At 53.2% G+C, this 47082-nt stretch carries 45 protein-coding genes and 1 pseudogene (1 of these 46 cut by a window edge); 16 read left to right on the forward strand and 30 right to left on the reverse strand.

Annotated elements, in window-relative coordinates:
* Both cadA and dtpD read left to right on the forward strand, forming a co-directional pair.
* On the forward strand, positions 1 to 1188 hold the 3' portion of the coding sequence (gene cadA, locus J4685_RS07175) for a lysine decarboxylase CadA (RefSeq protein ID WP_001100647.1). 957 nt of this gene lie to the left of the window's left edge; 1188 of the gene's 2145 nt are visible here — the last part of the coding sequence; its start codon lies beyond the left edge, outside the window; the stop codon is at positions 1186 to 1188.
* A gap of 55 nt (positions 1189 to 1243) precedes the next feature.
* Positions 1244 to 2704, forward strand: coding sequence for a dipeptide permease DtpD (gene dtpD, locus J4685_RS07180; RefSeq protein ID WP_000856793.1), 1461 nt, complete (start codon positions 1244 to 1246; stop codon positions 2702 to 2704).
* 48 nt (positions 2705 to 2752) lie between these two features.
* Here dtpD and glnB read toward each other — a convergent pair whose 3' ends face one another.
* The 5 genes from glnB to purL form a co-directional block, all read right to left on the reverse strand.
* The gene (gene glnB, locus J4685_RS07185) at positions 2753 to 3091 is read right to left on the reverse strand and encodes a nitrogen regulatory protein P-II (protein WP_000717694.1); all 339 of its coding nucleotides are present in this window, start codon (positions 3089 to 3091) and stop codon (positions 2753 to 2755) included.
* A 76-nt stretch (positions 3092 to 3167) separates the two neighbouring features.
* Positions 3168 to 4502 (reverse strand): two-component system response regulator GlrR, encoded by a 1335-nt coding sequence (glrR, locus tag J4685_RS07190; protein ID WP_024131152.1) that lies wholly within the window; start codon positions 4500 to 4502, stop codon positions 3168 to 3170.
* The gene (qseG, locus tag J4685_RS07195; RefSeq protein WP_001054250.1) at positions 4502 to 5266 is read right to left on the reverse strand and encodes a two-component system QseEF-associated lipoprotein QseG; all 765 of its coding nucleotides are present in this window, start codon (positions 5264 to 5266) and stop codon (positions 4502 to 4504) included. The genes glrR and qseG overlap by 1 nt, the downstream gene beginning before the upstream one ends.
* Before the next feature lies 1 nt (position 5267).
* Positions 5268 to 6698 carry a two component system sensor histidine kinase QseE/GlrK gene (gene qseE, locus J4685_RS07200; RefSeq protein ID WP_122024238.1) on the reverse strand — a complete coding sequence of 477 codons (1431 nt, stop codon included), beginning with the start codon at positions 6696 to 6698 and terminating at the stop codon, positions 5268 to 5270.
* Between the two features lie 649 nt (positions 6699 to 7347).
* Positions 7348 to 11235, reverse strand: a complete 3888-nt coding sequence (gene purL / locus J4685_RS07205) for a phosphoribosylformylglycinamidine synthase (RefSeq protein WP_000970025.1) — start codon at positions 11233 to 11235, stop codon at positions 7348 to 7350.
* 24 nt (positions 11236 to 11259) lie between these two features.
* On the opposite strand from purL, the gene J4685_RS07210 reads away from it, so the two are divergent.
* Both J4685_RS07210 and mltF read left to right on the forward strand, forming a co-directional pair.
* On the forward strand, positions 11260 to 11490 hold the full coding sequence (locus J4685_RS07210; protein WP_001667158.1) for a hypothetical protein: 231 nt from the start codon (positions 11260 to 11262) through the stop codon (positions 11488 to 11490).
* Positions 11491 to 13035, forward strand: coding sequence for a membrane-bound lytic murein transglycosylase MltF (gene mltF, locus J4685_RS07215; RefSeq protein WP_000734245.1), 1545 nt, complete (start codon positions 11491 to 11493; stop codon positions 13033 to 13035).
* Positions 13036 to 13085: 50 nt separating this feature from the next.
* Here the strand turns inward: mltF and tadA are convergent, their stop codons facing one another.
* From tadA to murQ, 4 genes and pseudogenes are all read right to left on the reverse strand, one after another.
* On the reverse strand, positions 13086 to 13637 hold the full coding sequence (gene tadA, locus J4685_RS07220; protein WP_001134564.1) for a tRNA adenosine(34) deaminase TadA: 552 nt from the start codon (positions 13635 to 13637) through the stop codon (positions 13086 to 13088).
* 24 nt (positions 13638 to 13661) lie between these two features.
* Positions 13662 to 14297: pseudogene (gene yfhb, locus J4685_RS07225) on the reverse strand (phosphatidylglycerophosphatase C).
* Between the two features lie 3 nt (positions 14298 to 14300).
* A complete protein-coding gene (locus tag J4685_RS07230; protein ID WP_000361668.1) occupies positions 14301 to 15662 on the reverse strand; it encodes a PTS transporter subunit EIIC in 1362 nt (453 codons plus the stop codon).
* 10 nt (positions 15663 to 15672) lie between these two features.
* Positions 15673 to 16566, reverse strand: a complete 894-nt coding sequence (murQ, locus tag J4685_RS07235; RefSeq protein ID WP_001048530.1) for an N-acetylmuramic acid 6-phosphate etherase — start codon at positions 16564 to 16566, stop codon at positions 15673 to 15675.
* A 115-nt stretch (positions 16567 to 16681) separates the two neighbouring features.
* On the opposite strand from murQ, the gene J4685_RS07240 reads away from it, so the two are divergent.
* On the forward strand, positions 16682 to 17530 hold the full coding sequence (locus J4685_RS07240; protein WP_000995698.1) for a MurR/RpiR family transcriptional regulator: 849 nt from the start codon (positions 16682 to 16684) through the stop codon (positions 17528 to 17530).
* Positions 17531 to 17568: 38 nt separating this feature from the next.
* Here J4685_RS07240 and J4685_RS07245 read toward each other — a convergent pair whose 3' ends face one another.
* A complete protein-coding gene (locus tag J4685_RS07245) occupies positions 17569 to 18486 on the reverse strand; it encodes an oxidoreductase (RefSeq protein WP_000684031.1) in 918 nt (305 codons plus the stop codon).
* A gap of 21 nt (positions 18487 to 18507) precedes the next feature.
* Positions 18508 to 19704: an OFA family MFS transporter gene (locus J4685_RS07250; protein ID WP_001276371.1), complete on the reverse strand. Its 1197-nt coding sequence runs from the start codon at positions 19702 to 19704 to the stop codon at positions 18508 to 18510.
* Positions 19705 to 19817: 113 nt separating this feature from the next.
* Between J4685_RS07250 and J4685_RS07255 the strand changes: the two genes are divergently transcribed.
* Together J4685_RS07255 and J4685_RS07260 are read left to right on the forward strand one after the other, a co-directional pair.
* Positions 19818 to 20744, forward strand: coding sequence for a LysR family transcriptional regulator (locus J4685_RS07255; RefSeq protein WP_001022474.1), 927 nt, complete (start codon positions 19818 to 19820; stop codon positions 20742 to 20744).
* Positions 20745 to 20781: 37 nt separating this feature from the next.
* The gene (locus tag J4685_RS07260; protein WP_001196287.1) at positions 20782 to 21042 is read left to right on the forward strand and encodes a YfhL family 4Fe-4S dicluster ferredoxin; all 261 of its coding nucleotides are present in this window, start codon (positions 20782 to 20784) and stop codon (positions 21040 to 21042) included.
* A 111-nt stretch (positions 21043 to 21153) separates the two neighbouring features.
* On the opposite strand, the gene acpS is transcribed toward J4685_RS07260, so the two are convergent.
* The 12 genes from acpS to rseD all read right to left on the reverse strand — a co-directional run bounded on the left by acpS (position 21154) and on the right by rseD (position 30765).
* The gene (gene acpS / locus J4685_RS07265; RefSeq protein WP_000986043.1) at positions 21154 to 21534 is read right to left on the reverse strand and encodes a holo-ACP synthase; all 381 of its coding nucleotides are present in this window, start codon (positions 21532 to 21534) and stop codon (positions 21154 to 21156) included.
* Entirely contained in the window at positions 21534 to 22265 is a 732-nt protein-coding gene (gene pdxJ / locus J4685_RS07270) for a pyridoxine 5'-phosphate synthase (RefSeq protein WP_000818964.1), read from the reverse strand. Before pdxJ ends, acpS begins: the two co-directional genes overlap by 1 nt.
* Positions 22266 to 22276: 11 nt before the next feature.
* Positions 22277 to 23005 carry a DNA repair protein RecO gene (gene recO / locus J4685_RS07275; protein WP_000399380.1) on the reverse strand — a complete coding sequence of 243 codons (729 nt, stop codon included), beginning with the start codon at positions 23003 to 23005 and terminating at the stop codon, positions 22277 to 22279.
* 11 nt (positions 23006 to 23016) lie between these two features.
* Entirely contained in the window at positions 23017 to 23922 is a 906-nt protein-coding gene (gene era, locus J4685_RS07280) for a GTPase Era (protein ID WP_000102230.1), read from the reverse strand.
* Positions 23919 to 24599, reverse strand: a complete 681-nt coding sequence (gene rnc, locus J4685_RS07285; RefSeq protein WP_001068341.1) for a ribonuclease III — start codon at positions 24597 to 24599, stop codon at positions 23919 to 23921. The genes era and rnc overlap by 4 nt, the downstream gene beginning before the upstream one ends.
* Positions 24600 to 24872: 273 nt before the next feature.
* Positions 24873 to 25847: a signal peptidase I gene (gene lepB, locus J4685_RS07290; protein WP_000002562.1), complete on the reverse strand. Its 975-nt coding sequence runs from the start codon at positions 25845 to 25847 to the stop codon at positions 24873 to 24875.
* Between the two features lie 16 nt (positions 25848 to 25863).
* On the reverse strand, positions 25864 to 27663 hold the full coding sequence (lepA, locus tag J4685_RS07295) for a translation elongation factor 4 (RefSeq protein WP_000790158.1): 1800 nt from the start codon (positions 27661 to 27663) through the stop codon (positions 25864 to 25866).
* A gap of 251 nt (positions 27664 to 27914) precedes the next feature.
* Entirely contained in the window at positions 27915 to 28394 is a 480-nt protein-coding gene (rseC, locus tag J4685_RS07300; RefSeq protein ID WP_000589088.1) for a SoxR-reducing system protein RseC, read from the reverse strand.
* Positions 28391 to 29347: a sigma-E factor regulatory protein RseB gene (gene rseB, locus J4685_RS07305; protein WP_000812020.1), complete on the reverse strand. Its 957-nt coding sequence runs from the start codon at positions 29345 to 29347 to the stop codon at positions 28391 to 28393. Before rseB ends, rseC begins: the two co-directional genes overlap by 4 nt.
* Positions 29347 to 29997 (reverse strand): anti-sigma-E factor RseA, encoded by a 651-nt coding sequence (gene rseA, locus J4685_RS07310; protein ID WP_001168377.1) that lies wholly within the window; start codon positions 29995 to 29997, stop codon positions 29347 to 29349. The genes rseB and rseA overlap by 1 nt, the downstream gene beginning before the upstream one ends.
* A gap of 31 nt (positions 29998 to 30028) precedes the next feature.
* Entirely contained in the window at positions 30029 to 30604 is a 576-nt protein-coding gene (gene rpoE / locus J4685_RS07315) for an RNA polymerase sigma factor RpoE (RefSeq protein ID WP_000003307.1), read from the reverse strand.
* Positions 30601 to 30765: a rpoE leader peptide RseD gene (rseD, locus tag J4685_RS07320; protein ID WP_014344135.1), complete on the reverse strand. Its 165-nt coding sequence runs from the start codon at positions 30763 to 30765 to the stop codon at positions 30601 to 30603. The genes rpoE and rseD overlap by 4 nt, the downstream gene beginning before the upstream one ends.
* 263 nt (positions 30766 to 31028) lie before the next feature.
* Between rseD and nadB the strand changes: the two genes are divergently transcribed.
* Complete coding sequence (gene nadB / locus J4685_RS07325) at positions 31029 to 32651, forward strand: L-aspartate oxidase (protein ID WP_000989176.1); 1623 nt, start codon at positions 31029 to 31031, stop codon at positions 32649 to 32651.
* Here the strand turns inward: nadB and trmN are convergent.
* Positions 32636 to 33373, reverse strand: coding sequence for a tRNA(1)(Val) (adenine(37)-N(6))-methyltransferase TrmN (trmN, locus tag J4685_RS07330; protein ID WP_000083339.1), 738 nt, complete (start codon positions 33371 to 33373; stop codon positions 32636 to 32638). The two genes, nadB and trmN, sit on opposite strands and share 16 nt — an antisense overlap.
* A gap of 129 nt (positions 33374 to 33502) precedes the next feature.
* Here trmN and srmB point away from each other — a divergent pair, with 129 nt between their 5' ends.
* The gene (gene srmB, locus J4685_RS07335; RefSeq protein WP_000219175.1) at positions 33503 to 34837 is read left to right on the forward strand and encodes an ATP-dependent RNA helicase SrmB; all 1335 of its coding nucleotides are present in this window, start codon (positions 33503 to 33505) and stop codon (positions 34835 to 34837) included.
* A 17-nt stretch (positions 34838 to 34854) separates the two neighbouring features.
* Here srmB and J4685_RS07340 read toward each other — a convergent pair whose 3' ends face one another.
* Positions 34855 to 35754, reverse strand: a complete 900-nt coding sequence (locus J4685_RS07340) for a LysR family transcriptional regulator (protein ID WP_024131532.1) — start codon at positions 35752 to 35754, stop codon at positions 34855 to 34857.
* Between the two features lie 102 nt (positions 35755 to 35856).
* Here J4685_RS07340 and eamB point away from each other — a divergent pair, with 102 nt between their 5' ends.
* Positions 35857 to 36444: a cysteine/O-acetylserine transporter gene (eamB, locus tag J4685_RS07345; protein ID WP_000188410.1), complete on the forward strand. Its 588-nt coding sequence runs from the start codon at positions 35857 to 35859 to the stop codon at positions 36442 to 36444.
* A gap of 61 nt (positions 36445 to 36505) precedes the next feature.
* Here eamB and grcA read toward each other — a convergent pair whose 3' ends face one another.
* Positions 36506 to 36889 (reverse strand): autonomous glycyl radical cofactor GrcA, encoded by a 384-nt coding sequence (gene grcA, locus J4685_RS07350; RefSeq protein WP_000627811.1) that lies wholly within the window; start codon positions 36887 to 36889, stop codon positions 36506 to 36508.
* Between the two features lie 318 nt (positions 36890 to 37207).
* Between grcA and ung the strand changes: the two genes are divergently transcribed.
* Positions 37208 to 37897, forward strand: a complete 690-nt coding sequence (ung, locus tag J4685_RS07355) for a uracil-DNA glycosylase (protein ID WP_000179978.1) — start codon at positions 37208 to 37210, stop codon at positions 37895 to 37897.
* A gap of 115 nt (positions 37898 to 38012) precedes the next feature.
* On the opposite strand, the gene J4685_RS07360 is transcribed toward ung, so the two are convergent.
* Positions 38013 to 39050: a tRNA/rRNA methyltransferase gene (locus J4685_RS07360; protein WP_000997373.1), complete on the reverse strand. Its 1038-nt coding sequence runs from the start codon at positions 39048 to 39050 to the stop codon at positions 38013 to 38015.
* A 203-nt stretch (positions 39051 to 39253) separates the two neighbouring features.
* Between J4685_RS07360 and trxC the strand changes: the two genes are divergently transcribed.
* From trxC to J4685_RS07385, 5 genes are all read left to right on the forward strand, one after another.
* Entirely contained in the window at positions 39254 to 39673 is a 420-nt protein-coding gene (gene trxC, locus J4685_RS07365; RefSeq protein ID WP_001098732.1) for a thioredoxin TrxC, read from the forward strand.
* Between the two features lie 72 nt (positions 39674 to 39745).
* Positions 39746 to 40426 (forward strand): tRNA-uridine aminocarboxypropyltransferase, encoded by a 681-nt coding sequence (gene tapT, locus J4685_RS07370; protein WP_000183642.1) that lies wholly within the window; start codon positions 39746 to 39748, stop codon positions 40424 to 40426.
* A 53-nt stretch (positions 40427 to 40479) separates the two neighbouring features.
* Positions 40480 to 43140 carry a protein lysine acetyltransferase gene (gene pat, locus J4685_RS07375; RefSeq protein ID WP_000082646.1) on the forward strand — a complete coding sequence of 887 codons (2661 nt, stop codon included), beginning with the start codon at positions 40480 to 40482 and terminating at the stop codon, positions 43138 to 43140.
* 114 nt (positions 43141 to 43254) lie between these two features.
* A complete protein-coding gene (gene pssA, locus J4685_RS07380; RefSeq protein WP_000949286.1) occupies positions 43255 to 44610 on the forward strand; it encodes a CDP-diacylglycerol--serine O-phosphatidyltransferase in 1356 nt (451 codons plus the stop codon).
* Positions 44611 to 44654: 44 nt separating this feature from the next.
* A complete protein-coding gene (locus J4685_RS07385; RefSeq protein WP_001264469.1) occupies positions 44655 to 44978 on the forward strand; it encodes a YfiM family lipoprotein in 324 nt (107 codons plus the stop codon).
* On the opposite strand, the gene J4685_RS07390 is transcribed toward J4685_RS07385, so the two are convergent.
* The 3 genes from J4685_RS07390 to J4685_RS07400 all read right to left on the reverse strand — a co-directional run.
* Positions 44975 to 46276 carry an MFS transporter gene (locus J4685_RS07390; protein ID WP_000807814.1) on the reverse strand — a complete coding sequence of 434 codons (1302 nt, stop codon included), beginning with the start codon at positions 46274 to 46276 and terminating at the stop codon, positions 44975 to 44977. The two genes, J4685_RS07385 and J4685_RS07390, sit on opposite strands and share 4 nt — an antisense overlap.
* A 103-nt stretch (positions 46277 to 46379) precedes the next feature.
* A complete protein-coding gene (locus J4685_RS07395; RefSeq protein WP_000985653.1) occupies positions 46380 to 46835 on the reverse strand; it encodes a DUF4385 domain-containing protein in 456 nt (151 codons plus the stop codon).
* 16 nt (positions 46836 to 46851) lie between these two features.
* Positions 46852 to 47082 (reverse strand): hypothetical protein (locus J4685_RS07400; protein ID WP_208202732.1); only part of this gene is annotated, 231 nt, incomplete at its 5' end.

Below are 47082 nucleotides of genomic sequence, written 5' to 3' on the forward strand. Positions count from 1 at the left end.
AAAACTCTGGATGTGAAGTCCATTCATTTTGACTCCGCCTGGGTGCCTTATACCAATTTCTCCCCTATTTATCAGGGTAAATGCGGTATGAGCGGCGACCGTGTGGAAGGCAAAATCATTTATGAAACCCAGTCCACGCATAAACTGCTGGCGGCGTTTTCACAGGCATCCATGATTCATGTTAAAGGCGACATTAACGAAGAAACCTTTAACGAAGCCTACATGATGCATACCACCACTTCTCCGCACTACGGTATCGTAGCGTCTACTGAAACCGCAGCGGCGATGATGAAAGGTAATGCGGGTAAACGCCTGATTAACGGCTCTATTGAACGTGCGATTAAATTCCGTAAAGAAATTAAACGCCTGAAAAGCGAATCTGACGGCTGGTTCTTTGACGTATGGCAGCCGGAACATATCGATGGAGCTGAGTGCTGGCCGCTGCGTTCAGATAGCGCATGGCATGGCTTCAAAAATATCGATAACGAACACATGTACTTCGACCCGATCAAAGTCACTATCCTGACGCCGGGGATGAAGAAAGACGGTACGATGGATGAATTCGGTATTCCGGCAAGTCTGGTCGCCAAATATCTCGATGAACGCGGCATCATCGTAGAAAAAACCGGTCCATACAACCTGCTGTTCCTGTTCAGCATTGGTATCGACAAAACCAAAGCTCTGAGCCTGCTGCGCGCGCTCACTGAATTTAAACGCGCCTTTGACCTGAATCTGCGCGTCAAAAACATTCTGCCGGCACTGTACCGCGAAGCGCCTGAGTTTTATGAAAATATGCGCATCCAGGAACTGGCGCAGAATATTCATAAACTGGTCGAACACCATAATCTGCCGGACTTAATGTACCGTGCGTTTGAAGTGCTGCCGAAAATGGTGATGACGCCGTATACTGCGTTCCAGAAAGAACTGCATGGCGAAACGGAAGAGGTGTATCTTGAAGAGATGGTTGGACGCGTCAACGCCAACATGATCCTTCCTTACCCTCCGGGAGTGCCGCTGGTGATGCCTGGTGAAATGATCACCGAGGAAAGCCGTCCGGTACTGGAATTCCTGCAAATGCTGTGCGAAATCGGCGCCCACTATCCGGGCTTCGAAACAGATATCCACGGCGCCTATCGTCAGGCAGACGGACGTTACACCGTTAAAGTGCTGAAAGAAAATACGAAATAAGTACCAAAGGGAAGTGGCTTGCCACTTCCCTTTTTTCACGCAGCAAGGAGACTTTATGAAAACACCCTCACAACCGCGCGCGATTTTTTACATCGTGGCGATTCAAATTTGGGAATACTTCAGCTTTTACGGCATGCGTGCCTTACTCATCCTTTATCTTACCCACCAGCTTGGTTTTAATGACAGCCACGCGATCAACCTCTTCAGCGCCTACGCCTCTTTAGTTTACGTTACCCCTATTCTTGGCGGCTGGCTTGCCGACCGCCTGCTTGGCAACCGCGTGGCGGTTATCACCGGCGCCTTATTGATGACGCTGGGTCATGTGGTATTGGGCTTAGAATCTGATTCAACGCTGAGTTTATATGCGGCGCTGGCCATTATTATCTGCGGCTACGGCTTGTTTAAATCCAATATTAGCTGTCTGCTGGGCGAACTTTACGCCCCTGATGACAACCGCCGCGACGGAGGATTCTCGCTGCTCTACGCCGCCGGAAATATTGGATCGATAGCCGCGCCGATCGCCTGTGGTCTGGCGGCGCAGTGGTATGGCTGGCATGTCGGCTTTGCGCTGGCGGGCGTGGGAATGTTCATCGGCCTGCTCATCTTTTTAAGCGGTCATCGCCACTTTCAGCAGACGCGCGGTGTTAATCGCCCCGCGCTGCGGGCGGTTAAATTCGCCCTTCCAACCTGGGGTTGGCTGGTATTAATGCTGTGTATCGCGCCGGTATTCTTCACCCTCCTGCTGGAAAATAACTGGTCTGGCTATGTGCTGGCCATTGTCTGCGTCTTCGCGGCGCAACTTATCGCCCGTATTATGGTTAAATTTCCCGAACACCGTCGCGCCTTGTGGCAAATCGTTCTGTTAATGATCACCGGCACTCTCTTCTGGGTTCTGGCGCAGCAGGGCGGAAGTTCGATCAGTTTATTCATCGACCGTTTTGTCAACCGCCACTGGCTAAACATGACCGTCCCCACCGCATTGTTCCAGTCGGTCAATGCGATTGCGGTGATGGCGGCGGGCGTGGTGCTGGCGTGGCTGAGCAGCCCGAAAGAGAGCGCCCGCTCGGTGCTGCGCGTCTGGCTTAAATTTGCCGTGGGGCTGGTATTAATGGGCGGCGGTTTTATGCTGCTGGCGCTAAACGCGCATCAGGCCCGGTTAGATGGGCAGGCATCAATGGGAATGATGATCGCAGGGCTGGCGCTGATGGGCTTTGCGGAGCTGTTTATTGATCCGGTCGCGATGGCGCAAATTACCCGCCTCAACCTGCCTGGCGTCACGGGCGTACTAACCGGTATTTATATGCTGGCGACCGGCGCGGTCGCTAACTGGCTGGCTGGCGTCGTCGCGCAACAAACCACGGAATCGCAAATTAGTGATACGGCGGTAGCCGCCTACGGACACTTTTTCTCGCAAATGGGCGAGTGGACGCTAAGTTGCGTGGCGCTGATCGTCGCCATTGTCGGCCTGAGATGGGTTTGCACCCGGACAACATCGGCGCTACCGCAGGGCGATTAAACGGTGGTTCGCTGCCCACAAGGAGGGGACGGGCAGCGAATCGGCACATCAGATAGCCGCGTCGTCTTCTTCGCCAGTACGGATACGAATAACGCGGGCGACATCAAAGACAAAGATCTTACCGTCGCCGATTTTCCCCGTCTGCGCGGTACGAATGATGGTATCAACACAGGTATCCACGATGTCGTCAGGCACAACGATTTCAATTTTTACCTTCGGCAGAAAATCCACCATATATTCCGCGCCGCGATACAGCTCGGTGTGGCCTTTTTGACGGCCAAAGCCTTTGACTTCAGTGACCGTCATGCCGGTAATACCTACCTCGGCCAGCGCTTCACGGACATCGTCCAGCTTGAAGGGTTTAATAATCGCATCAATCTTTTTCATGCTATTCCTTGAAAAGGTCGCCTGTGTTTTGATCGGTTAAACGTAACATATTTCGCGCTACTTTACGGCATGAAAACTACTCTTTGAAATCATTCGCATCCAGTTCGTGACGGGAGAGTAGCTTATAGAATTCCGTGCGGTTGCGCCCCGCCATCCTTGCCGCGTGCGTCACGTTACCTTTGGTAATTTGCAGTAACTTGCGCAGATAGTTCAGTTCAAATTGGTTTCGCGCTTCGGCAAAGGTGGGCAGCGCGGTGTTTTCGCCTTCCAGCGCCTGTTCGACCAACGCATCGCTGATCACCGGCGAAGAGGTTAACGCCACGCATTGTTCAATGACGTTGACCAGTTGGCGCACGTTGCCCGGCCAGCTTGCCGTCATCAGCCGTTTCATTGCATCAGTAGAAAAGGCGCGAACAAACGGTTTATGCCGCTGTGCCGACTGTCTGAGCAGATGATTAGCCAGCAGCGGAATATCCTCGGTACGCTCCGCCAGCGCCGGAATTTTCAGGCTCACGACATTCAGCCGGTAGTACAAATCTTCACGAAATTCGCCCCGCGCCATCGCCTTCGGCAGATCGCGGTGCGTCGCGGAAATAATTCGCACGTCGATATCAATATCGCGATTGCTGCCCAGCGGCCTGACTTTGCGCTCCTGTAACACCCGCAGCAGCTTCACCTGTAACGGCGCGGGCATATCGCCAATTTCATCCAGAAACAGCGTGCCGCCTTCCGCCGCCTGGAACAACCCTTCACGATTGCTCACTGCGCCGGTAAAGGCGCCGCGCGCATGGCCGAATAATTCGGACTCCAGCAACTGTTCCGGTAACGCGCCGCAGTTGATGGCGACAAACGGCTTGTTATTGCGCGGGCTGGCATTATGAATCGCCTGTGCGAAAATCTCTTTCCCGGTGCCGCTTTGTCCGTTAATCAATACGCTGACATCCGACTGCGCGACCATGCGCGCCTGTTCAAGCAGTCGCAGCATCAGCGGGCTACGGGTAACGATAGCGTTGCGCCAGCTATCGTCCGTCGCGGGAGCGGACTGCTCCAGCGCTTCATCTATCGCTTTATATAACGCGTCTCTGTCGATCGGCTTCGTCAAAAAGCTGAATACGCCCTTCTGGGTAGCGGCCACCGCATCCGGAATAGAACCATGCGCCGTCAGAATAATAACCGGCATTCCCGGCTGTACTTTCTGAATTTCTGTGAACAGTTGCATACCATCCATTTCGTCCATGCGCAGGTCGCTTATTACCAGATCCACTTTTTCCCGATGCAGTACCCGTAGTCCTTCCTGGCCGCTCTCTGCGGTCACGACGCTGTATCCTTCACTGGTCAGGCGCATACCGAGCAATTTCAGTAATCCGGGATCGTCATCGACCAGCAGCAGGTGCGCCGGTTTACGGCTTATCATGGCGTTACCTCATCTTGTGACGGCGACGGCGCCGCGCCATCTTCAGACGTCGCGGGTTTGTCATTCGTATGCGGCGTATCGGCGTTGTAATTCCCTGCCGGTTTTCGTGTCGAAAGCTGGCGCTCAATATCGGTTAAACTCTCCAGCTTACGGGTGGTAAGATCGAGCTGCGTTTGCAAGGCCTGTTGCTGCTGGCGCAGCGCATCCAGCTCACTATCTGACGTTTGCTGGAGTTTGCTATAACGCTGACGTTCGGCAGAAAGCGCCAGTTGCAGCGCCTGACCGTCATGCCAGATTTGGTAGACGGGCCGTACCTGAGCCGGTATTTGCGCGCTTAACGCCTCCAGACGGGTCACTATGGCGCGCCGCTCCGGCGGCGTAATTTTTGCATCCGCCAGTAAAATCCCGCGCCTGAAGGCATTTTGCCAGTTATCATCCGTCAACGCGCGCGCCTCTGCGCGCGACTGAACCGGCATCAGACGATCGGCGCAGTCAATCGTGCGTAGCCAGTACAGCGGATTCGTCTCCACCGCCTGCCCGCGTAGCGACCAGATATCCGCGCACGCCGTCGGGAGATAATCCGCCAGTTGATAATGGGGGAGCGTGTCCTGCGCTGCGCTACCGGGCAGTTGCTGTGAAGCATGGGGAACACATGCTGTCAGCGCCAGACACGATATGCCCACCGGTATTCCCCACCGCAAAAGGCATCGTTTAATAGTTTGGACGAAAACGTGTGACACACGCACCAGGCTTAAATTCATATTAGTGTTTGTCAGATGCAGGCAATGGCAGCGAGATGCGAAAACAAACTTCCTGCGCTTTGTCATCCACCAGTTGGATCTCTCCCTGCATTCGACGAATACAATCTCTGGCGATACTCAGCCCTAACCCACTGCCTTTTACCGCCCCTTTTCGCTGGTGGCTTCCCTGGAAAAAAGGCTCAAAAATCATTTCTCTTTCGGTTTGCGGAATCGGTTCGCCGCTATTAACCACATCGATATAAACCGTGGAGCCCTGAGAGCGACTACGGATACAAATGTTACCGGATTCAGCGCCATAGTGCACCGCGTTGGAATAGAGATTATCCAGCACGCTCATCAGCAACATGGGCTCTGCTATGCAGCGTTCGGCCTCCAGGTCGACATCGGTATGCATCATTTTAGCGCGGGCAGGCAAACTGTGGGCGGAAACCACCATATCCACAAGCGGCGCGATATCGACCGCTTCCAGCTCTGTGGCACTGTCTACCAGTTTCCGGTTGTAATCAAGCAATTGCTCAATCAATTTTTGTAAATTACGACTGCTGTCATCCAGAATATCGACCACCTCTTTTTGCTCCGGCGTCAGCGGCCCAACCACCTGATCGGCCAGCAGCTCTGTCCCCTCGCGCATACTGGCCAGCGGGGTTTTCAGCTCATGGGACAGGTGACGTAGAAATTGATGGCGCTGGGATTCCAGCCACGCCAGACGCTCACTCAGCCAGATAATGCGCTGCCCCACCGATCGTAATTCACGCGGACCGGTAAAGGTGACGGTATTCCCCAAAGAACGGCCTTCGCCCAGGCGATTAATCATCCGTTCAATTCCTTTCACCGGCCCGATAATCATGCGGGTAAAAAGTAGCACCATCGCCAGACTCACCAGAAATAGTACCAGCGTCTGCCAGCCGAAAAATTGTCCGCGCTCGGCGATTTCTTGTTGTAACTGCTGCCCACGCGAATAAACCACAGTACGCGTCGCCTGCACCATTTCCGTATTCGCGTTGGCAAAGGCCTCCAGACGCGCGGCCGCTGCCGCTTCCGGGCCGCTATCTTTACACTGCAATTGCGCCAGCGCGTTTAAATCCTGGCGTAACGCCTGATACAACTTATCATCCGGCAAGACGCCGGCATGGGCGTCCAGCATATCGCTATAGCGCTTACGCTGGCTTTGATACACTTTTGCCAGCGTCGGATCGTCAAGCACGCAATACTGTCGGTAGCTTCGCTCCATCTCCAGCGCGACGTTGGTCATCGCCTCGCTGCGCCGGGCGTCAATAAGCGTGCTGCGGTTAGTCACCGCAGCCTGATCGCTTAATGCGTTAAGGCTTTGCCACGCCTGCCAGGCCAGAACCAGCAACGGCAGCAGGATCAGCAAAAAAGCCAGCATGACCAATTGTCGTAAAGAACGGGGGAAAACAGACCAGCGCTTCAACGTGTCGCTCACATAAAAGAAGAATAAAAAAGATGCTAACCGAGGGAAGCGCCAGATACAACAAAGCCGGGCTAAACCCGGCTTTGTTATGGAATAAGGCGGTGCCTAACTCGACGTTTCGCCCGGAGGTTGATAAAGCTACGCTATTATCAGAAGTTGGACGGCAGGCACCTTGTTGTGCGTCATTCGAAGTTTATGTAGCGCGTCCCTAAGGGGCTGACATAAGAAGGTGAATGAGCCACTGGTTATCATTATGCAGTAATTGTGCCAACATTCAAAAGACTTTGTTAACACAATGATAGATATGAAAAATATCGTTATTCATGCTAAAAATGGCTCTGTCTGTTTTTTGCCCTTTCTGTCGCCAATCAGCAACACCTGCAACACCTAAAAATAAAACAATTTAAAATCAAATAGTTAAATGTCTCTTTTTGGCGACAACCTATCCCCCACTCATGTCGGGATTTCCCGACACTTTAATCTTGCGGCATAAGCACTAGTTTATTGCCGGATGACGGCGTAAACGCCTTATCCGGCCTACCGCTTGACGTTCAAGACGGTAGCTTCAACCGCGCTTCCCCGTGGGCCTGATAAGCGCCGTCTACAAAAAAGCCCCTCGTGAAGAGGGGCTTTATGGCTATCGGGCTAATTAACCAAGCTGCTTACGCGCATTACGGAAGATACGCATCCACGGGCTATCCTCGCCCCAGTTTTCCGGGTGCCAGGAGTTGGCGACGGTGCGGAATACGCGTTCCGGATGCGGCATCATAATCGTCACCCGACCATTTTCGGTCGTCACCGCCGTGATGCCGTTCGGCGAACCGTTCGGGTTAGCCGGATAGGTTTCGGTCACCTTACCAAAGTTATCAACGTAGCGCAGGGCGACCAGGCCTTTGCTCTCAAGCGCGGCAAGATGCGCATCGTCCCGCACCTCAACGCGCCCTTCCCCATGGGAAACCGCAATCGGCATCTGTGAGCCTACCATTCCTTGCAGCAGCAGCGATGGGCTTTGCGTCACTTCTACCAGGCTGAAGCGGGCTTCGAAGCGGTCAGAATGGTTACGTACAAAACGCGGCCACAGTTCGCTGCCCGGGATCAGCTCGCGCAGATTCGACATCATCTGGCAACCGTTGCACACCCCAAGCGCCAGCGTCTGCGGACGATGGAAAAAGGTTTCGAATTCGTCGCGCACCCGAGGGTTAAACAGAATGGATTTCGCCCAACCTTCGCCCGCCCCCAGCACGTCGCCGTAGGAAAAGCCGCCGCAAGCCACCAGCGCATGGAAGTTGCCCAGACCGATACGACCGCCCAGCAGGTCGCTCATATGGACGTCAATCGCGTCAAAGCCCGCACGATGGAACGCCGCCGCCATCTCCACGTGAGAGTTCACCCCCTGCTCGCGCAGTACAGCGACTTTCGGTCGTGCGCCTGTCGCAATGTACGGCGCGGCGATATCTTCATTAATATCAAACGACAGCTTCACGTTGAGGCCCGGATCGGCATCATTCGCTTTCGCCTCATGTTCCTGATCAGCACATTGCGGATTGTCGCGCAGACGCTGCATCTGCCAGGTGGTTTCCGCCCACCAGACACGCAGCGTAGTGCGGCTTTCGCTGAATACCGTCTGGTCATTAGCGGTAATCACAAAGCGATCGCCAGCCAGGGCCTGACCAAGGTAGTGGACGCAGTCAGCAAGGCCGTACTGCGCCAACAGCGCTTCGACCGCCTCTCTGTCTTCAGCGCGTACCTGAATCACGCCGCCCAGCTCCTCGTTGAACAGTGCGGCCAGATGGTCATCGCCCAGCGCGGCGATATCGACCTGCACGCCGCAGTGGCCGGCAAAGGCCATCTCGGCCAGCGTCACCAGCAGACCGCCGTCGGAACGGTCGTGCCAGGCCAGTAATTTACGCGCAGCGACCAGCGCCTGCATGGCGTCATAGAAGCCTTTCAGTTGCGCGACGTCACGCACGTCCGCGGGTTTGTCGCCAAGCTGACGATAGACCTGCGCCAGGGCCGTTGCGCCCAGCGCGTTGTGGCCCTTGCCAAGATCGATCAGCAGCAAGGCGTTATCTTCCGTTGACAGCTGCGGCGTAAGGGTGTGACGCACGTCCTCCACGCGAGCAAACGCGGAAATCACCAGCGACAGCGGCGAGGTCATTTCGCGCTGTTCGTTGCCTTCCTGCCAGCGGGTTTTCATCGACATCGAATCTTTGCCCACCGGAATCGTCAGGCCAAGCTGCGGACAGAGTTCCTCTCCCACCGCTTTAACCGCGTCATACAAACCGGCATCTTCGCCAGGATGACCGGCTGCCGCCATCCAGTTAGCGGAAAGCTTAATGCGCTTGATATCGCCAATCTGCGTCGCGGCAATGTTAGTCAACGCTTCACCGACGGCCAGACGGGCGGAGGCGGCAAAGTCCAGCAGCGCCACCGGCGCGCGCTCGCCAATCGACATCGCTTCGCCGTAGTAGCTGTCGAGGCTGGCGGTAGTGACCGCGCAGTCAGCCACCGGAACCTGCCACGGGCCAACCATCTGGTCACGCGCCACCATACCGGTGACGGTACGGTCGCCAATAGTGACAAGGAAGGTTTTTTCCGCCACGGTCGGCAGATGCAGAACACGATTTACCGCGTCGGCAATCGTGATATCCGCGCGGTTCAGCGCATCGCCTTTCGCCTTCAATGTTTGCACATCGCGGGTCATTTTCGGCGTTTTGCCCAGCAGGACATCCAGCGGCAGGTCGATCGGCTGATTGTCGAAATGGTTATCATGCAACGAGAGATGCTGTTCTTCGGTAGCATCGCCAATGACCGCATACGGCGCGCGTTCGCGCTTACACAGTTCGTCGAACAGCGGCAACTGGTCAGCCGCGACCGCCAGTACGTAGCGCTCCTGGGATTCGTTACACCAGATTTCCAGCGGGCTCATGCCCGGCTCGTCGCTAAGAATGTCGCGCAGTTCGAATTTCCCGCCGCGCCCGCCGTCGCTCACCAGCTCCGGCATGGCGTTGGAGAGACCGCCCGCGCCCACATCATGGATAAACAGGATTGGGTTGGCGTCGCCCAACTGCCAGCAGCGGTCGATCACTTCCTGGCAGCGGCGTTCCATTTCCGGGTTGTCGCGCTGAACAGAGGCAAAATCGAGATCCACATCAGACTGGCCGGAAGCCATTGACGATGCCGCGCCGCCGCCGAGGCCGATATTCATCGCCGGGCCGCCAAGGACGATCAGCTTCGCGCCCACGACGATCTCGCCTTTCTGCACGTGATCGGCGCGAATATTACCGATCCCGCCCGCCAGCATGATCGGCTTATGGTAGCCGCGCAGCTCTTCGCCGTTGTGGCTGTTCACTTTATCTTCATAAGTACGGAAGTAACCGGTCAGCGCCGGGCGACCAAATTCGTTGTTAAACGCCGCGCCGCCCAGCGGGCCTTCGGTCATGATATCCAGCGCGGTGACAATACGTTCCGGCTTGCCAAAATCCTCTTCCCACGGCTGTTCAAAGCCCGGAATACGCAGGTTGGAAACGGAGAAGCCTACCAGCCCGGCTTTTGGTTTCGCGCCACGCCCGGTGGCGCCTTCATCACGAATTTCGCCGCCGGAACCGGTCGCCGCCCCCGGCCACGGAGAGATGGCGGTTGGATGGTTATGCGTTTCGACCTTCATCAGAATGTGTGCGGGCTCCTGATGAAAATCGTAACGGCCAGTATTGTGGTCGGCGAAGTAGCGCCCCACCGCAGATCCTTCCATCACCGCGGCATTGTCTTTATAGGCAGAGAGCACATAGTCCGGCGTGGTTTCGAAGGTGTTTTTAATCATTTTAAACAGCGACTTCGGCTGCGGTTTACCGTCGATAATCCAGTCGGCGTTAAAAATCTTGTGGCGGCAGTGCTCGGAGTTCGCCTGGGCGAACATATACAGTTCGATATCGTTCGGGTTGCGCCCCAGTTTGGTAAACGCCTCCTGCAAATAGTCGATTTCATCTTCCGCCAGCGCCAGACCGAGACGCAGGTTGGCGTCAATTAACGCCTGACGGCCTTCTCCCAGCAGATCGACACTGGAAACCGGCGCAGGCTGATGGTGGATAAACAGTTTTTCCGCATCGGTTAAAGAAGAGAACACCGTCTCCATCATACGGTCGTGCAGCTCTGCGGCCACTTGTCGCCACTGTTCCGCCGTCAACGTCGAAGCCTCGATATAGTACGCTACGCCGCGCTCCAGCCGATCAACCTGTTGCAGGCCGCAGTTGTGGGCGATATCCGTTGCTTTTGAAGACCAGGGGGAGATGGTACCAGGACGCGGTGTGACCAACAGGAGTTTACCCGCCGGCGTATGGCTGTTAAGCGCCGGGCCGTATTGTAGCAGACGGGTAAGCTGCGCCTGCTCGCTATCATTTAACGGGGCGTTCAGGTCAGCAAAATGGACATACTCAGCGTATATATTGTGGACCTGGAGGTTGGCAGCCTGAAAGCGCGCCAGCAGTTTATTGATACGGAATGCAGACAGTGCAGGCGAACCACGCAGAATTTCCATCATAAGTCTCTCGTCTTCTAAGCTTCGGTGTGCGCAAGGGGGGAAACGGCCGTCATTATAAAGAATCTGACGCGCCGACGAAACCGTTTGCGTAGAAATAAAATCACCGCTTTTTCTTGTCATACGGTGCGGCTATCGTTGCGAATAAGTTGCCAACTGGCGCATTGTTACGCAAAATGCCGCTCATTAATGACTTATCTATTGCAGCAAAACATCTTTTTCAGCCCGAGGCAACGCACGATCCAGAGAATTAACTAATTGAAAAAATTAAAGATTAATTATCTGTTCATCGGCATATTGACGCTGCTGCTGGCAGCAGCCCTTTGGCCCTCAATCCCCTGGTTCGGTAAAACCGAAAACCATATCGCCGCGATTCAAGCCCGGGGGGTACTGCGCGTCAGTACGATCGACTCGCCATTAACCTATTCCGTTATCAACGGTAAAAAATATGGTCTGGACTATGAACTGGCGCAGCAGTTCGCCAACTATCTCGGCGTGAAGCTGAAAGTGACGGTGCGCCAGAATATCAGCCAGTTGTTTGACGATCTGGATAACGGCAATGCCGACCTGCTCGCGGCAGGGCTGGTCTACGACAGCGCGCGCGTTAAAAACTATCAGCCCGGCCCCATGTATTATTCGGTTTCGCAACAGCTTGTCTACCGGGTCGGACAATATCGCCCACGTTCGCTGGCGACCGTTAACGAGAATCAGCTTACCATTGCGCCAGGGCACGTCGTGGTCAATGATTTACAGCGTTTAAAAGAGACAAAGTTTCCCGACCTGAGCTGGAAAGTGGATGATAAAAAAGGCTCGACGACGCTGCTGGAAGAGGTCATCAGCGGCAAACTGGATTACACCATTGCCGATTCAGTGGCAATCGGTCTGTTTCAGCGCGTCCATCCCGAACTGGCCGTGGCGCTGGATGTCACGGATGAACAGCCCGTGACCTGGTTTAGCCGACTGGACGACAATAATACGCTCTCCGCCGCGCTGCTCGATTTTTTCAATTCGATCAATGAAGACGGGTCGTTGGCGCGGATCGAAGAGAAATATCTGGGGCATGGCGATGATTTCGACTACGTTGATACCCGCTCTTTCCTGCGAGCGGTGGATAACGTCCTGCCGGAGCTGGAACCGTTATTTAAAAAATATGCCAAAGAGATAGACTGGCGCCTGCTGGCGGCGATTTCTTATCAGGAATCACACTGGGACCCGCTGGCGACCTCGCCAACCGGCGTGCGCGGCCTGATGATGCTGACTAAAAATACCGCCCAAAGTCTGGGGCTGACCGACCGTACCGATGCGGAGCAAAGCATCAGCGGCGGCGCTCGCTATCTTGAAGATATGATGGCTAAAGTTCCCGAAACCGTTCCGGAAGACGAGCGTATCTGGTTTGCTTTAGCCGCCTACAATATGGGTTATGCGCACATGCTCGACGCCAGATCGCTGACGGTAAAAACCAAAGGCAATCCGGATAGCTGGACCGATGTGAAGCAGCGTTTGCCGCTATTAAGCCAAAAACCGTATTACAGTAAGCTAACCTACGGTTACGCGCGTGGACATGAGGCTTATGCTTATGTGGAAAATATCCGTAAATACCAGATAAGCTTGGTGGGGTATTTGCAGGAAAAAGAAAAGCAGGAAGCGGAAGCCATGAAACTGGCGCAGGATTACCCGGCGGTGTCGCCGGAGGAGCTGAATAAAGCGCCCTTCCCCCTCCTGTCGTTTTTATCGCAGTCATCAGGCTACCTGACGCATTCGCCGTCTTTACTGTTTACGCCGCAGAAGAAAGAAGAAAAATAGCGCGGTGGTCTTATCGGATGGCGACGCGTAACCTCTTATCCGGCATTGCGCTATACTGTCGGCCCCGCGCCTTCCGCACGGTCGGCTTTCTTCAGGGCTTTAATTTCCTGACGACGCATACGGAAAAAATCACTGAGCAGCGTCGCACATTCATCGCGCAGCACCCCTTCAATAATGTCGACCCGGTGATTCATTCCCGGATGGTGCAGCACATCAATTAGCGATCCGGCCGCGCCGGTTTTTGCATCGCGCGCGCCAAAGACAACGCGTCCAATGCGGCTATGCACCATAGCGCCTGCGCACATCACACAGGGTTCCAGCGTGACATACAGCGTGGTATCCAGTAACCGGTAATTCTGCAATACCAGACCGCCCTGACGCAGCGCCATTATTTCAGCATGCGCAGTAGGATCGTGGCGGCCAATGGGTCGGTTCCAGCCTTCGCCAATGACGCGATGGTTATGCACCAATACCGCGCCAACCGGAACCTCGCGTTCGTCCCAGGCGCGTTTCGCCAGCGTCAGCGCGTGGCGCATCCAGTATTCGTGATCTAATTCGACATCAGACAAAGAGGTAACTCCGGTAATGAAAGCGGGCGGCATTATACACAAACGCTATGCGTTTCACTATTCGAGCTGCTGCAACTCGCCGTGCGGCGTCACCCGCCAGCGATGCTGGCAAAAATAAAGCAGCGGGTTATCCTGTTTGCTGTCGCTGTAGCCACTATAAAGACGCAACGGCGTACCGATTTTACGTTCCAGTTGCGCGACTTTTTCATGGCCCAGGCAGCGCACGGTTAATACCCAGCCGCCATACCGTCGCGCCATCTAGCTGGCGATAAGGTTAACGCGCGGCAGCCACGGCGTATCAAAATAGACTTGCTCTACCAATGATTGCGGAGAACCGGTAATAAGCCAGATATCCGCGTCAGAGCTCAATAGATAGGTGGTCAGACGCTCCTGTACAACCGGAAACGCCGTGACGTTAGCGCGAAACCAACGGACAAAATCCGCCTGATGCGCCTGCAAACGCGTTTCGCTATGGCCAAAAGTACAGCCCCACAACAACAGACTCATCGGCCAGCGGGCCGCACGCCCTTTTACCAGTAAACCGATACCGATAATGGGTAACAACGGCAGTACGAGCAGCGCATTTAGCGGCTGACGGCGCAGCAAATAACGCAGAAAACTGCCGAACATATCCTGTTGATGTAACGTTCCATCCAAATCAAAAAAGACGACACGACGCTCGTGGCTGACCAAACCTTACTCCTCTGGATCATTGAACCCCAGCAGCCAGGTAAAAATAAACCCGGCAATTACCGCTATTAAATAGCCTAACAGATAGAACAGGACTTTTCCGGCAACAATTGTTAATGCCAGCGGCAAACCGGAAATACCAAAGGTAATTACCGTCGCCACTTTCCAGTAGCTGATCAACGCCCCGCCTACCGCGCCGCCAAGGCAAGCGCCAATAAATGGCTTACCCAATGGCAGCGTGACGCCAAAAATAAGCGGCTCGCCAATCCCCAGCAGTCCGACAGGAAGCGCGCCTTTAATCACCTTTTTGAGTCGCGCATTTCGGGTTTTCATCAGTACGGCAATGGCCGCGCCTATCTGACCAACGCCCGCCATCGCCAGGATGGGAAACAGCGCGTTATAGCCGTGCGCTTGCACCAGCTCCACATGAATAGGCACCAGCCCCTGATGCAGCCCGGTCAGTACCAACGGCAGGAAGGTTCCGGCTAACACCGCGCCCACCAGAAAACCGCCGCGATCGATAGCCCAGGACGCGCCGTGAGCGATAGCGTCTGAAATCCAGCCGCCAAGCGGTTGTAGAGCGACAATCGCTACCGCGCCGGTGATAACAGTCGTCAATAAAGGGTTAAGAATTAACTCCAGCGACCCCGGCAGCAGCTTACGGAACTGGCGCTCAATCCAGCACATTAACGCCACCACCAGCAGGACGGCGATGACGCCGCCCCGTCCCGGCTGAAGCACCTCGCCAAAGAGCGTAATCTGCGCCAGTTGCGGGCTGGAAAGGATCCCCGCCATCACGCCGCCTAACGCCTGCGATCCGCCAAAGACTTTCGCGGTATTGACGCCAACCAGAATGTTCATGATAGCGAACACCGCGCTACCAAATATCCCCATCAGGCCCAGCAGGTTAGGATAGTGGACGGCAACATCGCCGACGATATCCGGACGTTTCAGAATGTTGATAATGCCGGTAATCAAGCCGGATGCGATAAAGGCGGGGATGAGCGGAATAAAAACATTCGCCAGCTTACGCAACGCATCGCTCATCGGCGCTTTATACTTCGCTTTCGCCTCGGATTTGGTACGCACCATAGCGTCATCCGGCTTTACACCACCTGCGGCAATCTGCACGCGCATCGCATCAACCACCTGCGCAGCCTTCCCCGGCCCAACGATCAGCTGATGTTGCTCCCCTTGCTTTACGTATCCACTGACGCCAGGCAACGCTTTTAAGCGTGGGATATCCAGTTGGCTGTCGTCCTGTACCTCCACCCTGACTCGCGTCATACAGTTTTCCAGGCGCAGAATATTTTGCTCTCCGCCGATACCACGTAAAATGTCGCTGGCGAGCGCTGCCGTCTTATCCATACACACCTCTTTAGTGTTCTAACGCCGCCCTTAAAAAGCCCTGATGAGCGGCGAGTTTTTCCCTGGCGGCTGCAGCATCCAGCCCCGTAAGCGCCATCAAAATGGCGGGCTTAACCTCAAAATCGGTCTGTTTCAGCAAAGCTTCCGCCTCTTCACGACCTATCCCGGTCGCTTCAACGACCATCCGACACGCGCGATCGACCAGTTTGACGTTGGTGGCTTTCATATCCACCATCAGGTTTTGATAGACCTTGCCGAACTTCACCATCGCGCCGGTAGAAATCATATTGAGCACCATTTTCTGTGCGGTGCCGGATTTCAGCCGCGTGGAGCCGGTAAGCGCTTCCGGCCCGACAACGGGCGAAATAGCGATATTAGCCTCCCGCGCAATAGGCGAATCTGGATTACAGGAGACGGCAACAGTGGTACAACCGGACTGTCGCGCATAGCGCAGGCCGCCAATCACATAGGGTGTACGCCCCGACGCCGCGAGCCCCACGACCAGATCCTGTTCTTGCAGATTTAGCGCGACAAGATCGTCTTCGCCTGCCTGTTGGCTATCTTCCGCGCCTTCGACCGCTTTCAGCAACGCGCCCGGCCCGCCGGCAATCAGCCCGACGACCAGACCGTGCGGAACGCCAAACGTCGGGGGGCATTCTGAGGCATCCAGTACGCCAAGCCGACCACTGGTGCCCGCGCCCATATAGATGATACGTCCGCCAGACTTCAGCGCCGCCGCCGCGGCATCCACCGCACGCGCGACGTCAGGCAGAGTGGCTTTTACTGCTTCCGCTACCAGCGTATCCTGTTCATTAAAACGCTTAACTAATTCAGGAGTAGGCAACGCATCCAGATCCATCGTTTGCGGGTTACGGGTTTCAGACACTAAGGTACCAAGATTCATTTTTGTCCCTCTGGAATTTTTAATTCATAATAAGCGTCCATGATGGAATAGAATATTCCTCCAGGCGAGTGAAATTTCGTTTTGTCGTCGCCATCACGTTTCGCAGGAGCTGCCCATGAACTGTTTGATACGTATTCGCCAGCGTTATCCGGATCTCGCGCAAAGCGACAGGAAACTGGCGGATTATCTGCTCGCGCAACCGGATACGGCGCGGCATCTGAGCTCGCAGCAACTGGCGGCCGAAGCGGGCGTCAGCCAATCCAGCGTAGTCAAGTTCGCGCAAAAACTGGGGTTTAAAGGGTTTCCGGCATTGAAACTGGCTATCAGCGAAGCGTTGGCCAGCAATCCTAATCCGCATTCCGTTCCCGTTCATAACCAGATTCGCGGCGACGATCCGATGCGCCTGGTCGGGGAAAAATTAATTAAAGAGAATGTGGCGGCGATGCACGCCACGCTGGACGTTAACAGTGAAGAAAAGCTGTTAGAAAGCGTCACGATGATGCGCCACGCCCGCCGTATTGTGATCACCGGGATTGGCGCCTCTGGGCTGGTGGCGCAAAATTTTGCCTGGAAGCTACTGAAGATTGGCATTAACGCGGTGGTTGAGCGCGATATGCACGCCCTGCTGGCGACGGTGCAGGCGCTGGCGCCGGAGGATCTGCTGCTGGCGATCTCTTATTCCGGGGAGCGGCGCGAGCTGAACCTGGCGGCGGACGAAACATTACGCGCAGGCGCGAAAATCCTGGCCATTACCGGTTTTTCTCCCAACGCCTTGCAGCAGCGCGCCACTCACTGTCTGTATACGATTGCTGAAGAGCAGGCGACGCGCAGCGCCGCTATCTCCTCGACACATGCGCAAATGATGTTGACCGACTTACTGTTTATGGCGCTGGTACAACAGGATTTAGAGCGGGCGCCGGAGCGTATTCGCCATAGCGAGGCGCTGGTAAAAAAACTGGTATGAAAATGGCTCTTCCGCCTCATGCAGAAGAGCCATCAAGTTTATTGCGCTTCTTTAGCGTGAATCAATTGCGTCAGGAGTGTGTTAACCGGTACGGCAATATTGTTCTGAACGCCGATTCGCGCAATCGCACCATTTAAATAGTCGATTTCAGTCAGTCGGCCTTTATGTAAATCCTGATGCATAGAAGGATAGTGGTGGCCGCTCTCACGCGGATCGAACACTTTCTTCACCGTATTCATCACCATTTGCTCAGTCAACGAAATATTCTGGCTGGCAGCAACTAACACAAACTCATCAACTACGGCTTGCGCTAAATCTAAAGCACCAGGCCGCTGACCAAATCCGCCGACATTACAATCCAGTAGCGCGCAATAGGTGTTCATTACGCTATTAAAGGCTGCTTTCTTCCAGATCGATAATAATACGTCAGGGCTTATTTCAGCATTCAATCCAGCGCTATTAAGGGTGGCAATGACCTTAGCCTCTTGAGCCGAATCCTGGCTGGCAATCGGCTGCAGTTCAATCGTTCCGGTACCGGTGGCCATAATATGCCCAGCCCCCTCCAGTTCGCTGGACCATAACGTCACACCCGCATAGATTTTATGCCGATCGACATATTTCTCCAGCGTTTCAATATTTCCCAGACCGTTAGATAGAATCATCACGACTTTCGCGGCTGGCAGTAATGGCTTGATACGCTGTAACATGCTATCCAACTGCATGGCTTTGGTAAACAGAATAACCAGCTCAAACTCCCCCTGGGATTCATCAGCCAACATAGCAGGGATGGGGTAATACTTCTGCGTCGTTTCCGTTTCGACAAACAACCCCTTGCTACGAATAGCGTCGACATGCTCCTGCCAGCTATCGATAAGCGTCACGTCGTGCCCGGCCTCCAGCAGCATATAGCCAAAACGACACCCCATAGCGCCTGCACCTGCGATTGCAATTTTCATTTTTATTTCCTTATTATCTGATTAATGAATTTTGGCTAAAACCGTTGCGACATATTTTTTCGTTATCAGGGTCAACACGACTCCAATAAGCAATAGCACCGTTGTCAAAATAAATACTGTATTGTAGCTTCCGGTATATTTTGCAATAGCGGACGTGACGTAAGGAGCAATAACCGCACCGACGGCAAAACCAAAATACATAAAGCCGTAGTTTAGTCCCTGGTTACGCATACCAAAATTCTGGCTGGTCAAGCCAGGGAAGATAACTAATATACCGGCATAAGCAAAGCCCACGCCCAGAGCGCTGAAATAGAATACCGAAGTATTACCGTTGAAGAACAACAGCAGCAGCATACAGACGCAGGTAAAAAGATAAACAATAACCAGCGTATTATAGCCGCCTAATTTATCGGTTAACCCTCCCCAGAACAGGCGACCGATCGAGTTAAATATCGAGACCAGGCTAACGACTAATGCACCGGACAGTAAACCGTACTGCGTCATACCAATTTGCGCAGAACTTGAGCTAATTACCATCCCAGAGAACACGCCCAGCGCCAGAATCATAAACAGCAGCCAGAAGCGCAGATCTTTCAGCATGTGCCGATAGTCTTTATCCAGTGGCGAGGCTTTAATTCCTCCGCTATCTTTTGCTGGCGCGCTACGAATAAAGAACTGGACGATAAAAATAACCACCAGATAAACAATACCCAGATATAACAACGCCCGACTAACATCATGAGTTTGCGTCATAAAATATTCGGCCAGGCGGGTGCAAAGTAGCGTCCCGACGCCAACACCCGCCAGTACGATACCGCTGGCCAGACCGCGACGGTCAGGGAAAAATTTCAAAATATTATTAAGATTACCCGTAAAAGCCAGGCCCGATCCCAACCCGGCAATGACGCCGTAGGTTAAAAACAGCATGGGCAAATTATCCACAAACCCGGACAAGATAAAACCTAAAGAAAACAGGATACCGCCGATAACTATCGCCTGCTTTCCTTTACCATTGTCGATCATTCTCCCGCCCCAAATCATCGGTAAAGGAATGATCCCCATGTTGATAGAGAATGCTAACGCCAGCGTAGCCGGATCCCAGTGATATTGCGCCATGAGTGGTGTTTTGAAATAGCTAAATGCGTAGACGCCCCCGAGCACAAAATTGATGCACACGTGAGCGGCAAGCATTCCCCAGCGGTTGATTGATGCCGACATAATTTTCCCTTTAAAATGCACTGATCACAGTTTAAAAAAAGCAAAATAGGCAAACAATTTGGTATTTTTTATAATCGTTATAACAAAACCCAATCGATTGGCATTAAATTTTAATGAATATCAAACAACTACACTCCTTCCTGATATTGTGTGATGAATTACATTATGGTCGGGCGGCCAGTCGCCTGTTTATCACTCAGCCATCATTAAGTCAGCAAATCAAACAACTTGAGTCATCACTTAAAACAATATTATTTAAGCGAAAAGGTAGAGGAATTAAATTAACAAAAGCAGGCATTATTTTGCAACGACACGCTAACAAAATAATGCTGGATTTAAAAAATGCAGAAAATGAACTTCTTCCCTATCAGGATCAACAGCGCGATACTATTTCAATCGGGGTGTCAGGCAGCTACCTGGTTCTGTCCGCTTTTCGCAGCTTTATGGCGCACCATCCGGAAATATCTTTAAATGTTAAAGAGTTCTCAACTGAGCAAACCATTAAAAAGCTGACGGATAGCGTCGTTGATATTGGCATTGTTTATCGAACAGCGCTCCCTGCCCAGCTAAGCTCGACCATGCTGTTTGAAGATGAAATTATCGCTGCAATCCCACTTTCTCATCCTCTGGCGACACGCGAACGTCTGCATCTAAAAGATTTAAACGACCAGCCCATTATCGTGCTTAATGACTCTCTGCTATTAAGGGGGATCATCACCACTGAATTTAATAACCGCAAAGTCGTCCCTAACGTCATCTGCGAGCTGGATAACCACTACTCATGCCTTGAGTATGCCGAAGCGCAGATTGGCATCGCATTTATTACCCGCTCGCTAACCCATTTATCGACACCCAAAAATGTTCGCCTGGTTTCACTGGGCATCCCCGCATTCTTTATTCCTGTCATGCTGGTGCACAGTAATGACCTTTCACTGGATAACGCAACTATCTGCCTGCTCAAGCAGATCAAAAATTTTTACACGGTAGATAACAAATCAGCGCCAGAAAAGAGCTGGCCCGAGCAGAAAATAGGCGTATAATGCCCGCCCGATTTGTGTTGTTTCTGAGAATTTCCTGATGGCGCTGTTAATCACCAAAAAATGTATCAACTGCGATATGTGCGAGCCGGAGTGCCCGAATGAGGCGATTTCAATGGGCGACAACATTTATGAAATTAACAGCGACAAATGCACCGAGTGTGTAGGCCATTACGAAACGCCGACCTGTCAGAAAGTCTGTCCGATCCCCAATACGATTTTGCAGGATCCCGCCCATGTCGAAACCGAAGAACAGTTGTGGGATAAGTTTGTTCTGATGCATCACGCAGATAAACTGTAAGCGGGTTAACGCACTTCCAACGCAACAATGCCTGATGGCGCTATGCTTATCAGGCCGACAATATATCGGCCTGTAGGTCAGGTAACGTGTTTACGCCGCCATCCGGCAAATCTAACTTTCCAGAATGACCGTAGCGCAGGCGTAATGGCGTTCATCGGCCAACGTGACATGCATGTGCGCCACACCGAGTTTTTCCGCCAGCGTTAACGCCTCGCCCCACAGCCGCAAACGTGGTTTTCCCAGCTCATCGTTAAATACTTCGAACTGATTAAACGCCAGACCGTTGCGGATGCCGGTGCCAAAAGCTTTCGCTGCCGCCTCTTTCACCGCAAAACGCTTGGCGAGAAAACGCACCGGCTGCTGATGCGTCTCCCAGATAGCCCACTCGTTGTCACTGAGCACACGCCTTGCCAGACGTTCGCCGGAACGGGAGATCACTGCCTCAATGCGGGCAATCTCTACAATATCCGTTCCCAGGCCGAGAATCGCCATTAGCCGCGCGCTTCCAGCATCAAACGTTTCATTTCAGCCACCGCCTCTTTCAGCCCCGTCATCACTGCCCGACCAATAATGGCATGACCGATATTGAGCTCGTGCATTTCCGGCAGTGCGGCAATAGCTTTGACGTTATGGTAGGTCAGGCCATGACCCGCATTTACTTTTAGCCCCAGACGGGCCGCCAGGGTCGCGGCGCTGGCAATACGCGCCAGCTCTTTTGCCTGTTCCGCATCGGTTTCTGCGTTGGCGTAGCAGCCGGTATGGATTTCGATAAACGGCGCGCCGACTTCCGCCGCCGCGTTGATTTGCGCTTCATCGGCATCGATAAAGAGCGAAACCTGGATGCCAGCCGCCGCCAGGCGCGCACAGGCATCACGCATTTTATCGCGCTGTCCGGCCACATCCAGACCGCCTTCGGTGGTGACTTCCTGGCGTTTTTCCGGCACCAGACAACAGAAATGCGGCCTGGTTTCTACGGCGATCGCCAGCATCTCTTCGGTCACCGCCATCTCCAGATTCATACGCGTATGCAGCGTCTGACGCAGAATGCGCACATCGCGATCGGTAATGTGGCGACGATCTTCACGCAGGTGTACGGTAATGCCGTCCGCGCCTGCCTGTTCAGCAATAAACGCCGCCTGTACCGGATCCGGATAGTCGGTGCCGCGCGCATTACGTAACGTGGCAATGTGGTCAATATTGACGCCTAACAGTAATTCAGCCATGACAATCCTCGTTAATCTTTTTTCGTTTTTACTGTGCGTTTGGGCATAAATTGCCGGAACAGCTCCCGGCTTTTTAACGGTTTTCCCCCAAGATACGGCTTTAATGCCATACGGGTAAAGCGTTTAGCGGCACGCAGGGTATCTACATCCGGAAATTCCCGCGCCTCCAGCGCTTTCAGGTGCCGTCCGGTAAAGGTGTTGTTATCGATGACGACGCTGGCGAAAAAGCCTTTTTCTTCGCGGTAACGGTAGGTCATGGTGTCATCCACCCGTTCGCCGCTGCCTGCACAGTGGGTGAAATTGACGCCATACCCCAGATGACCCAGCAACGCCAGTTCGAAACGTCGCAACGCCGGTTCAGGCGAGCCGGTGGTTCCCGCTAGCGCCTGAATACAGTTCAGATAATCAAAAAAGAGTTCGGAGAAGCGCGTTTCATATTCCAGTACGCGAGAGAGGAGCTCGTTGATGTACAGGCCGCTATAGAGCGTAATACCGCTTAACGGCAGCGCCAAAGAAACTGCCTCGGCGCTGCGCAGGGTTTTCACCTCGCCGCGTCCGCTGTAGCGTAGCAATAACGGCGTAAAAGGCTGCAACGCGCCTTTCAGATTGGAACGTTTAGATCGCGCGCCTTTGGCGACAAGGCGCACGCGCCCCGATTCTTCCGTGAAGACGTCCAGCATCAGGCTGGTTTCGCTCCAGGGGCGACTGTGCAGGACAAATGCGCGCTGCCACCCTTCCACGCTGTGTTAACTCACAGATCGTCTACGTAACCGAGACTGCGCAGAGCGCGTTCGTCATCAGCCCAGCCGGATTTCACTTTCACCCACAGTTCCAGGTGTACCGGCGCTTCGAACATCTCCTGCATGTCTTTACGCGCTTCAATACCAATGGTTTTGATTTTGGCGCCTTTGTTGCCAATCACCATCTTCTTCTGCCCTTCGCGCTCGACGAGGATCAGCCCGTTGATATCATAGCCGCCGCGTTCGTTGGTAACAAAACGTTCAATCTCAACGGTAACGGAATACGGCAGCTCGGCGCCGAGAAAACGCATCAGCTTTTCACGAATGATTTCAGACGCCATAAAGCGCTGAGAGCGATCGGTGATGTAATCTTCCGGGAAGTGGTGAATCGCTTCCGGTAAATGTTTACGCACGATACCAGCAATAGTATCGACGTTCATACCCGTTTCAGCAGAGATGGGTACGATATCAAGAAAGTTCATCTGGCTTGCCAGGAACTGGAGGTGCGGCAGCAAATCGGCTTTTTCCTGCACGTTATCCACCTTGTTAACGGCGAGAATAACCGGTGCTTTGCCATCGCGCAGTTTGTTCAGGACCATTTCGTCGTCCGGCGTCCAACGGGTGCCTTCCACAACGAAAATCACCAGCTCAACGTCGCCAATCGAACTGCTCGCCGCCTTATTCATCAAACGGTTAATGGCGCGCTTTTCTTCCATATGCAGACCCGGGGTATCGACATAGATTGCCTGATACGGGCCTTCGGTATGAATACCGACAATGCGGTGGCGCGTGGTCTGCGCTTTACGGGAAGTGATCGAAATCTTCTGCCCAAGCAGTTTGTTCAGCAAGGTGGATTTGCCAACGTTCGGACGTCCGACGATGGCAATAAATCCGCAGTAAGTTTTGTCAGTGCTCATTCCAACTCCAGTTTTTTCAGCGCCTGTTCGGCGGCAGCCTGCTCCGCCTTACGACGGCTGGAACCCGTGCCAACCACCGGTTCGCTCAGGCCGCTGACCTGGCAGTGGATAGTAAATTCCTGATCGTGCGCCTCGCCGCGTACCTGCACAACCAGGTAAGATGGCAGCGGCAGATGGCGACCCTGCAAATACTCCTGCAAGCGCGTTTTCGGATCTTTTTGTTTATCGCCCGGACTTATCTCATCCAGACGAGTTTTATACCAGTTAAGGATTAACTGCTCGACGGTCTGGATATTACTATCGAGAAATACTCCGCCGATTAACGCTTCAACGGTGTCCGCCAGAATGGACTCTCGACGAAATCCGCCGCTTTTTAATTCGCCCGGCCCTAAACGCAGGCACTCGCCTAAATCAAATTCACGGGCTAATTCCGCCAGCGTATTGCCACGTACCAACGTGGCGCGCATACGGCTCATATCTCCCTCATCCACCCGTGGAAAACGGTGATAAAGCGCGTTAGCGATAACGAAGCTCAGGATTGAATCGCCTAAAAATTCCAGGCGTTCGTTATGTTTACTGCTGGCGCTGCGGTGAGTTAATGCCTGCTGCAACAGCTCCTGATGATTAAAAGTGTAGCCCAGCTTCCGTTGAAGCCGATTAATTACGATGGGGTTCATGCGATACCAATAAATGAATGCGTCAACAATCCAGCACACGAAACAGACCTGATACACGTCATCTGTCCTGCCGCATCGCTGCAGCGGAAAGAAGGTTGTCTATAACCAACGCTGTTTCGTGTGCCGTGGCGACCAAACGGCGCCAACCTAAAACTTCGGGGGAATATTCTATACACAACGACAGGGGATGTCGTTAGTCTGAGGGAATTTATCCAGGAAATAATTCACGCTGCCGCTAAAAAGACGGCAGCGTGAACGATCATTTCGTCACAGTTAGTGAATACCGCCGATACGACTCAGGCGTACGCCTGTCGGCCACTCCCCTTCCTGCTTGTCAAAGCTCATCCAGATAGCGACCGCTTTACCGACCAGATTCGCTTCCGGAACAAATCCCCAGTAACGGCTATCCGCGCTGTTATCGCGGTTGTCGCCCATCATGAAATATTGTCCCGGTGGTACAACCCAGGTCGCCAGCGGTTGTCCTGGCTGTTGGTAATACATGCCCAACTGATCCTGGGCTATCGGCACCATCAGGATGCGGTGGGTTACATCGCCTAACGTCTCTTTACGTTCGGTCAGGCGAATGCCGTTTTCTTTTGTCTCGTTTAGCGGAACTTCAAAGAAACCGCTGGTCGCTTCTCCGCCGTTACGGCGGGCAAAGGTCTGTACAAAATCGCTCGGCTCAACGTTAGAGTAGGTAACCGGCAGCGCATTTTCGCACGCCTGACCGGAGCTACAGCCAGGCTGAATCGTCACTTCTTTCGCAACTGGATCATAAGTGATTTTATCGCCCGGCAAACCGACTGCGCGTTTGATGTAATCTAACTTAGGATTTTCCGGATATTTAAATACCACAATATCCCCGCGCTTCGGATTACCGGTTTCAATCAGGGTTTTCTGGTAGATCGGATCTTTAATGCCGTAGGCAAATTTTTCCACCAGAATAAAATCGCCGATAAGCAGTGTCGGCATCATTGAGCCTGACGGGATCTGAAAGGGTTCATAAAGAAATGAACGAACGATCAGAACGATCGCCAGAACCGGGAAAACCGACGCCCCGGTCTCCAGCCAGCCCGGCTTAGGCGCCACTTTATTGAGCGTAGCGTTATCCAGCGCATCTCCCGACGCCGTTTGCGCGGCAGCCTGGCGCGCCCGACGTTTTGGCGCGAAAACAAACTTATCAACGCACCATAAAATGCCCGTCACCAGTGTGGCTATCACCAGAATCAGGGCAAACATGTTCGCCATGCCAACTCCTTAGGGATTATTTATTGTCTTTACCGACATGCAGAATGGCGAGGAACGCCTCCTGAGGCAGCTCGACGTTACCGATCTGCTTCATGCGTTTCTTACCTTCTTTCTGTTTCTGCAGCAGTTTTTTCTTACGACTGATATCGCCGCCGTAGCACTTCGCCAGCACGTTTTTACGTAACTGTTTTACCGTCGAACGGGCAATAATATGCGTACCAATCGCCGCCTGAATCGCGATATCAAACTGCTGACGTGGGATCAAATCTTTCATCTTCTCCACCAGCTCGCGACCACGGCTTTGCGAGTTATCACGGTGCGTGATCAGCGCCAGCGCATCGACACGTTCGTTGTTGATTAACACATCAACACGCACCATATCGGAAGCCTGGAAGCGCTTGAAGTTATAATCCAGAGACGCATAGCCGCGCGACGTTGATTTCAGACGGTCAAAGAAGTCGAGCACCACTTCCGCCATCGGGATTTCATAGGTCAACGCGACCTGGTTACCGTGATACACCATGTTAGTTTGTACGCCGCGTTTCTCAATACACAGCGTAATAACGTTACCTAAATAGGCTTGTGGTAACAGCATATGACACTCGGCGATAGGCTCGCGCAGTTCATAAATGTTATTCAACGGCGGCAGCTTGGAGGGGCTATCAACATAGATAGTCTCTTTCGCCGTTGTTTCTACTTCATAAACCACGGTCGGCGCAGTGGTGATCAGATCCAGATCGTATTCGCGTTCCAGACGCTCCTGAATGATCTCCATGTGCAACAGGCCGAGGAAGCCGCAGCGGAAACCAAAGCCCAGCGCCGAGGAGCTTTCCGGTTCATAAAACAGTGAGGCATCGTTCAGGCTCAGCTTGCCGAGCGCGTCGCGGAAACTTTCATAATCGTCGGAGCTGACCGGGAACAGACCTGCATAGACCTGCGGTTTCACCTTCTTAAAGCCCGGCAACGCTTTTTCCGCTGGGTTACGCGCTGAGGTTAAAGTATCGCCAACCGGCGCGCCGAGGATATCTTTAATGGCGCAGACCAGCCAGCCTACTTCGCCGCACTTCAGCTCGGTACGATCAACCTGTTTCGGCGTGAAAATCCCCAGGCGGTCAGCGTTGTAGGTCTGCCTGGTGCTCATCACTTTAATTTTGTCGCCTTTACGCATGGTGCCGTTTTTAATACGCACCAGCGATACCACGCCCAGGTAGTTATCGAACCAGGAGTCAATAATCAGCGCCTGCAGCGGGCCGTCCGGATCGCCTTGCGGCGGCGGGATATCGCGCACCAGGCGTTCCAGAACATCCGTCACGCCGACACCCGTTTTGGCGGAGCAGCGTACCGCATCCGTCGCATCGATGCCGACAATGTCTTCAATTTCTTCCGCCACACGCTCCGGATCGGCGGCCGGCAGATCAATCTTGTTAAGCACCGGCACCACTTCAAGATCCATTTCCATCGCGGTGTAGCAGTTCGCCAACGTTTGCGCTTCTACGCCCTGGCCGGCATCCACCACCAGCAGCGCGCCCTCGCAGGCGGCTAACGAACGGGAAACTTCATAGGAAAAGTCAACGTGTCCCGGCGTGTCGATAAAGTTCAGTTGATAAGTTTCACCATCAGACGCTTTAAAATCCAGCGTCACACTCTGGGCTTTAATAGTAATACCGCGCTCACGCTCAAGATCCATCGAATCAAGTACCTGAGCTTCCATTTCACGGTCAGACAGGCCACCGCAGATTTGGATAATACGGTCAGACAGCGTCGATTTACCGTGGTCAATGTGAGCAATGATCGAAAAGTTACGTATGTTCTTCATAGAGATAAATTATTATGCCTTACGCCTGGTTGACCAGACTTTAGAGGTCGCTGTTCTGAGCTTAACGTCTGTTTTAACTGAAACGCCGCATTCTACACTACAACGCTAAGGCGAGGAAATGTTCATAGTGTACGGAGAGCGGGAACTGGAAAACGCCTCGCTTTTTTCCTGTAAAACACCGCAACGCAGGAAAAGCGCATGTTTATCGGGACAACAACCCAACGCGGCAGGTGCACCGTTGGGCAAAACGTTTACTGGCGCGTTTCGATTGAGGTAGTTTCGACGCGGACAAGGTTCGGCGGGAGGGCAACGTTTAAAATCACCGGCTGCCAGGCGTCACGCTCCGCCAGTTTTCGGGAATAGCCGCGGGCAACCAGAAAACCGCCCACGCCGCCCAGCACGGCCCCGCTTAATGCGGCAAGGTCAGATCCAAACAGCATCTGAAAAAGCGCCGCACAAAGAAATAGCCCCGCTAAAGGCGACATATAGACCAGCAACGCCGAACCTAAAAGGCTTTTTTCGGCGATGCCCAACTCGACTTTCTGCCCCGGCGCCAGCGGCTCCGCGCTTGGCACAACAATGGTATGCGTGGTTTGCGGCCCTAATTTATTCAGCACGCGACTGCCGCATCCCGCACGGGAGGCGCAGCTGCTGCATGACGCTTTAACGTCGCAGCTCACCACCGCCTGACCATTCTGCCAGGAGACAACGGTTGCCCACTCTTTAATCATTGTACTGCCCTGAATTTGATACTGTCGGCAATGCGCTTCGCCGTTTGCGGCGGAAGCTCGCCGACAATGGTGATTTCCGCGTTGTCGCGAACGCTGCTATAAACCGTTCGGCGCCCGGTGCGCAGCATCTGATCGCTGCTGTTTTGCGTCGCCCGGTTCACATTGACGGAAAAGCTAAACAGACCGTCAGAATAAAGCCGCGATTCGATAGGCAGGTTATCCATCGTCGGCAACGGACGACGGCTGCTGGAAACTTCGCTAAAGCCTTGCGGCACCCAGGATGAATTCCAGTTAAATTTCGTTTTTTCGCCACCGGGAACAGAAAGCAGCGGCGGAAGATTCGCCTTCGCCAGCGCCTGCATGGTGCTGCCGATATCCTGACTCACCGTGAACGCAATAACGCGGAACTGCTCCAGCGTCTCGCCATCGCGATCCAGCAGATCAACGCGCATCGGTAGTTTGGTGTCCATGTCCATCCAGACGATATAGCTGTAACGCGTACCATCGCGCGCCACAACGCGGATAACTTCGCACAATCTGTCTGCGATACGGGTGCGACCGACGGAAATAAAGTCGTAGTAAGGCGCCAGACGCTTGAAATCGGTGTAAATCAGGGAAGGCAGAGAATCGACAATATAATCACCGTTCAGGGTGAACGGCTCAAGGCCCGGTTCAAAATAACTGATTTCATTACCACGCTGTACGACCTCCCGGCGAGGACCGTCCAACTGTAGCAATTGCGCAAGCGGGCGACCATCCAGGCGTGCGTGTCGATAACGCAGAGATTCAACGCCTTGTTTCGTGATGCTGACGAATGACAGCTCGTAATTCAGTGACTGACTGGCGATGTTCATCTGCTGCAATAACGCCCCGGACGCAGGGTCGGCCGAGGCGTTTACTGAGAAGAACAGGCTAGCCGCCACAAGGGACATGGCAAACCAAAGTTGCTTCATTACTGCGATTGCGTTCCTAAAGTTTGGATTCCTGGCACCTGTACCGCGGCTTGCTGGGTTTGCGCCTGCTCAAACTGAAGCTGTTCGGAGTGCAGTCGGCGCTGCAGTTCATAGTCCTGCAACATGGCATTAATGCGACGACGCTGCTCCTGTACCTGCTGTTGCTGACTGCCGACAGGCGCTGCTTCAGAAGGCACTCCCAGACTTACCGGGCTGGCTTTCCCCATCATAGGCAGGGTATTGAAAACCGGCGTTTCAGGTTGTTGGGATGTTTCAGATTGCCCATTATAGTGCTGGACACCGACGATAACTGCAAGTGAAACGCACGCCGCCACGCCCATTTGGGTAAGCTGCGCCGCCCACGGACGCACTTTTTTCCAGAACGGCATTTTCTGCCATTGCTGCGGAGCGGGTTGGGCCTCAGGGATTAATGGCGACACCTGACGTACTGGCTCGTTTTCAATAGCGGCCATCACGCGAGCGGATATATCGAAATGGAGAACGTCAGGCGTATCCCCCCGCATTGAATCGCGGATCAGGTGATAACTCTCCCAGGTTTTCTGCATTTCCGAGTCGTGCGTAAGCGCTTTGAGCAGCTCACTATCCAACGTTTCGCCATCCATCAAAGCGGAAAGTTTTTCTTTCTGCATGCCTAATACCTTTTCCAGTATCCCGCTATCGTCAACGCCTGATAAGCGGTTGAACTTTATTATCAATAGCTTCCCGCGCCCGGAAGATACGTGAACGCACCGTCCCCACCGGACAATCCATGATAGCCGCTATCTCTTCATAGCTCAGGCCATCCAGCTCCCGTAAGGTGATTGCCATACGTAAATCTTCCGGGAGGGACTCAATAGTTCGGAAAACTATCTGTCTCAGTTCTTCTGACAACATTAAGTTCTCAGGGTTCGAAATTTCTTTCAGCGCGCCGCCGCTTTCAAAGTTTTCTGCTTCAATCGCGTCTACATCACTGGAAGGCGGACGACGCCCCTGCGCAACCAGGTAGTTCTTCGCGGTATTGACCGCAATACGATACAACCAGGTATAAAAAGCGCTATCCCCCCGGAAAGAATCCAGCGCGCGATAGGCCTTAATAAATGATTCCTGTACGACATCGGGAACGTCGCCCGATGGCACATAGCGGGAAACCAGACTCGCCACTTTATGCTGGTAGCGCACTACCAGTAAGTTAAAGGCTTTCTGATCTCCCTTCTGGACCCGTTCAACCAAGACCTGGTCCGTTAACTGCTCGCTCATCCGAGGTAATGTCTCCCCAAACCAAATTTCCACGCGCTTTCGAAACGCCACTCCATAAGCCGCACTATGAGCAAGCAACAGGTTAGAGTGTCTATGTTTCGTAAAGTTCCGTTACGCATTTGTTTTTGTTTGTCATGTTGTAGACAGGTCTTATCTTCCATTATAAGTCTACAGATGCTGAACAACGCACTATCTGTACAGAAATGCCCATTTCGTCGTTTGCAGAGTAACCTAACAGCATCTTTATTTCACTACAAAATCCGACGCTAACACCCTGCCCTATAAAATATTTTTTGCCGTTTATCTCTCGCCGTATTTTTATTTTATGTTTAATAAGCACAACACTTTTGAAATCATAACGTGCTTTTTAGCGCCATATAGTGCTAATCTGCCGCAACCATGTTTAGTAAATTAAACAAGAACCATAATGACAACTCCTGAACTGTCCTGTGATGTGTTAATTATCGGCAGCGGCGCGGCCGGACTCTCGCTGGCGCTGCGTCTGGCTGAAAAACATAAGGTTATCGTCCTGAGTAAAGGGCCGGTGAGCGAGGGCTCCACGTTTTATGCGCAGGGCGGTATTGCCGCCGTGTTTGATGAAACCGACAGTATTGCGTCGCATGTCGAAGATACGCTGATTGCCGGCGCCGGAATTTGCGATCGCCACGCGGTGGAGTTTGTCGCCAGCAACGCCCGTACCTGCGTGCAGTGGCTTATCGATCAGGGCGTCCTGTTTGATACGCATGTCCAGCCAAACGGCAAGGAGAGCTATCATCTCACGCGTGAAGGCGGCCATAGTCATCGCCGTATCCTTCATGCCGCCGACGCTACCGGAAAGGAAGTCGAAACCACGTTGGTCAGTCGGGCGCAAAATCATCCTAATATTCAGGTGCTGGAACGCAGCAACGCCGTTGATTTAATTATTTCCGATAAAATGGGTCTACCGGGGCCTCGCCGGGTCGTCGGCGCCTGGATCTGGAATCGCAATAAAGAATGGGTTGAAACCTGTCATGCGAAGTCGGTGGTGCTGGCGACCGGTGGCGCCTCAAAGGTGTATCAATATACCACTAACCCGGATATTTCCTCCGGCGACGGTATCGCGATGGCCTGGCGCGCGGGCTGTCGGGTCGCTAATCTGGAATTTAACCAGTTTCATCCCACTGCCCTTTATCACCCGCAGGCGCGTAATTTTCTCCTTACCGAAGCGCTGCGCGGCGAAGGCGCATACCTTAAACGTCCGGACGGTTCACAGTTTATGCCGGACGTTGACGAACGCGGCGAGCTGGCGCCGCGCGATATTGTCGCCCGCGCTATTGACCATGAGATGAAACGACTCGGCGCAGACTGTATGTTTCTCGATATCAGCCACAAGCCTGACGATTTTGTCCGCCAGCACTTCCCGATGATCTATGCGAAACTGCTCGATTTGGGTATGGATTTAACCAAAGAACCGATTCCCGTTGTTCCTGCCGCACACTATACCTGCGGCGGCGTGGTCGTCGATGATTATGGTCGTACCGATGTAGACGGCTTATATGCCATTGGCGAAGTCAGTTACACCGGCCTGCACGGCGCTAACCGTATGGCGTCCAACTCGTTGCTGGAATGCTTAGTGTACGGCTGGTCCGCAGCAATCGATATCGACAGGCGAATGCCTTCTGTCCACAGCGTTGACGTCCTTCCCGCCTGGGATGAAAGCCGCATGGAAAACGCCGATGAGCGGGTGGTGATTCAGCATGACTGGCACGAACTGCGTCTGCTGATGTGGGACTATGTGGGGATTGTGCGCACGACGAAACGGCTGGAGCGCGCCCTACGGCGTATTACTATGTTGCAACAAGAGATTGACGAATATTACGCCAACTTTCGCGTCTCGAATAATTTACTGGAGCTGCGCAATCTGGTGCAAGTGGCCGAACTGATTGTGCGTTGCGCGATGATGCGTAAAGAGAGCCGGGGGCTGCACTTTACGCTGGATTATCCGCAACAACTGGCTGAATCAGGCCCATCGATCCTTTCGCCGTTAACGCCTCACATAAACAGATAAAATGCCTGGGTCAGCGCCGTATAACTTTCAGAATAATGCTGGTCTGACCCGCGAATCACTAATCTGTCGCTAAAGCACTCCCCGGCTTGCGGGGAGAATGCGAGCAAAACCCGGTGCGGCAAGCGCGCTTCGTTTTCCGCAACGTCAGTACGTAGCCGCAAATGCCATCCCATGTTGAGCGCTTGCTGCGTAAAAGCGTTACCTATTTGTTCCGGCAAGACTACGCAAAAAAAGCCGTCTTCGGTAATACAATCCGCCGCAATAGCCAATAACGTCTGGTGATCCAGTGTAGCGGTGTAACGCGCCTGCTCCCGCTGCGGCGTGGCGCATTCCACACCGGGTTCGTAATAAGGCGGGTTGCTGATAATAAGATCAAAGCGTACCGTCTGGCGAGGCGCCCAACGCTGAATATCATCAGTATGCACTGTTATTCGATGCGGCCAGGGAGAGTGAGCCACGTTTTCCTGCGCTTGCATGGCAGCCCCGGCATCCAGTTCCACGGCGTCAATAGGCACATTGTCATCCGTCCGCTGCGCCAGCATTAACGCCAGCAGACCGCTTCCAGTACCGATATCCAGAATTCGCTTTACATCCGCGACCGGCGCCCACGCCCCGAGTAAAATACCGTCAGTTCCCACTTTCATCGCACACCGATCGTGTGCGACAAAAAACTGTTTAAACGTAAATCCGTTACGACGAAGAGCGGAGCCAGACTGAGACATGTAAAAACAACCTTGCAAAAAACGGCGACAGCGCCGGGTGAAAACAATACCTGAGAAGGGATATCCATACAAACAGATGAAGATTGCGGCCGTAACGTCTATAATCAGCGCCCCACACAGAGGTAGAACATGACTGTAACGACTTTTTCCGAACTTGAACTCGACGAAAGCCTGCTGGATGCCCTCCAGGATAAAGGTTTCACTCGCCCGACCGCCATTCAGGCTGCCGCCATTCCGCCTGCGCTCGATGGCCGTGATGTACTCGGTTCTGCGCCGACAGGCACCGGTAAAACGGCGGCATATCTGCTGCCGGCGTTGCAGCACCTGCTCGACTTTCCGCGTAAAAAATCGGGGCCGCCGCGCATTCTGATCCTGACGCCAACCCGCGAACTGGCAATGCAGGTTGCCGATCACGCTCGTGAACTGGCTAAGCATACTCATCTGGATATCGCCACGATTACCGGCGGCGTGGCCTATATGAACCATGCTGAAGTGTTTAGCGAAAACCAGGATATCGTGGTCGCCACGACGGGCCGTCTGCTGCAATATATAAAAGAAGAGAACTTTGACTGCCGGGCGGTTGAAACACTGATCCTTGACGAAGCTGACCGGATGCTCGACATGGGCTTCGCTCAGGACATTGAACATATCGCTGGTGAGACCCGCTGGCGTAAACAAACGATGCTGTTCTCCGCCACGCTGGAAGGCGATGCGATTAAAGATTTTGCCGAGCGCCTGCTGGAAGACCCGGTTGAGGTTTCTGCCAATCCGTCAACCCGCGAGCGTAAGAAAATTCACCAGTGGTACTACCGTGCCGACAATTTCGAACATAAAGTTGCGCTGTTGAAGCACCTGCTAAAACAAGACGATGCAACCCGTTCTATCGTGTTTGTACGTAAACGTGAACGCGTCCATGAATTGGCTGAAACGCTGCGTCTGGCAGGGATCAACAATTGCTATCTTGAAGGTGAGATGGCGCAGATCAAACGTAACGAAGGTATTAAGCGTCTCACCGACGGTCGCGTTAACGTGCTGGTCGCGACCGACGTCGCGGCACGCGGGATTGATATTCCTGACGTCAGCCACGTCATTAACTTCGACATGCCGCGCAGTGGCGATACCTATCTGCATCGCATTGGCCGTACAGGCCGTGCTGGCCGCAAAGGCACTGCAATCTCGCTGGTAGAAGCCCACGACCATCTGTTGCTGCTGAAAATCGGTCGCTACATCGAAGAGCCGCTAAAAGCGCGCGTCATTGATGAGCTTCGCCCGACCACGCGTGCGCCTAGCGAAAAGTTGACCGGCAAACCGTCGAAAAAAGTGCTGGCGAAACGCGCCGAGAAGAAAAAAGAGAAAGAAAAAGAGAAGCCGCGCGTGAAGAAACGTCACCGCGATACAAAAAATATCGGTAAACGCCGCAGGCCAAGCGGTACGAAAATGCAGGAGCAATCCAGCGAAGAGTAATAATAATGCCGGGTTCGTTAACCCGGCATTTTTTTATCTTCCACGGTAAAACACGCCTCCATACACTGCATAAATATCTGCATTGCCGGGCTGACCGCTTTCCCGGCATGATGGGCGCACAGCGCCATGATCGATAGCGACGGCGCGCCAAACGGCAGCTCTTTCAACTGACCGGTACTAAGTTCTCGTTCAACGGCAAAACGTGGTAAAAAGCTGATGCCCAGGTTAGCAGCCACACACTGTTTAATGCTTTCAATACTCCACAGTTCAATGGTGTTCTCCAGCGTAATCCGCCTCTGCCGTAGCGTACTTTCAAACAGCTGGCGGAAGACACATTGCGGTTTATTGATGATGAAACTACAGGGGATATGCTGATCTGGCTGCGTAAAATCAGCATTCTGTAGCAGTGGAGAGGCCACCAGCGCCAGCGACTGCTCCCCCAGTTGCTGCATCGTGAGCGCGTCATCATTACCTACGCGATAAAAAACGCCCAGATCGACCTCGTCATTCAGCAACGCATCACGTATCACATAGCAATTCAGCGATTGTAGCGACAATCTGACATTCGGCGCTCGCAGCTTAAAACGTTGTAAAACCTGCGGCATTTTGTACGCCAGTAAGGTTTCACCTGTCGCCACGCGCAGCTCTCCGCCGGGTTCCGCATCCTGTCTTGCGGCTTCACGAATCGACTCCATCACACGCGTCAGTTCATGGATATGCGGCATCAGCTTTTTCCCCTCAGTGGTCAGGCACATTCGGCGCCCTATTTTCTCGAACAGTTGCAGGGAAAACTCACGTTCAAGCTGTTGAATATGAAAAGTTACCGTCGACTGAGTGCAGCACAGCTTTTGCGAAGCCCGCAGAAACGAGCCCTCTTCCACTACCGTTTTCAGCGTAATAAACCGACGCAGATCCATAACCACCAACCTATCGAAAATCCCGAATTCAGAATTAAAAAACATTCATTTTTTTAAATATTTCATATCGGGTACTGTCTGCTAAAACAGAGGAGATGACAAGTGACACCGATGCTTTTAAGCGCTTTCTGGACTTATACATTAATCACCGCCCTTACCCCCGGCCCTAACAATATTCTCGCGCTTAGCGCAGCAACTGCACATGGTTTTCGGCAGAGTATTCGTGTACTGGCAGGTATGAGTCTGGGATTTTTGGTCGTTATGCTGCTGTGCGCCGGGATCGCGTTTTCCCTTGCGGTTATCGATCCGGCAATCATTCATTTACTCAGTTGGGTGGGGGCTGCGTATATCCTGTGGCTGGCATGGAAAATTGCCACCAGTCCAGCGGCGGATGAGAAGGTCAGACCAAAACCGGTTGGCTTTTGGGTAAGCTTTGGCCTGCAGTTTGTGAACGTCAAAATTATTCTGTACGGCATTACCGCTCTGTCTACATTTGTCTTACCGCAAACGCAGGCGCTGAATTGGGTCATCGGCGTCAGTATATTGCTGGCATTGATCGGCACGTTCGGTAATGTGTGTTGGGCGCTGGCGGGACATCTGTTTCAGCGGGCTTTTCGCCATTATGGTCGCCAGTTAAATATCATTCTGGCGTTACTGCTGGTGTACTGCGCGGTGCGGATTTTTTACTGACCCAAATAAAACAAAAGCGGAAAAGGCCCGGCCTCTTCCGCTTGTTATTACCGGATAAGCCTTACAGGCTTTCGGTAAAGGTACGAGCGATAACGTCGCGCTGCTGTTCCGGCGTCAGGGAGTTAAAACGCACCGCATAACCAGAAACACGAATAGTCAGCTGCGGGTATTTTTCCGGATGCTTAACCGCATCTTCCAGAGTTTCACGACGCAGAACGTTAACGTTCAGATGCTGACCGCCTTCAACGCGTACTTCCGGTTTAACTTCCATCGGAATTTCACGGTATTCAATCTCGCCCAGTTTGCTGACAGCCACAACTTCATCTTCAGCAAAGCCGGATTTTGCAACGATGCAGCGCGCTTCGCCTTTTTCGCTGTCTAGCAGCCAGAAGGAATTCAGCAGGTCGTCATTAGCGGCTTTAGTAATCTGGATACCTGTAATCATGTGATGCCTCCCCAGGCAAAATTATTTGATTTCGGTCGGCCTAATCCCGGCCAATTGGTAAAACCATTGTTGCTTGAGTGTATATATACCCTTCGATCACCCTTCATTCTTTGATTTAAATCAATAAAAACCACACCATAAAAAGGGTAATGAAGGGAATTTATTGTTTTACATCAACTTACACCATTCAGACCTATAAACTTTTTACATAAATTTTCAACTATCTTTTGTAGGTAACCGTTTTTGTAGCACGCAGGATTTTGCACTGCAGAAAGAAGCAGTTAAGCTAAGGGAACTGGAAATTCGCAGGAGAGCGAGATGGCGACTGAGTTAACCTGGCACGATGTGCTGGCTGATGAGAAACAGCAACCTTACTTTATCAATACGCTTCACACTGTTGCTGGCGAGCGTCAGTCGGGTATCACGGTCTACCCGCCGCAAAAAGATGTGTTTAACGCCTTTCGCTTCACGGAACTGGGCGACGTTAAGGTGGTGATCCTGGGACAAGATCCTTACCACGGCCCCGGCCAGGCACATGGTCTGGCGTTTTCCGTGCGTCCTGGGATCGCTCCCCCGCCGTCATTAGTGAATATGTACAAAGAGCTGGAAGCCTCCATTCCCGGCTTTGTCCGCCCCGCGCACGGTTATCTGGAAAGCTGGGCACGCCAGGGCGTACTGTTACTGAATACGGTGCTCACGGTACGGGCAGGCCAGGCGCACTCTCATGCCAGCCTGGGGTGGGAAACCTTTACGGATAAAGTGATAAGCCTGATTAACCAACACCGCGAAGGGGTTGTCTTCCTGCTGTGGGGCTCGCACGCCCAGAAGAAAGGCGCGATTATTGATCCACAGCGCCACCATATTCTGAAAGCCCCGCATCCCTCGCCACTCTCTGCGCACCGCGGATTTTTTGGCTGTAACCATTTTGCGCTAACGAACCAATGGCTGGAACAACACGGCGAGAAAACTATCGACTGGACGCCAGTATTACCGGCTGAGAGTGAATAACGTTGGCGGCTCGCCGTTTTATCGCCCGGATAACGGCGCGAAAGCGCCTTGTCTGACCGGGCGGTAGGAAGTACATCATTGGCCCGGCGCGCGTTGCGTCACCGGGCTGCAGCCCTTACGCTTTATTCTGTCGCCACCACTCGGCGAGCAGCACGCCTGTCGCAACCGACACATTCAGGCTTTCCACGTTCCCGGTGCCGTTAATTTTCACGCACAGATCGTCGGGTTCGCGCGCCGCTTCCGGCAGGTAGTCATATTCACGGCCTAAGACCAGCACCATCTTTTCCGGCAGGGTCGTACTAAAGAGCGCCTGACCGCGATCGCTGGACGTCGTCACCACGGTGTACCCCGCCTGACGAAAATCATCCAGTACGTCAACAATGCTTTCACCAGTAATCGGCTGGACATGCTCCGCCCCGCCTTCCGCAGTACGAATCGCCGCGCCGGACTCCAGCAACGCCGCATCCTGTACCACCACGCCCTTCACGCCGAAGTGCGCGCAGCTACGCATCATGCCGCCCAGATTATGCGGGTTAGCGACATCTTCCAACGCCAGCACGCAGTCTTGATCCGCCGCCTGCTTTACCCATTGCTTAACGGTCGTACCGTTACGCTTTTTAATCAGGAAACACACGCCACCGTGGTGCTCAGTCCCGGAAGCTTTTGCCAGTTCGGCTCCATCCACCACATGGTAGGCTTTACGATTCGCCGCCATCCAGCGCAGCGCCTCTTTAAAACGCGGCGTTACGCTTTGGATAAACCATGCGCGCACGATGGCGTCAGGACGGCTCTGGAATAGCGCCTGGCAGGCATTTTCGCCGTAGACGCGCGTCTCTTCCGCACGCTGGCGACGCAAAACTTCAGGGCCGATAAAACTTTTACCGCTAATACCACCATGATCGACTTTCTCAGGCGTTTCATCGCCTGGCGCGCGGGACACGGTGCGCCACGGCGAAGTTTCATGTTTACGGTCACGGCTCTGATTATTTCGCTCATCACGGGCGGGGCGACGTCCACCGTCAGTGCGAGACTTTGCTGGGCGGCCTCCCCCTTTCCCGGTACGCGGGTTATGGGTGCGTTTATCAGAGTCATCATCACTACGGACATACATCACTTTGACTTTGCCGCTTTTGTTTTTTAATTCATCGTTCATGCTTTTCTCCACCAGCGCAGCGCGAAGCGCGAAGATTACCCGATGTGCATCCGGTTAGCCATGATTTCGTTTAAAAGCTTGCGACTATTGTACTCATTGAATAAAACACATTGTTGTTTAGCACAGACTCCTCGATAATATGTAACATTATAGAAACATCCCGCGCGTAGCGGGACGTCTTCCGACGTATTCAGAGGTTAGCTATGAACACCGTTTGTACCCATTGTCAGGCCATTAACCGCATCCCCGACGATCGGCTTCAGGACGCGGCAAAATGTGGACGCTGCGGTCATGAGTTGTTTGACGGAGAAGTCATTAATGCGACCGGCGAAACGCTGGACAAACTGTTGAAGGACGATCTTCCAGTGGTGATCGACTTTTGGGCCCCCTGGTGCGGCCCTTGCCGTAACTTTGCGCCAATCTTCGAGGATGTCGCAGAAGAGCGCAGCGGTAAAGTCCGTTTCGTCAAAGTGAATACCGAGGCGGAACGGGAACTCAGCGCCCGTTTCGGTATTCGCAGCATCCCGACGATTATGATTTTTAAACATGGACAAGTGGTCGATATGCTTAATGGCGCAGTGCCTAAAGCGCCTTTCGACAGCTGGCTGAACGAAGCGCTGTAAACGCCACGGGGCGCATCTTGTGCCCCGTTTTCACCTCTGCCACAATAGCGTTTTTCTCCGCAAACGCTTTCTATGACCAATAACGCTGTCCTTCAGTTACGCGCCGAACGGCTTGCGCGCGCTACTCGCCCTTTTCTTGCCAGAGGCAATCGGGTTCGCCGCTGTCAACGCTGCCTGCTGCCGCTAAAATCTTGCCTGTGTGATACGTTAACGCCTTCTCAGGCGAAAAGCCGTTTTTGTCTGGTCATGTTTGACACTGAACCGATGAAACCCAGCAATACCGGCCGGCTGATAGCCGATATTTTGCCGGATACCGCGGCGTTTCAGTGGTCGCGTACCGAGCCGCCGCAGGCGTTGCTGGAGCTGGTACAGCATCCGGATTATCAGCCGATAGTGGTCTTTCCTGCGTCCTACGCCGGCGAAGCGCGCGAGGTCATTTCCACCCCGCCCGCCGGGAAACCGCCGCTGTTTATCATGCTGGACGGCACCTGGCCCGAAGCACGTAAAATGTTTCGTAAAAGCCCTTATCTGGATCATCTGCCGGTCATTTCCGTCGATTTATCGCGTCTTTCAGCTTATCGTCTGCGTGAAATCCATGCCGAAGGGCAATATTGTACCGCCGAAGTCGCGATAGCGTTGTTAGATCTGGCGGGAGATACCGAGGCGGCAACCAGTTTAGGTGAACATTTTACCCGTTTCAAAACGCGCTATCTGGCAGGAAAAACGCAACATCCGGGAAACGTCACAGCATAAAATAGCGAAAGCGTTTAAAATTATCCGGTCACTTCTGTGTAAGGGAAACCGGTATGAGCCAGCAAGGACTGGAAGCGCTACTGCGGCCAAAATCGATCGCGGTGATTGGCGCATCAATGAAGCCCCACCGCGCGGGTTACCTGATGATGCGTAACTTGTTGGCGGGCGGATTCAATGGCCCCGTCCTTCCCGTGACGCCCGCCTGGAAAGCTGTTTTAGGCGTCATGGCCTGGCCGGATATCGCCAGTCTCCCTTTCACCCCCGATCTGGCTATTTTATGCACTAACGCCAGCCGTAACCTGGCATTACTGGACGCGCTTGGCGCGAAAGGGTGTAAAACGTGCATTATCCTTTCTGCTCCCACGTCGCAACATGAAGAACTTCTTGCCTGTGCCCGGCATTATAAAATGCGTCTGCTGGGTCCAAACAGTCTTGGGCTCCTCGCGCCGTGGCAAGGGCTGAATGCCAGCTTTTCTCCCGTCCCGATTAAACAGGGCAAGCTCGCTTTTATTTCCCAGTCTGCCGCCGTTTCCAATACCATTCTTGACTGGGCGCAACAGCGTGAAATGGGCTTTTCCTACTTTATCGCGCTGGGCGATAGCCTGGATATTGATGTCGATGAACTACTGGACTATCTGGCGCGCGATAGCAAGACCAGCGCGATTTTGCTCTATCTGGAACAGTTAAGCGACGCCCGCCGTTTTGTTTCCGCCGCCCGTAGCGCTTCACGTAACAAACCGATTCTGGTGATTAAAAGCGGCCGAAGCCCGGCAGCCCAGCGTTTACTTAATACCAGCGCGGGAATGGACCCTGCGTGGGATGCGGCCATCCAGCGCGCAGGCCTGCTGCGAGTCCAGGATACGCACGAGCTTTTTTCCGCCGTCGAAACACTGAGCCATATGCGTCCGCTACGCGGCGACAGACTGATGATTATCAGCAATGGCGCCGCGCCTGCCGCGCTGGCGTTAGATGAGTTGTGGTCGCGTAACGGCAAGCTGGCGACATTGAGCGAAGAGACCTGCCTGCAACTACGGCAGGCGCTTCCCGCGCACATTGATATTGCCAATCCGCTGGATCTGTGTGATGACGCCAGCAGCGAACATTACGTCAAAACGCTGGATATCCTGCTCGCCAGTCAGGATTTTGACGCACTTATGGTTATCCACTCTCCCAGCGCTGCCGCGCCGGGTACGGAAAGCGCCCATGCCCTGATCGAAACGATTAAGCGCCACCCCAGAGGCAAGTTTGTTACGCTGCTGACAAACTGGTGCGGCGAGTTCTCGTCTCAGGAGGCAAGACGGCTATTCAGCGAAGCCGGATTACCAACCTACCGCACGCCGGAAGGCACGATTACCGCGTTTATGCATATGGTGGAATACCGGCGTAACCAGAAGCAACTGCGGGAAACGCCAGCGTTGCCGAGTAACCTGACGTCCAATACCACTGAGGCGCATAATCTGTTACAGCGGGCGATTGCGGAAGGCGCCACCTCACTGGATACCCATGAAGTACAGCCGATTTTACACGCCTATGGGCTGCACACGCTCCCAACCTGGATTGCCAGCGACAGCGCTGAAGCGGTGCATATCGCCGAACAGATAGGCTATCCGGTAGCTCTCAAGCTGCGCTCGCCCGACATTCCGCATAAATCTGAAGTTCAGGGGGTCATGCTTTACCTGCGGACCGCAAGCGAGGTACAACAGGCCGCGAACGCCATTTTCGATCGTGTAAAGATGGCCTGGCCGCAGGCGCGGATTCACGGTTTGCTGGTACAAAGCATGGCTAACCGCGCCGGCGCGCAGGAGCTTCGAGTGGTGGTCGAGCACGATCCGGTGTTTGGTCCTTTGATTATGTTGGGTGAAGGCGGCGTAGAGTGGCGTCCGGAAGAGCAGGCTGTCGTCGCGCTGCCGCCGCTCAACATGAATCTGGCGCGCTATCTGGTGATTCAGGGCATTAAACAGCGGAAAATTCGCGCCCGCAGCGCGCTGCGTCCGCTGGATATTGTCGGTTTAAGCCAATTGCTGGTCCAGGTTTCAAACCTGATTGTCGACTGCCCGGAAATTCAGCGTCTGGATATCCATCCGCTGCTGGCTTCCGCCAGTGAGTTTACCGCGCTGGATGTGACGCTGGATATTGCCCCGTTTGATGGCGATAACGAAAGTCGACTTGCGGTACGCCCCTATCCCCACCAGCTTGAAGAGTGGGTGGAGATGAAAAATGGCGATCGCTGCCTGTTCCGTCCGATCCTGCCGGAAGATGAGCCCCAGCTGCGACAATTCATCGCACAGGTCACCAAAGAGGATCTTTACTACCGTTATTTCAGCGAGATCAACGAATTCACCCATGAAGATTTAGCCAACATGACGCAGATCGACTACGATCGAGAAATGGCCTTTGTGGCCGTGAGGCGGATGGACAACGCTGAAGAGATCCTCGGCGTAACGCGCGCGATCTCCGATCCTGACAACGTAGATGCCGAGTTTGCCGTATTGGTGCGTTCAGATCTCAAAGGGTTGGGTTTAGGACGCCGTTTAATGGAGAAATTGATTGCCTATACTCGCGATCACGGATTGAAGCGGCTGAACGGTATTACGATGCCGAACAATCGCGGCATGGTCGCGCTGGCCAGAAAACTGGGATTTCAGGTCGATATTCAGCTCGAAGAGGGCATCGTGGGATTGACGCTGAATCTGGCCAAATGTGATGAATCGTGAGTAATGTACTGGAAATGTTGACCACTTTAACGGGTACTGATGTTATTATTGCTCGCTTATGTCGTCTGCATAGCACAGAGGACCCTTCAATGAACAGAGAAGAAATGCACTGTGATGTTGTCAAAATTTAAGCGTAATAAACATCAACAACACCTTGCCCAACTCCCTAAGATTTCTCAGTCAGTTGATGATGTAGATTTCTTTTATACTCCTGCTACTTTTCGGGAGACACTGCTGGAGAAAATCGCCAGCGCGACGCAGCGTATTTGTATCGTTGCCCTGTATCTGGAACAGGACGATGGGGGTAAAGGTATACTCGACGCGCTCTATGCGGCTAAACGGCAGCGTCCTGAACTGGACGTGAGGGTGCTGGTCGACTGGCATCGCGCGCAACGCGGGCGCATTGGCGCAGCGGCCTCGAATACCAATGCAGACTGGTATTGCCGACTGGCGCAGGAAAACCCCGGCATTGATGTCCCGGTTTACGGCGTACCGATTAATACGCGAGAAGCGCTTGGCGTACTGCATTTTAAAGGCTTTATCATTGATGATAGCGTCCTGTACAGCGGCGCCAGCCTGAACGATGTCTATCTCCATCAGCATGACAAATATCGCTACGATCGCTACCAGCTGATTCGCAATCGGCAAATGGCAGACATCATGTTTGACTGGGTGACGCAAAATCTGATGAATGGCCGTGGTGTGAATCGTCTGGATAATACCCAGCGCCCGAAAAGCCCGGAGATTAAAAACGATATCCGCTTATACCGTCAGGAGCTGCGTGATGCGTCATATCATTTTCAGGGTGACGCTAATGACGAGCAGCTCTCCGTTACGCCGCTGGTCGGGCTTGGAAAGTCCAGTCTGTTGAACAAAACCATTTTCCATCTCATGCCCTGTGCGGAGCATAAGCTCACCATTTGTACCCCTTACTTCAATCTACCAGCGGTACTGGTGCGGAATATTATTCAGCTACTGCGCGACGGAAAGAAAGTCGAAATCATAGTTGGCGATAAAACCGCGAATGATTTTTACATTCCGGAAGATGAACCGTTCAAGATCATTGGCGCGTTGCCCTATCTCTATGAGATTAACCTGCGCCGCTTCCTGAGCCGTTTACAGTATTACGTCAATACCGATCAGCTTGTGGTGCGTCTGTGGAAAGATGACGACAATACCTATCATCTGAAAGGGATGTGGGTAGATGATAAATGGATGCTACTCACCGGCAACAATCTGAATCCCCGCGCCTGGCGTCTGGATCTGGAAAACGCCATTCTGATCCACGATCCTAAGCAGGAGCTTGCCCCTCAGCGGGAAAAAGAGCTGGAACTTATCCGAACGCACACAACCATCGTAAAACATTATCGTGACCTGCAGAGCATTGCCGACTATCCGATAAAAGTGCGTAAATTGATTCGCCGCCTGCGCCGGATCCGCATCGACAGATTAATTAGCCGTATCCTGTAATCGAAGCCCCGTCCTGTACGGGGTTTTCTCTTAGGAGTGAACTGGTGCGCGTGTTGATTCCTTTTACGGTGTTGTTTCTCTCCGGGTGCAGCCATCTGGCTAACGACCACTGGAACGGTCAGGATAAAGCCCAGCATTTTATGGCATCAGCGATGCTATCGGCAGCCGGTAATGAGTATGCGCGTCACCAGGGAGTAAGCCCTGACCGCAGCGCAGCGATAGGGCTGATGTTTTCTTTGAGTCTCGGAGTCTCAAAAGAACTCTGGGACAGCCGCCCGGAAGGCAGCGGCTGGAGCTGGAAAGATTTTGTCTGGGATGTCGCTGGCGCGACAACCGGTTACGCTATCTGGCAAATGGCGCGATACTAAAGGCGTAAGCCCTTTCCTTTACGGTGCAACATCAGCGAAACTAGGAAAGCCAGAACGGCCATCGCGGTAACATACCAGAAGAACGAACTCTCCATACCGACAGATTTTAGCGACAGCGCAACATATTCCGCTGAGCCGCCAAATAACGCGTTTGCTACCGCGTAAGATAAACCGACGCCCAGGGCGCGAACCTGCGCCGGAAACATCTCCGCTTTCAGGATCCCGCTAATCGAGGTATAGAAACTCACAATCAATAGCGCGCACATCACTAAAGCAAATGCGGCATAAGGCGACGTCACATTCTGCAACGCGGAGAGAATTGGAACGGTGAAAAGCGTCGCGAGCGCGCCAAAACATAGCATAGAGGTGCGCCTGCCAATCTTATCGGATAACGCGCCGAATAACGGCTGCACCAACATGAAAACACACAGCGCAGCCGTCATAATGCCGCTGGCGACATTGGCATGCATACCTGCTGTATTTACCAGATATTTCTGCATATAGGTGGTGAAGGTATAAAAGCACAGCGAGCCTGCCGCGGTGAAACCAAGCACCATCAAAAAGGCTTTGCGATTACGCCACAAACCTTTCAACGAACCGGCTTCTTTTAATGCGCGAGTCTCATGCTTCGAGGTTTCATCCAGCTGGCGACGTAGCCATAACGCCACAACCGCCAGCACGGCGCCCAGCGCAAAGGGAATACGCCATCCCCAGGCACGAAGCTCAGCATCCTCCAGAACCTGCTGCAAAATCACAACGACCAGCAATGCCAGTAGTTGGCCACCGATAAGCGTAACGTACTGAAACGACGCGAAAAATCCCTTACGACCTTCAAGCGCAACTTCACTCATATATGTCGCGCTGGTCCCATACTCTCCCCCTACCGAGAGCCCCTGAAATAACCTTGCAATAAGTAGCAGCGCCGGTGCCCAGGTGCCGATGGTATCGTAACCAGGTAAGCAGGCAATCACCAGCGACCCCATGCACATCATGCACACCGAAATCAACATTGAGGCTTTGCGCCCGCGTCGATCGGCAATGCGTCCAAACAGCCAACCACCGATAGGCCGCATTAAAAAACCGGCGGCAAAGACGCCTGCCGTTTGCAAAAGCTGAGTAGTGGTATTACCAGAAGGAAAGAAGATATGTGCAAAATAGAGCGAGCAGAAAGAGTAGACGTAGAAATCAAACCATTCCACTAAGTTTCCGGAAGAGGCCCCCACGATAGCCCATATGCGTCGCCGCATCTCCGGAGCCTCAGCGTTGTTTTTATCTATACGCTGAATAATTTCTGCCATACTGTTCTCCTTGTTGCCAGGCTTAATCGGCCTTTTATTTTGGAGATTCAGATTACGCGAGACTAAAAAGTAAATAAAGTGTTAATTATTTGTCTGCTAATTTTTATCCCCACCGTGCCTGATGCTGGCGTTTCCGTTTCAGATAGTCTTCGTCCTGACGGATTTTATCCCACCAACCTTTGAAAACCGTTGCCGCCGCGGCCTTAATAGGATCATTACCCCGTGTATTCAGGCTGCCGTCTTCTGCATACTTTTTACCACCTTTATAGTTAGCGTATCGCCTGGCGCGGGTGTATCCCATCTGAATAAATTTACGCGCCATGTCCATACCAACGAAATCATCCTGCTGCCGGTAAGCTTCGAACAACTGGTAGATCTGTTCTGCGGATTTCATCGCCGATGCTTCATCTTTATAGCGCCAGAAAGGAAGAATTTCGCTTTTGTAGGGTTCAACCAGTAGCACCCCCTGCTCTCCTCGTCCAACCTGATACAATTCAGGCTGCTGGCGGAAGTCAATGCTGGAAAAGTCTTGCTGGTAGTTAAAAGGTTTGATAGCCAATGAAAATCCTCACTGCTTATATAAGCACGTGTAAAGGATAGTTCATCGTTAACGATTGGGTGGGTTGTGCTCTTATCGGTTCTACAAGAGCACCAGCTTCGTAGGCGGGATAATTGCTGTAGGCCGGATAAGGCGAAGCTGCCATCCGGCGGTGCAGGTTGCCTGATGGCGCTGCGCTTATCAGGCCTACATTTTTACAGTTACCACACACGCAAAGAAGCCCGTCCGTCAGAACGGGCTTCTTCAC

Source organism: Salmonella sp. 32100201201700099SM, from assembly GCF_017572645.1.
GTDB lineage: Bacteria > Pseudomonadota > Gammaproteobacteria > Enterobacterales > Enterobacteriaceae > Salmonella > Salmonella enterica.

Coding starts and splice junctions, on each gene's coding strand:
- dtpD (WP_000856793.1), top strand. CDS start 1,244: ATGAAAACACCCTCACAACCGCGCGCGATTTTTTACATCGTGGCGATT.
- glnB (WP_000717694.1), bottom strand. CDS start 3,091: ATGAAAAAGATTGATGCGATTATTAAACCCTTCAAGCTGGACGATGTC.
- qseG (WP_001054250.1), bottom strand. CDS start 5,266: ATGAATTTAAGCCTGGTGCGTGTGTCACACGTTTTCGTCCAAACTATT.
- purL (WP_000970025.1), bottom strand. CDS start 11,235: ATGATGGAAATTCTGCGTGGTTCGCCTGCACTGTCTGCATTCCGTATC.
- tadA (WP_001134564.1), bottom strand. CDS start 13,637: ATGCCGCCCGCTTTCATTACCGGAGTTACCTCTTTGTCTGATGTCGAA.
- J4685_RS07230 (WP_000361668.1), bottom strand. CDS start 15,662: ATGGATAAGACGGCAGCGCTCGCCAGCGACATTTTACGTGGTATCGGC.
- murQ (WP_001048530.1), bottom strand. CDS start 16,566: ATGAATCTTGGTACCTTAGTGTCTGAAACCCGTAACCCGCAAACGATG.
- J4685_RS07240 (WP_000995698.1), top strand. CDS start 16,682: ATGAACTGTTTGATACGTATTCGCCAGCGTTATCCGGATCTCGCGCAA.
- J4685_RS07245 (WP_000684031.1), bottom strand. CDS start 18,486: ATGAAAATTGCAATCGCAGGTGCAGGCGCTATGGGGTGTCGTTTTGGC.
- J4685_RS07250 (WP_001276371.1), bottom strand. CDS start 19,704: ATGTCGGCATCAATCAACCGCTGGGGAATGCTTGCCGCTCACGTGTGC.
- J4685_RS07255 (WP_001022474.1), top strand. CDS start 19,818: ATGAATATCAAACAACTACACTCCTTCCTGATATTGTGTGATGAATTA.
- J4685_RS07260 (WP_001196287.1), top strand. CDS start 20,782: ATGGCGCTGTTAATCACCAAAAAATGTATCAACTGCGATATGTGCGAG.
- acpS (WP_000986043.1), bottom strand. CDS start 21,534: ATGGCGATTCTCGGCCTGGGAACGGATATTGTAGAGATTGCCCGCATT.
- pdxJ (WP_000818964.1), bottom strand. CDS start 22,265: ATGGCTGAATTACTGTTAGGCGTCAATATTGACCACATTGCCACGTTA.
- era (WP_000102230.1), bottom strand. CDS start 23,922: ATGAGCACTGACAAAACTTACTGCGGATTTATTGCCATCGTCGGACGT.
- rnc (WP_001068341.1), bottom strand. CDS start 24,599: ATGAACCCCATCGTAATTAATCGGCTTCAACGGAAGCTGGGCTACACT.
- lepB (WP_000002562.1), bottom strand. CDS start 25,847: ATGGCGAACATGTTTGCCCTGATTCTGGTGATAGCCACACTGGTGACG.
- lepA (WP_000790158.1), bottom strand. CDS start 27,663: ATGAAGAACATACGTAACTTTTCGATCATTGCTCACATTGACCACGGT.
- rseC (WP_000589088.1), bottom strand. CDS start 28,394: ATGATTAAAGAGTGGGCAACCGTTGTCTCCTGGCAGAATGGTCAGGCG.
- rseB (WP_000812020.1), bottom strand. CDS start 29,347: ATGAAGCAACTTTGGTTTGCCATGTCCCTTGTGGCGGCTAGCCTGTTC.
- rseA (WP_001168377.1), bottom strand. CDS start 29,997: ATGCAGAAAGAAAAACTTTCCGCTTTGATGGATGGCGAAACGTTGGAT.
- rpoE (WP_000003307.1), bottom strand. CDS start 30,604: ATGAGCGAGCAGTTAACGGACCAGGTCTTGGTTGAACGGGTCCAGAAG.
- rseD (WP_014344135.1), bottom strand. CDS start 30,765: ATGGAAGATAAGACCTGTCTACAACATGACAAACAAAAACAAATGCGT.
- trmN (WP_000083339.1), bottom strand. CDS start 33,373: ATGTCTCAGTCTGGCTCCGCTCTTCGTCGTAACGGATTTACGTTTAAA.
- srmB (WP_000219175.1), top strand. CDS start 33,503: ATGACTGTAACGACTTTTTCCGAACTTGAACTCGACGAAAGCCTGCTG.
- J4685_RS07340 (WP_024131532.1), bottom strand. CDS start 35,754: ATGGATCTGCGTCGGTTTATTACGCTGAAAACGGTAGTGGAAGAGGGC.
- grcA (WP_000627811.1), bottom strand. CDS start 36,889: ATGATTACAGGTATCCAGATTACTAAAGCCGCTAATGACGACCTGCTG.
- ung (WP_000179978.1), top strand. CDS start 37,208: ATGGCGACTGAGTTAACCTGGCACGATGTGCTGGCTGATGAGAAACAG.
- J4685_RS07360 (WP_000997373.1), bottom strand. CDS start 39,050: ATGAACGATGAATTAAAAAACAAAAGCGGCAAAGTCAAAGTGATGTAT.
- trxC (WP_001098732.1), top strand. CDS start 39,254: ATGAACACCGTTTGTACCCATTGTCAGGCCATTAACCGCATCCCCGAC.
- tapT (WP_000183642.1), top strand. CDS start 39,746: ATGACCAATAACGCTGTCCTTCAGTTACGCGCCGAACGGCTTGCGCGC.
- pat (WP_000082646.1), top strand. CDS start 40,480: ATGAGCCAGCAAGGACTGGAAGCGCTACTGCGGCCAAAATCGATCGCG.
- pssA (WP_000949286.1), top strand. CDS start 43,255: ATGTTGTCAAAATTTAAGCGTAATAAACATCAACAACACCTTGCCCAA.
- J4685_RS07390 (WP_000807814.1), bottom strand. CDS start 46,276: ATGGCAGAAATTATTCAGCGTATAGATAAAAACAACGCTGAGGCTCCG.